At 37.5% G+C, this 52,575-nt stretch carries 50 protein-coding genes and 1 other annotated feature; of the genes, 33 read left to right on the plus strand and 17 right to left on the minus strand.

Annotation, left to right across the window (positions count from 1 at the left end):
- Nucleotides 1–266: 266 nt before the first annotated feature.
- The 7 genes from C406_RS0105365 to C406_RS0105400 all read left to right on the plus strand — a co-directional run bounded on the left by C406_RS0105365 (nucleotide 267) and on the right by C406_RS0105400 (nucleotide 6,042).
- Entirely contained in the window at nucleotides 267–389 is a 123-nt protein-coding gene (locus tag C406_RS0105365; RefSeq protein WP_237740516.1) for a cytochrome C oxidase subunit II, read from the plus strand.
- A 16-nt stretch (nucleotides 390–405) separates the two neighbouring features.
- Nucleotides 406–873 (plus strand): cytochrome c oxidase subunit II, encoded by a 468-nt coding sequence (locus C406_RS0105370; RefSeq protein ID WP_017379570.1) that lies wholly within the window; start codon nucleotides 406–408, stop codon nucleotides 871–873.
- A 2-nt stretch (nucleotides 874–875) separates the two neighbouring features.
- Nucleotides 876–2,522: a b(o/a)3-type cytochrome-c oxidase subunit 1 gene (locus C406_RS0105375; RefSeq protein WP_017379571.1), complete on the plus strand. Its 1,647-nt coding sequence runs from the start codon at nucleotides 876–878 to the stop codon at nucleotides 2,520–2,522.
- A 308-nt stretch (nucleotides 2,523–2,830) separates the two neighbouring features.
- The gene (gene adh, locus C406_RS0105385; RefSeq protein ID WP_017379572.1) at nucleotides 2,831–4,351 is read left to right on the plus strand and encodes an aldehyde dehydrogenase; all 1,521 of its coding nucleotides are present in this window, start codon (nucleotides 2,831–2,833) and stop codon (nucleotides 4,349–4,351) included.
- An 18-nt stretch (nucleotides 4,352–4,369) separates the two neighbouring features.
- Entirely contained in the window at nucleotides 4,370–4,738 is a 369-nt protein-coding gene (locus C406_RS0105390) for a DUF779 domain-containing protein (protein ID WP_017379573.1), read from the plus strand.
- A 282-nt stretch (nucleotides 4,739–5,020) separates the two neighbouring features.
- On the plus strand, nucleotides 5,021–5,227 hold the full coding sequence (locus tag C406_RS0105395; protein ID WP_017379574.1) for a hypothetical protein: 207 nt from the start codon (nucleotides 5,021–5,023) through the stop codon (nucleotides 5,225–5,227).
- A gap of 89 nt (nucleotides 5,228–5,316) precedes the next feature.
- Nucleotides 5,317–6,042, plus strand: a complete 726-nt coding sequence (locus tag C406_RS0105400) for an SDR family NAD(P)-dependent oxidoreductase (protein ID WP_017379575.1) — start codon at nucleotides 5,317–5,319, stop codon at nucleotides 6,040–6,042.
- Nucleotides 6,043–6,343: 301 nt separating this feature from the next.
- Here C406_RS0105400 and C406_RS0105405 read toward each other — a convergent pair whose 3' ends face one another.
- Nucleotides 6,344–7,702 (minus strand): DUF4910 domain-containing protein, encoded by a 1,359-nt coding sequence (locus C406_RS0105405; RefSeq protein WP_017379576.1) that lies wholly within the window; start codon nucleotides 7,700–7,702, stop codon nucleotides 6,344–6,346.
- Nucleotides 7,703–8,503: 801 nt separating this feature from the next.
- On the opposite strand from C406_RS0105405, the gene C406_RS0105410 reads away from it, so the two are divergent.
- From C406_RS0105410 to C406_RS0105425, 4 genes are read left to right on the plus strand one after another with little or no spacing between them, the layout of a single operon-like run.
- Nucleotides 8,504–9,283 carry a hypothetical protein gene (locus C406_RS0105410; protein ID WP_017379577.1) on the plus strand — a complete coding sequence of 260 codons (780 nt, stop codon included), beginning with the start codon at nucleotides 8,504–8,506 and terminating at the stop codon, nucleotides 9,281–9,283.
- Nucleotides 9,280–10,512, plus strand: a complete 1,233-nt coding sequence (locus tag C406_RS0105415; RefSeq protein WP_017379578.1) for a glycosyltransferase family 2 protein — start codon at nucleotides 9,280–9,282, stop codon at nucleotides 10,510–10,512. Before C406_RS0105410 ends, C406_RS0105415 begins: the two co-directional genes overlap by 4 nt.
- The gene (locus C406_RS0105420; protein WP_017379579.1) at nucleotides 10,509–11,468 is read left to right on the plus strand and encodes a hypothetical protein; all 960 of its coding nucleotides are present in this window, start codon (nucleotides 10,509–10,511) and stop codon (nucleotides 11,466–11,468) included. Before C406_RS0105415 ends, C406_RS0105420 begins: the two co-directional genes overlap by 4 nt.
- On the plus strand, nucleotides 11,458–13,122 hold the full coding sequence (locus C406_RS0105425; protein WP_017379580.1) for a DUF2334 domain-containing protein: 1,665 nt from the start codon (nucleotides 11,458–11,460) through the stop codon (nucleotides 13,120–13,122). Before C406_RS0105420 ends, C406_RS0105425 begins: the two co-directional genes overlap by 11 nt.
- Nucleotides 13,123–13,176: 54 nt before the next feature.
- Here the strand turns inward: C406_RS0105425 and C406_RS0105430 are convergent, their stop codons facing one another.
- From C406_RS0105430 to C406_RS0105440, 3 genes are all read right to left on the minus strand, one after another.
- Entirely contained in the window at nucleotides 13,177–14,013 is an 837-nt protein-coding gene (locus C406_RS0105430) for an aminoglycoside N(3)-acetyltransferase (protein WP_017379581.1), read from the minus strand.
- Nucleotides 14,014–14,623: 610 nt separating this feature from the next.
- Nucleotides 14,624–15,640 carry an NADP-dependent oxidoreductase gene (locus C406_RS0105435; protein ID WP_026045616.1) on the minus strand — a complete coding sequence of 339 codons (1,017 nt, stop codon included), beginning with the start codon at nucleotides 15,638–15,640 and terminating at the stop codon, nucleotides 14,624–14,626.
- 100 nt (nucleotides 15,641–15,740) lie between these two features.
- Nucleotides 15,741–16,238: a YusW family protein gene (locus C406_RS0105440; protein ID WP_017379583.1), complete on the minus strand. Its 498-nt coding sequence runs from the start codon at nucleotides 16,236–16,238 to the stop codon at nucleotides 15,741–15,743.
- A 372-nt stretch (nucleotides 16,239–16,610) separates the two neighbouring features.
- Here C406_RS0105440 and C406_RS0105445 point away from each other — a divergent pair, with 372 nt between their 5' ends.
- Nucleotides 16,611–18,419 carry a DNA/RNA non-specific endonuclease gene (locus tag C406_RS0105445; RefSeq protein WP_017379584.1) on the plus strand — a complete coding sequence of 603 codons (1,809 nt, stop codon included), beginning with the start codon at nucleotides 16,611–16,613 and terminating at the stop codon, nucleotides 18,417–18,419.
- A 278-nt stretch (nucleotides 18,420–18,697) separates the two neighbouring features.
- Here C406_RS0105445 and trpA read toward each other — a convergent pair whose 3' ends face one another.
- From trpA to trpE, 7 genes are read right to left on the minus strand one after another with little or no spacing between them, the layout of a single operon-like run.
- Nucleotides 18,698–19,486, minus strand: coding sequence for a tryptophan synthase subunit alpha (gene trpA, locus C406_RS0105450; protein WP_017379585.1), 789 nt, complete (start codon nucleotides 19,484–19,486; stop codon nucleotides 18,698–18,700).
- On the minus strand, nucleotides 19,479–20,687 hold the full coding sequence (gene trpB / locus C406_RS0105455) for a tryptophan synthase subunit beta (RefSeq protein WP_017379586.1): 1,209 nt from the start codon (nucleotides 20,685–20,687) through the stop codon (nucleotides 19,479–19,481). The genes trpA and trpB overlap by 8 nt, the downstream gene beginning before the upstream one ends.
- Before the next feature lie 2 nt (nucleotides 20,688–20,689).
- On the minus strand, nucleotides 20,690–21,304 hold the full coding sequence (locus C406_RS0105460; RefSeq protein ID WP_017379587.1) for a phosphoribosylanthranilate isomerase: 615 nt from the start codon (nucleotides 21,302–21,304) through the stop codon (nucleotides 20,690–20,692).
- Nucleotides 21,304–22,089: an indole-3-glycerol phosphate synthase TrpC gene (trpC, locus tag C406_RS0105465; RefSeq protein WP_017379588.1), complete on the minus strand. Its 786-nt coding sequence runs from the start codon at nucleotides 22,087–22,089 to the stop codon at nucleotides 21,304–21,306. The genes C406_RS0105460 and trpC overlap by 1 nt, the downstream gene beginning before the upstream one ends.
- The gene (gene trpD, locus C406_RS20970; RefSeq protein WP_017379589.1) at nucleotides 22,086–23,117 is read right to left on the minus strand and encodes an anthranilate phosphoribosyltransferase; all 1,032 of its coding nucleotides are present in this window, start codon (nucleotides 23,115–23,117) and stop codon (nucleotides 22,086–22,088) included. Before trpD ends, trpC begins: the two co-directional genes overlap by 4 nt.
- 27 nt (nucleotides 23,118–23,144) lie before the next feature.
- Nucleotides 23,145–23,711, minus strand: coding sequence for an anthranilate synthase component II (locus C406_RS20975; protein WP_017379590.1), 567 nt, complete (start codon nucleotides 23,709–23,711; stop codon nucleotides 23,145–23,147).
- Entirely contained in the window at nucleotides 23,708–25,072 is a 1,365-nt protein-coding gene (gene trpE, locus C406_RS0105480; protein ID WP_017379591.1) for an anthranilate synthase component I, read from the minus strand. Before trpE ends, C406_RS20975 begins: the two co-directional genes overlap by 4 nt.
- A 79-nt stretch (nucleotides 25,073–25,151) precedes the next feature.
- Nucleotides 25,152–25,363: a binding site (T-box leader), on the minus strand.
- Between the two features lie 249 nt (nucleotides 25,364–25,612).
- Between trpE and C406_RS0105485 the strand changes: the two genes are divergently transcribed.
- From C406_RS0105485 to C406_RS0105500, 4 genes are all read left to right on the plus strand, one after another.
- A complete protein-coding gene (locus C406_RS0105485; protein WP_017379592.1) occupies nucleotides 25,613–26,437 on the plus strand; it encodes a M55 family metallopeptidase in 825 nt (274 codons plus the stop codon).
- A gap of 275 nt (nucleotides 26,438–26,712) precedes the next feature.
- Complete coding sequence (locus C406_RS0105490) at nucleotides 26,713–27,636, plus strand: S66 peptidase family protein (RefSeq protein ID WP_017379593.1); 924 nt, start codon at nucleotides 26,713–26,715, stop codon at nucleotides 27,634–27,636.
- 15 nt (nucleotides 27,637–27,651) lie between these two features.
- Nucleotides 27,652–28,755, plus strand: coding sequence for a mandelate racemase/muconate lactonizing enzyme family protein (locus tag C406_RS0105495; protein WP_017379594.1), 1,104 nt, complete (start codon nucleotides 27,652–27,654; stop codon nucleotides 28,753–28,755).
- Nucleotides 28,756–28,771: 16 nt separating this feature from the next.
- Nucleotides 28,772–29,713, plus strand: coding sequence for a C40 family peptidase (locus C406_RS0105500; protein ID WP_017379595.1), 942 nt, complete (start codon nucleotides 28,772–28,774; stop codon nucleotides 29,711–29,713).
- Nucleotides 29,714–29,828: 115 nt separating this feature from the next.
- On the opposite strand, the gene C406_RS0105505 is transcribed toward C406_RS0105500, so the two are convergent.
- Nucleotides 29,829–30,464: a histidine phosphatase family protein gene (locus C406_RS0105505; RefSeq protein ID WP_017379596.1), complete on the minus strand. Its 636-nt coding sequence runs from the start codon at nucleotides 30,462–30,464 to the stop codon at nucleotides 29,829–29,831.
- A 103-nt stretch (nucleotides 30,465–30,567) separates the two neighbouring features.
- On the opposite strand from C406_RS0105505, the gene C406_RS0105510 reads away from it, so the two are divergent.
- Entirely contained in the window at nucleotides 30,568–30,954 is a 387-nt protein-coding gene (locus tag C406_RS0105510; RefSeq protein WP_017379597.1) for a hypothetical protein, read from the plus strand.
- A 330-nt stretch (nucleotides 30,955–31,284) separates the two neighbouring features.
- Here the strand turns inward: C406_RS0105510 and C406_RS0105515 are convergent, their stop codons facing one another.
- Nucleotides 31,285–31,806: a GNAT family N-acetyltransferase gene (locus C406_RS0105515; RefSeq protein WP_017379598.1), complete on the minus strand. Its 522-nt coding sequence runs from the start codon at nucleotides 31,804–31,806 to the stop codon at nucleotides 31,285–31,287.
- A gap of 116 nt (nucleotides 31,807–31,922) precedes the next feature.
- On the opposite strand from C406_RS0105515, the gene C406_RS0105520 reads away from it, so the two are divergent.
- Both C406_RS0105520 and C406_RS0105525 read left to right on the plus strand, forming a co-directional pair.
- Nucleotides 31,923–32,657 (plus strand): sulfite exporter TauE/SafE family protein, encoded by a 735-nt coding sequence (locus tag C406_RS0105520; RefSeq protein ID WP_017379599.1) that lies wholly within the window; start codon nucleotides 31,923–31,925, stop codon nucleotides 32,655–32,657.
- Between the two features lie 56 nt (nucleotides 32,658–32,713).
- Entirely contained in the window at nucleotides 32,714–33,151 is a 438-nt protein-coding gene (locus C406_RS0105525; protein WP_017379600.1) for a YkvA family protein, read from the plus strand.
- 381 nt (nucleotides 33,152–33,532) lie between these two features.
- Here the strand turns inward: C406_RS0105525 and C406_RS0105530 are convergent, their stop codons facing one another.
- Entirely contained in the window at nucleotides 33,533–34,210 is a 678-nt protein-coding gene (locus tag C406_RS0105530; RefSeq protein WP_051005487.1) for a serine hydrolase, read from the minus strand.
- Nucleotides 34,211–34,368: 158 nt separating this feature from the next.
- Here C406_RS0105530 and C406_RS0105535 point away from each other — a divergent pair, with 158 nt between their 5' ends.
- From C406_RS0105535 to C406_RS0105560, 6 genes are all read left to right on the plus strand, one after another.
- A complete protein-coding gene (locus tag C406_RS0105535; protein ID WP_017379602.1) occupies nucleotides 34,369–35,160 on the plus strand; it encodes a hypothetical protein in 792 nt (263 codons plus the stop codon).
- A gap of 3 nt (nucleotides 35,161–35,163) precedes the next feature.
- Nucleotides 35,164–35,529, plus strand: a complete 366-nt coding sequence (locus C406_RS0105540; protein ID WP_017379603.1) for a GntR family transcriptional regulator — start codon at nucleotides 35,164–35,166, stop codon at nucleotides 35,527–35,529.
- A 1-nt stretch (nucleotide 35,530) separates the two neighbouring features.
- The gene (locus tag C406_RS0105545; protein ID WP_017379604.1) at nucleotides 35,531–36,253 is read left to right on the plus strand and encodes an ABC transporter ATP-binding protein; all 723 of its coding nucleotides are present in this window, start codon (nucleotides 35,531–35,533) and stop codon (nucleotides 36,251–36,253) included.
- On the plus strand, nucleotides 36,231–37,154 hold the full coding sequence (locus tag C406_RS0105550) for an ABC transporter ATP-binding protein (protein WP_017379605.1): 924 nt from the start codon (nucleotides 36,231–36,233) through the stop codon (nucleotides 37,152–37,154). The genes C406_RS0105545 and C406_RS0105550 overlap by 23 nt, the downstream gene beginning before the upstream one ends.
- Complete coding sequence (locus tag C406_RS0105555; protein ID WP_237740517.1) at nucleotides 37,123–38,079, plus strand: ABC transporter permease; 957 nt, start codon at nucleotides 37,123–37,125, stop codon at nucleotides 38,077–38,079. The genes C406_RS0105550 and C406_RS0105555 overlap by 32 nt, the downstream gene beginning before the upstream one ends.
- A gap of 335 nt (nucleotides 38,080–38,414) precedes the next feature.
- Nucleotides 38,415–38,975, plus strand: a complete 561-nt coding sequence (locus C406_RS0105560) for a M15 family metallopeptidase (RefSeq protein ID WP_017379607.1) — start codon at nucleotides 38,415–38,417, stop codon at nucleotides 38,973–38,975.
- 153 nt (nucleotides 38,976–39,128) lie between these two features.
- Here C406_RS0105560 and C406_RS0105565 read toward each other — a convergent pair whose 3' ends face one another.
- Nucleotides 39,129–39,431, minus strand: coding sequence for an MGMT family protein (locus tag C406_RS0105565; protein ID WP_017379608.1), 303 nt, complete (start codon nucleotides 39,429–39,431; stop codon nucleotides 39,129–39,131).
- Between the two features lie 109 nt (nucleotides 39,432–39,540).
- Here C406_RS0105565 and C406_RS0105570 point away from each other — a divergent pair, with 109 nt between their 5' ends.
- The 3 genes from C406_RS0105570 (at nucleotide 39,541) to C406_RS0105580 (ending at nucleotide 41,991) form a co-directional block, all read left to right on the plus strand.
- The gene (locus C406_RS0105570) at nucleotides 39,541–41,193 is read left to right on the plus strand and encodes a M20/M25/M40 family metallo-hydrolase (RefSeq protein WP_017379609.1); all 1,653 of its coding nucleotides are present in this window, start codon (nucleotides 39,541–39,543) and stop codon (nucleotides 41,191–41,193) included.
- Between the two features lie 86 nt (nucleotides 41,194–41,279).
- Entirely contained in the window at nucleotides 41,280–41,468 is a 189-nt protein-coding gene (locus tag C406_RS0105575) for a VOC family protein (RefSeq protein ID WP_017379610.1), read from the plus strand.
- A gap of 241 nt (nucleotides 41,469–41,709) precedes the next feature.
- Nucleotides 41,710–41,991 (plus strand): DUF6509 family protein, encoded by a 282-nt coding sequence (locus C406_RS0105580; RefSeq protein WP_017379611.1) that lies wholly within the window; start codon nucleotides 41,710–41,712, stop codon nucleotides 41,989–41,991.
- A gap of 407 nt (nucleotides 41,992–42,398) precedes the next feature.
- Here the strand turns inward: C406_RS0105580 and C406_RS0105590 are convergent, their stop codons facing one another.
- Both C406_RS0105590 and C406_RS0105595 read right to left on the minus strand, forming a co-directional pair.
- Nucleotides 42,399–43,247, minus strand: coding sequence for a thermonuclease family protein (locus C406_RS0105590; protein WP_017379613.1), 849 nt, complete (start codon nucleotides 43,245–43,247; stop codon nucleotides 42,399–42,401).
- A gap of 182 nt (nucleotides 43,248–43,429) precedes the next feature.
- Nucleotides 43,430–43,963: a helix-turn-helix domain-containing protein gene (locus C406_RS0105595; protein ID WP_017379614.1), complete on the minus strand. Its 534-nt coding sequence runs from the start codon at nucleotides 43,961–43,963 to the stop codon at nucleotides 43,430–43,432.
- Nucleotides 43,964–44,121: 158 nt separating this feature from the next.
- On the opposite strand from C406_RS0105595, the gene C406_RS0105600 reads away from it, so the two are divergent.
- The 5 genes from C406_RS0105600 (at nucleotide 44,122) to C406_RS19835 (ending at nucleotide 51,962) form a co-directional block, all read left to right on the plus strand.
- Complete coding sequence (locus C406_RS0105600) at nucleotides 44,122–45,396, plus strand: MFS transporter (protein ID WP_017379615.1); 1,275 nt, start codon at nucleotides 44,122–44,124, stop codon at nucleotides 45,394–45,396.
- A 373-nt stretch (nucleotides 45,397–45,769) separates the two neighbouring features.
- Nucleotides 45,770–46,753 (plus strand): ornithine cyclodeaminase family protein, encoded by a 984-nt coding sequence (locus C406_RS0105605; RefSeq protein WP_017379616.1) that lies wholly within the window; start codon nucleotides 45,770–45,772, stop codon nucleotides 46,751–46,753.
- Between the two features lie 456 nt (nucleotides 46,754–47,209).
- Nucleotides 47,210–47,935, plus strand: coding sequence for a CsxC family protein (locus C406_RS0105615; protein WP_017379618.1), 726 nt, complete (start codon nucleotides 47,210–47,212; stop codon nucleotides 47,933–47,935).
- A gap of 606 nt (nucleotides 47,936–48,541) precedes the next feature.
- Nucleotides 48,542–49,270: a CsxC family protein gene (locus tag C406_RS0105620; RefSeq protein WP_017379619.1), complete on the plus strand. Its 729-nt coding sequence runs from the start codon at nucleotides 48,542–48,544 to the stop codon at nucleotides 49,268–49,270.
- Between the two features lie 289 nt (nucleotides 49,271–49,559).
- Nucleotides 49,560–51,962: a BC_2427 family protein gene (locus C406_RS19835; RefSeq protein ID WP_017379620.1), complete on the plus strand. Its 2,403-nt coding sequence runs from the start codon at nucleotides 49,560–49,562 to the stop codon at nucleotides 51,960–51,962.
- Nucleotides 51,963–52,575: the final 613 nt, after the last annotated feature.

Below are 52,575 nucleotides of genomic sequence, written 5' to 3' on the forward strand. Positions count from 1 at the left end.
CTTTTTATACTAAGCTCAGTGAAGCCGATTAAAACGAGTGTGAAGCCGATAAAAATAACCGCGAAGCCGATTAAACCTCTAGCGAAGCGGAATAAACTTCCTATGAGCCCAGTAAGAAGAAATTTTGCATCACTAGTTTAGAGTAATTCAACTAGAATTCGACAAATTTATGAAAAAGCTCGAAAAGTGTGATAAACATCACACTGCTTGTGCTACTAAAGTATTACCCTTAAACATAGGATGAATGAATGGAAGAGGTGTGTGAAGTGAGTAAAAAAAACCAACCACCAGAAATAAATCTAAAAGGAACATTAGTAAGTGTTTTTGTTGTTGGAATCGTTATTTTAGCCATGTGGATAATCGTTTATTTAATGTATGTAGGACGTTGAAAAGGAGTAGATAAGTATGCATCTTCATAAGTATGAAAAAATTTGGTTAGTATTTGGTATCGTATCACTCATAGTGTTTTTAAGTATTGTAGGGGTTAGTGCATTTGCTCACAACCATACACCATCGGGCGGAGTTGATACAATTGACCCCAAAAAAGTAAATGAAACTGCTCCGTTTGATAATCCAGGAGTTACAAAGCTCGATGAGGATACTTATCAAGTTGCTATTGTGGCATTGGCTTTTGGCTATACTGCCCCAGAACTTAAAGTTCCGGTTGGTAAGGAAATCATTTTTAAAGTAACGAGTACGGATGTTGTTCACAGTTTTACCATCGTTGACACAAAAGTCAATATGATGGTCGTTCCTGGTCATATTACAACAAAATCATACACTTTCGACAAACCCGGAAAGTATTTGATTCTTTGTAATGAATATTGCGGAGCAGGCCACCACATGATGTCTACAGAAATTGAGGTGTATTAGTAATGATTGCTGCACAAGATCGCAAGTTAGCTTTATGGAATATAGCAGTAGCATACATTGCATTTTTAATCGGGACATTAGCAGGTTTGCTTCAAGTTTTCATTAGAAATGACGCTCTCCAATTACCAAGTTGGTTAGATTATTATCAAATTTTAACGGCACACGGTGTGTTGCTTGCACTTATTTTTACAACTTATTTTATTTTTGGTTTCTTTATAACAGGTATGAGTAAAAGTCTTGGAAGTTTCGGTCCCAAAGTTCGTTTAGTCGCCTGGATAGGCTTTGCAGTGACAACGATAGGTACCGTATTAGCCACGATTATGATTGTTTCCGGAAAAGCTTCGGTGTTGTATACGTTCTATGCACCATTGAAGGCAAGTGGATGGTTTTACGTAGGGCTAGCCTTGTTTGTTATTGGAACTTGGATTACTAGTTTTGCATTAGTAGGTCATTATATCGTTTGGCGTAAAGAGCACAAAGGTAAATTAAGTCCACTATTCGCCTTTATGGCAATAACAACAATTGTCATGTGGATTATTTCTTGTTTAGGCGTAGTGGCAACAGTTGTATTTCAATTCATTCCATGGGCGTTTGGTTGGGTAGATACGATAAATGTCGAACTAAGCCGCTCATTATTTTGGTATTTTGGTCATCCTCTAGTATATTTTTGGCTATTACCAGCATATATGGCTTGGTATGTAGTCGTTCCGAAATTACTTGGTACAAAAGTATTCAGTGATTCGTTAGCACGTCTGGCATTTGTATTATTTATTCTCTTTTCAATTCCAGTTGGATTTCACCATCAATTAACAGAACCGGGAATATCTGATTTTTGGAAATTCCTTCAAGTTGTATTAACGTTCATGGTAATCGTGCCATCATTAATAACAGCTTTCTCGATGTTTGCTACTTTTGAAATAGCAGGTCGTCAAAAAGGTGGAAAAGGATTATTTGGTTGGATTAAGAAACTCCCATGGAAAGATGTTCGCTTTACATCAATTTTTGTAGCAATGGCGTTCTTTATTCCTGGTGGAGCTGGCGGGATTATAAACGCGAGTTTCCAATTAAATGAATTAGTACACAATACATTATGGATTGTGGGACATTTCCACATTACTGTCGGAACACCAGTAGCCATGACGTTCATGGGTCTAACATTTTGGTTGATTCCATATTTAACAGGTCGTAAATTTTCAAAATCAATGCAAAAGCTTGGTTTTATTCAAATTATTACATGGACAATAGGGATGTTGTTAATGTCGACATCTCAACATATATTAGGACTTCTTGGTGCGCCAAGACGTACCGCATATTCAGGTTATAATGATCATCCTGCTGCACAGGGCTGGTTTGAAGGTCTTATAACTAATCATGTAACAATGGCAGTTGGAGGAAGTATCTTATTCTTATCAGCGATGATTTTAATTTATATTGTTGTTATGTCAATGTTCCTTTCACCAAAAGCTGTACGTGAAGAAGATTTTGTCGACTTTCCAATGGCGGAAAGCGATACTGAACATACACCGAAATTTCTTGAAAACTGGTGGATCTGGATTGGCATTGCATTCGCTCTTATCATCATTGCCTATGCAATTCCGTTGGGCGCTATGCTTGATTATCCTGGTTCAGAAGGATATAAAACTTGGTAGGAGTTGAGCAAAGTGGTCCTCATGTTGTTAACAGCAATTGTTGTCATTACATTAGTAACTGCGATTATAGTTGAAATCAATACATTAGAAGATTAATATTTTAAAAGGTTTGTAGCGAGAATCATCGCTACAAACCTTTTTTTAATGACATTCACAAACTATTAACATATTTACCAAACAAATATGTTGTAATTTTCAATGAAATCTGACAATATGAAGTGGACGGATTTCCTTAATTTAGTATTCTTTTATTCTTAGAATGAAAGCGCATACATCGGGAATTACGAACGAAATGGAGGAATTTGAGAATGGTATATGCAAATCCAAACACAAAAGGCTCGATTGTAACTTTTAAAGAGAAGTATGATAACTATATTAACGGAAAATGGGCTGCCCCAGTAAAAGGTCAATATTTTGATAATGTGACGCCTATTACGGGTAAAAATTTCACTCAAATCGCTCGTTCAACTTCTGAAGACATTGAGCTAGCACTAGACGCAGCTCATGCAGCAAAAGACGCATGGGGCAAAACATCTGTTGCTGAGCGTGCTAATATATTAAATAAAATTGCTGATCGCATGGAAGAAAATTTAGAAATGTTAGCAGTTGCAGAAACATGGGATAACGGAAAAGCAGTACGTGAAACATTAAATGCTGACTTACCACTTGCCATCGATCACTTCCGCTACTTTGCAGGAGCAATTCGTGCGCAAGAAGGATCTTTAAGTCAAATTGACAACGATACAGTCGCGTATCATTTCCATGAACCAATTGGTGTAGTAGGACAAATCATTCCTTGGAACTTCCCGCTTTTAATGGCAATATGGAAGCTCGCACCAGCACTAGCTGCAGGAAACTGTGTCGTGTTAAAACCTGCTGAGCAAACACCAGCTAGTATTCTAGTATTTGCAGATCTAGTGGGCGATTTATTACCTCCAGGTGTATTGAATGTCGTTAATGGTTTTGGGTTAGAAGCAGGGAAGCCACTAGCATCGAACCCACGTATCGGTAAAATTGCTTTCACTGGTGAAACGACGACAGGTCGTATGATCATGCAGTATGCTTCCCAAAATTTGATTCCAGTTACTTTAGAATTAGGTGGCAAGTCACCAAACATTTTCTTTGAAGATGTGATGGATCATGACGATGCATTCTTAGATAAAGCAGTAGAAGGATTTGTTTTGTTCGCATTAAATCAAGGTGAAGTATGTACTTGTCCTTCTCGAGCGTTAGTTCAAGAATCGATTTACGATAAATTCATGGAGAAAGTATTAGCTCGCGTTGAAGCAATTAAAGTAGGTAATCCTTTAGATCCAAATACAATGATGGGTGCACAAGCTTCAAATGAGCAATTAGAAAAAATCTTGTCATACTTAGATATTGGTAAACAAGAAGGAGCAGAGTGTCTAATTGGTGGAGAACGCAATAATTTAGAAGGCGATTTAGCTGGTGGGTATTATGTAAAACCAACTGTCTTCAAAGGAAATAACAAAATGCGTATTTTCCAAGAAGAAATTTTTGGTCCAGTTGTCTCAGTAACAACGTTCAAAACGCAAGAAGAAGCATTAGAAATTGCCAACGATACGTTATACGGTCTTGGTGCAGGTGTATGGTCTCGTAACATGAACACTGCATACCGTTTCGGACGTGCGATTCAAGCGGGTCGCGTATGGACAAACTGTTACCATGCTTACCCAGCGCATGCTGCGTTCGGTGGATACAAAATGTCAGGTATCGGTCGCGAAAATCACTTAATGATGTTAAATCATTATCAACAAACGAAAAACTTACTAGTTAGCTACAGTGAAGATAAATTAGGATTCTTTTGATCGAAAGGAGAATAACCAATGATTGAACGAGTCATTGCGACGGATGCCACACTTGAACTAATTGAATTGTTGAAAAGTAAGCACGGGCCAGTGATGTTCCACCAATCAGGAGGCTGTTGTGATGGGTCTGCGCCTATGTGTTTCCCAGATGGTGATTTGATAGTTGGCGATCAAGATGTGCTACTCGGTTCAATTGGTGATAGTCCTTTCTATATGCACAAAAGCCAATATGACTATTGGAAACATACGCAATTAATTATCGATGTGATAGACGGTCGAGGCGGCATGTTTTCTTTAGAAGGCGTAGAAGGCAAGCGATTCTTAACCAGATCGCGCGCGTTTACTGAAGATGAGTATCGTGAAATACAAGCAAGCTTAAACGTTTAAGTATAAAGCCGTCATGTTGCAAGTGAAAACTTGTAATATGACGGTTTTTTAAAACGGGATATACTAGAATGAAAAGTATTTAAATATACGTTAAATGACCTATAATAGTATTGAAAAGCATTAAAAATGGTATTAATTTAATTTTATTAATCTGCACAGGAAAATGCCAGGAAGTATGCAAAATGAAGGAATTTTAAAAATTAGTAGACAGATAAATACCATTGAGCGAGTCATCATTCGGATAAGATAAGTTACAATAAAAGAAAAAGGGGTGTGTATCATATGGGTTACATTATTTTAGCAATGTTAATTGGTGTCATCTGTTGGACACTTTGGAGATTATTCAATCATCGTCGATTACCTCTAAACTTTTTCACACCATTTGATGATGCAATGGAAGGTAAGAAAGATGACAGCAAATCTACAGCGCTTCAAGATACGAAACACCAAGTAGAGTATGAAGAAACAACTCCAAAAAAAGACCAGTAATGATTCATTCTTAGGTAGTTTGGGGTTTTAAGGAAGAGATGAATTTTACAATTGAATACTAATGAGTTGGCTTGGAAGGGATGGAATAAATGAAGGTTTATGTTATTACGGGTGCGTCAAAAGGAATTGGCTTTGAACTGGCAAAACAGTTGAGCGGATTGGGACATTTCGTTGTTGGTATTGCTCGAACAGAGAGTAAAATAGATGGGGTTAAATTCATTAAGGCAGACCTTTCTGAAACGGAGAAACTCGAATCTCTTACTAATGAAATAATTGCTGCTGCGCCACAACATGCGGTATCGTTCACGCTTATTAATAATGCTGGAATGGTTAATCCGATAGGCTTAATAGGGTCAGTAAACGCGGAAGAAATGACGAATGCAATTGCAGTTAATTTAACAGCACCCATGATTATTTCGAATGCATTTATTTCTAAATTGAAGGATTCTGAAGTATGTAAACGTATCGTTAATATATCTTCCGGGGCTGGTCGTAATGCGTATGAAGGATGGGGAACATACTGTGCAACAAAAGCGGGCCTTGATCATTTTTCACGAGTAGTCGCAACTGAGCAATCAAATGCACATCATCCAGTAGAAATTGTCTCAATCGCTCCAGGTATCATCGACACCGGAATGCAAGAAATAATAAGATCAAGTAAAGAAGAAACTTTCCCACTACTTGATAAATTCATTGAGTACAAAGAACAAGGATTACTAAGCAGTGCACAACAAACTGCACAAAAACTTATCTCATTCATGGAAAACGAAGACTTTAAAGAAGTCGGTCCAATAGTTGATATTAGAAATTATTAGTTTTATTTATTCGATAATGATAGGGATCCTTTCGAAAAACGAGAATTTTCATAATTAATTGCACCGCATTTGCGGTGTCTTTTTTTACTCAATATTAAGATAGGAATTTTTCCTTCAAAAGTTTTGTTACCTCTTGAATATTTACACGACCTCTTTATTGAAAAATCCACATTTTATTTAATTCTCCTTTAAGAATGTTCGCTAACCAGAAACCAATTCCTGTTTTATTCATCTAATTAAACATAAACCCCACGTATCTTGAGTACACTAACCAAGTTACGTGGGGTTTTACATGTATGAATTATTTTACTTGATGATCAATACGAATTTGATTCCACAATGCAATACTAACAATTTCTGCAACGTCTTGGAGTTTCTCTTTACTAATCTTGTCGATTTTATCTTCCGGCTTGTGGTACCAAGGCTCTGCTGGATTATGAATGAAGAGTGCAGAGGGAATGCCGACATTTGCAAAAGGTACATGATCACTCCTGTCCCCTTGATTTACTGGTGTTGGTTCACCGTTTAACTTTGTGCTAGCTGCTTGAGCTTGTTGTGTGACAAGATTATGCTTGCCGTCAGCTGTTTGTAAGATTAATTCACCAGCATCCTTACTTCCTACCATATCTAGATTGAAATTCGCAGCTATACGGCTGATTTCATCTTCAGTTAAATTTTCGACGTAGTGAGTAGAACCTAGTAATCCAAACTCTTCTGCACCAAACGTGATAAAACGGATTTCTGTCTCGCTAGGAATATTTTTCATTACACGTGATAGTTCAAGTGTCATTGCAGCTCCCGATGCATTATCATTTGCACCCGGCGCACCTGCAACTGAGTCGTGATGTGCGCTAATCACAATAATATCTTTGTCTATCTTACTGGATGTTGTTACTTGTTTTTGGTTACTTGTTGGCATCTTTGTAGCAATGACATTATGTGAAATATTTTTTTGAGATTTTGAACCTTTTATTGTTATTGATGCATGTGTACTTGGATTATTGTTAATATGTTTCACCAACTCGTCACCTTCAGCTTCTGTTAATAACACAGCTGGAACAAATGCCTTATTTACTTCGCCAAGGCTACCCATGACTGTGCCAGGAACATTGTTGTAAAAGATTGCACCTACAGCACCTTTTGCAATAACGTTAGACATTTTATCATTGAAACTAATCTCACCACGTTCCAATAGTGCAATTTTACCGGTTAAATCTAGATATTGTAGCTCTTCAACTTTACCAAGTCCAGCTGTGACAATTTCACCAGATACCTGTCCACTTATCGAATATTCCAAAGCCTGTGGATCTAAACTTTTTGTAAAGCTATCTATAGACAATTTAATGGTGTGAGGTGCGGTGTAATCAGTGAAAGTGAAAGCTTGAACTTCAGTTTTATAACCATATGATTCAAAACTCTTTTTGATATAGGCAACAGCAGCATCTTCTTGCTCTGTACCCGCAACTCGAGGAGACTTGGATAGGAATTTAATATTGTTAAACATCGAGTCGGAGTCAATTGTTTGTAAAATTGCGGCTTCAAGATTAACTGATTTTTCAACTTGTAAAGAGCTGTAATGAGTCGCGAGAGTCGCAATGGGAGCAACCGTGCCAAGTGCTAAAATCGCTACAAATATAACTTTAAATATGGATTTTTTCATTTTAATCCTCCCAAATAGTAATTGTATTAGGATGAACAAAAATGAGATTTTTACTTGTTAAAATTAATTTATATTTTCACTTTAAATAATTGCAAGTCTATTGATTTTTTTCTGTTTGTATTCCTAGGCGGAAATCCTCCAATAGTACTGGATTACTTTGAAACTTTTTCATCCATAAAGACATGAACCCTATTTTAAGAATGACAATTGAATTTTCTCCTATTGTCATTGCTCTTCTAGCAATCCCTCACTCTCTCTAATATATTAAAACCATTTCAAATTAACCCCTCTAAAGTAGAATTGATTCGGTACAAAAGTATACCTTCTCTAGACAAGAGTAGTAGATTAGAGTACCCAAAAGTTGAATGATTCAGTAGACAGATGATTTCAAAAGAGCACACTTCTGAGTGAGGATAACAATAATACATTCTCTTATAATTTAATTAAGCAGTGACAAGCCAAATCCTACTTCTATTTTCCTTATGAAACCCAAAAAGATAGGCATAAAGGTAAATTTCGACAATTTTAGAGTTTATAGTGCATAAATAGAACTATATGAATAACACAGTGCGACAATATTTATGGCGCTATATAGTTATAATGATGTATATAATTGGTATTAATAAGGACTTATTGCTACCTTTGCATCATCTTAATTTTGAATTATCTAGATTATTGTATGGTGTCATAAATAAAATAGATTGGAAATAATTTAGAGAGGAGATATAGAAATAGATTCGATAAGCCTAAAAATTGATAACAATTTATTATAAAAAACATGACTAGAAAGTAGGGAATTAAATGAGGTATCTAAATAACATGTTAATTGCAATACCGTTTATTCTCTTTGTATACGCTCAAGTGTTTGCACTATATTTCTTACCGCAATCCCTTGTGCTGATACATATCGTTGTTTTGGCTAGCATGATTATCATTCTATTCCTCATAAAATGGAATTGGTCATTTATGTTTATTGTTAGTACTACTCTGGTGTACGGATTTACTTTAACGGGTATGGCGTTTACTGGGAATTATCTGCAACAACAGCAGATAGAATTTATATTATTGAATATTGTTTACTTTGTGTCTATTCTTTCTATTTGGTATTCAGCTCATCATCTTCAGAAGTTGAAAATAACATTAGAGTTTGAAAAATTAAAAAATTTCGAATTACAGAAGTTTGTAAGTACCCACTCTCGTTTACTAACGAATAAAGAATTCTCAGAACAAGTGTCAATTAATTTAGTGGGATTAAAGCGAAGAAATGAAATGGGCTATTTAATGCAAATAAGTGTAAAAGTAAACAAGAATAAGGAACAAATATATAAAAAAATACTGGCGGAAGTCATTGAGGATAGCACGAGAGATCAGTTTGACTTTTTTACCTTGACTGACGCTTCAACATTTCTTGTTTTCTTACAAAATACAAGCGAAGACGGATGTCAGATTGTGCAATCTCGAGTAATAGATAAATTAAGGGGAAAAGTGAACATTACTGAACTCCCTGTAAATTTCACTACGAAGCGAGTTGAATACCTACAAGACGCGAAATCACATTTAAAGGTAGGGAGTTTTGCATGAAAATAATTTTACTTAGTGTCATCATATTTTTTGGATTTCTGCTGATATATTATTCAATCTTAACGATAGCAGGAATTTACTTTAGACAAAGAAAGATCATTAGGAAAAAATTAGACTTCTATCCGTCAGTGGCCATACTTATTCCAGCGCATAATGAAGGAATTGTTATTAGTAACACGTTGGAAGCCATGTTAAAACTCACGTATCCTGGAAAAATGGATATTTACTTACTTGATGATCAATCTACCGATGAAACAGCTGAAATTGGTCGAGAATTTTCATCATCCTTTTTAAATTGTCACTATGTTCAAGTACCTGACGGGAATCCAAAAGGGAAATCTCGTGTATTAAATTATGGTCTTTCCATAACCGAATCAGATTACTTCATTATCTATGATGCTGATAATCAACCAAACCATGATGCGTTAAAGCTTCTGGTTGAGGTTGCTGAACAGACTCCCAACGCAGCGGGTGCAATTGGTTATGTTCGGACAATTAATCAAGAAAAAAATTTATTAACACGTATGATTTCAATTGAATTTCAAGTCTTTCAATTACTAATGCAATGCGGCCGTTGGGCTCTTTTTAAAACAGGATCACTTCCAGGGACAAATATGTTATTGAAGAGATCGGTAATTGAAGAGGTAGGTGGATATGATCCATACGCGTTGGCAGAAGATGCTGAACTGACCATTCGTATTACAGCTAAAGATTACCTTTTGCCAATTGTACCTGAAGCGGAAACCTGGGAACAAGAACCCGAAAATCTAAGAGCGTTTATTAAACAACGGACTCGATGGTTAATCGGGAACTTGTATCTACTTGAGAAATTATTTTATGATCCCACATATTGGCGGGGAAAAGTTTTGTATCATACGGGACAACATTTATTAACCTATTTCTTTTTCGTTATTATGTTACTTTTTTCAAACACTTGGTTTGTATTAAGTTTAATTGGCGTGGACTTACCTGTACTGACGCAACCACTAATAATGATTTGGTTTTTAAGTTATTTGGTATTTTCGTTCCAAGTAGTAGGCAGTATGATATTTAATAAAAATACATCAGCTATTAATTTAATAGTAGGCATGATTATGTACTTCACTTATTCACAACTATTTTTGATACTTCTATTTCGTGCTATCTATTCTTATTCAATCAACCGTGTACGCGGTAAAACGATTGCTTGGGATAAAACGAAGCGTTATAAAGAAGAACATGTACAATGATGAAAAAGTTTTCTATTGTAATTATCCTGATTTTCAGTATTGGAGGGGCCATGATCTATCTTAATTTAAACAGTTTAGATGCAATCGAAACTATTGAAATGAAATATGCGACTGATGAAGGTTTAATTAAAAATTACTCTCAAACAGATAAGCCAGAATATCTTCTTGAGAGTACAGGGCTGTATATGGAACTTCTTTTACAACGAAAAGAAAAGGTTCGTTTCAATGATCAAGTAAATGTATTAAAAAAATTTTTTATCGTTAAAGTTGATAACGAACTCTTTATCAAGTGGAAAACTGGTTCAGATATCTCTGTTAATGCATTTATAGATGATATTCGAATTATCCATATTCTAAGGCAAGCTGCGGATATATTTGATCGTCAAGAGTATCGAATATTAGCCGATGAATTAACGCAACCTATTAAGAAATATCAAATTGTTAATAATCAAATTCCTCATTATTACGACTGGAACTCGAAATATCCAGCACCAACAATGGTAAATAGTTATTTACATGATGACTATTTAAAAATTCTTGTACTAGACAGACATCCTTCACCGAATATAGATGGTTTGTTTTTTGCAGAAGAACAAACCATTCAAAATAATAAACCAATTTCATCTGAAGAGGCACATATGGTCGATCAACTACTTATTGCCACATATTGTATAGATAAATCTTGTGAAAATCCTCAATTTCATGGATGGCTAAAAAAACAATGGGACGAAAAAAAATTAATAAATGGTCGCTATAATAAAAAAAATGGTGAGCCGACGGTAAATTATGAATCTCGCGCAGTTTATGCGCTGGCTGTTCTTTATTTCAATAAGACTCAACCATCTATAGCGAAAGAAATCTTAAAAAGAAAGTCATCTTTTTTTAGTAATAGAACCGATTCAAATACACATTTTTTTGATTATGTTCATGGGGTGATTGTAAGCTATGAAGAATAAAATAACTTTGGTGTTAATCGTATTAGTGAGTACCTTATTATTTCCTTTCAGCGCTTTAGCTGCAGAAAAACAAGACCGTGCATTAATAATATCTACTTCAAATGATATAACAGAAGTTCGTATACTAGATACGATTATTAGTAATTTCACAAGTGATATTACAGTTAAATCTGATGAAGAGTCTATTAAATTAGATGAATACACGCACGTATTTTATGTAGGTACTATAAATAAGAAGATTTCCACTGACCTTATTAATCAAATGGAAAACTTTCAAGGGAAAGTTATCTTCTTCGGTAAAAATGTAGAACAATTAAAAAAGCGATTTGCGTTTGTAAAAACTTTTAAGTATGAAACTATCCGTTCCGTTTCAATACCAAAATCAACCATTAGAACGGAGATAGAAGAAACACGCATAATTAAAAAAATAGAAGTAGTAGGAAAAAATCAAGAAATTATAGCTAGTGGGGATGATACGAAACCTTTAATTATTAAAGACAATGATTCATATTATGTTGGTACTACTACCTTTCATAATCCTATAGGTATGGTAATAGGGGAAGCCCTATACGAAGTTTTTGGCAAACAACCGAATAGTGAAAGAGTAAAATATTTACGATTAGAAGATATCCATCCGAAAGTAGACGCAGCAAATCTTAAAGAGGTTGCCAAATACTTGAAGGAGCAGAATATACCTTATTTAGTAACAGTTATCCCTGTTTACACATCACCAAAGACACAAGAAGAAATTAACTTATCTGATGTTCCAGAGTTGGTTAAGGTATTGCAATATATGCAAAAAAATGGTGCGAGCTTTATTTTACACGGATACAAACATCAATATAGAGATACTGAAACAGGTGAAGGATTCGAATTTTGGGACGTTGATAATAATCGACCGGTGTATCAATCAAAAGATGATAAAATAGTTATTCCTACTAATGAAGTTCAACAACAAAAACTTGAAGACTATGAAAAAAAGTATATTGAAGATGCAATTCAAAATGGGGTTGAGGAAATGATTTCACATCGGTTGTATCCACTCGCTTTTGAACCATCGCATTATGCTATGTCACAAGCTGGTTACAAAATAATTGCAGAACATTTTTCAACATACGTAGGGCAGTTGCAAATTACAGATCAATCAAGAAAAAGTACCTATAGCTTGATTACTGACGGAAAACCTAGTTTCTTACATGGCATGAAACTAATTCCTGAAACAATGGGCTACATTGATAAAGACATTAAAAATCCTAATAATCCATATGAATTAAGTCTTAAGAATATGAAGGCTAAAGGTGACGACATCGCTCAATACTCAGATTCTTATTTCGCTGCTTTCTATCATCCTTATCTAGGGTTAGATACTTTAAAAGAAGTATTAAGCATATTAAACTCTTATCCCAACACCACATGGCTTGACCTAAAGCAGTCGACTAATGAAGTAAAAGTTGATGATATCCTTATTCAATCCAATAATGGGGAAATTACAATCGAAAAAGACATATTGTCAAGTGAGTATGAAACAACTATAGTTGTTAATCATAGCTTCAAATATTTCTTAATAGCTGGCGGTTTATTATTTATTATGGTCATCTACCTTATTACATCTCGTTTTAATTTAAATTCAAGTACAGAAATTAGAAATGAATAGACACGATAAAAGTCCGCAGAAACAGCTTTTCATGTTTCTACGGACTTTACTTATTTATTTTAAAGTTTGCATAATATCTTCAGGAGGATTGTTTTTCAACCACTCCTCACCAAAGGTTATTAGAGGCTTTATCTGAACGACGCGGCAGTCAGCTTGACCTAATTTCCCTGCGTAACTTGCAGCAGGATATGCTTTCTCAAATGCTTCACCAAGTTCTGGGAAACGATCAGAATCCCCATCAACAGATTGGTACTCAATCCATTGACGTTCGCCATCGACTAACATAGCCGCTCCTTGATTGGTATACGTTTTATGTTCAAGCAAATATTCAGATAGATGCAAAGCCGTACATGAATCATAACCAACGCCTAGTAAAAGAATTTTGACGTTTTCATTTAAAATTTTCCCTAGGGGAGAACCCAAACCAAATGAATCTTCCAGGGGGTGGTCATTCATCCATTCTTCCGCATGTTTACCCCATGCCATAAAACTATGAACGGGATGATTGCTACGTATGGTTTTCGGGTGGCGATGAAAACATTCCGCAATCTTTCCCATTCCACGTAGAGGCGTTAAATGTGGATCATATGCGGGCGTGTGTTGACGAATTGGATCATGCCACTCTTTCGGAACAGGTGGCAACATCCAATAAGAGGGCTCAGAATTTTCCGCAGATTGTGCTGCCATGATAATGGTGCCTTCCGGAGTAATGGTTTCCATCAATGCATCTATAACGGCTTTTGCTCCGCCAGCAATCCAGCCCATCGATTTAATAGATGAATGGACCATAATGGCGTCTCCTGCCTTTATGTCAAGAGTATGTAATTGTTGTTTTAACGTTTCAACCGATTGAAAAGAGGTTGTTTCTTGTACCCGATCAAATTCACTCATAGTATAGGCCTCCAATCATTGATAGCTTAATTGTATAGGAGAATGAGAAATATTGAAATGTGCTAGTTTACACAAATGGGGCTGTCTAATAAGTCTCTACTACAAAAAAAGTGTAGAAAAATAAGTCTGTTTTCTACAGCTATAATTGAACATTGCAACCAGTTTATAATTGCCTGTTTTGCACATGATGAAATTATGGTTGAATGTAGAGGAAGATTGTAAGAAAACCAGGTGCTCCTGCGGTTACTCGTCGCAAAAAAGATTGCTCCTGGAGTTACTCGTCGCAAAGATATTAGGTGAATGACAGGTCGTCCAATATCATTCCAGAGGGAATAGCATGAGTTGAAGACCCCGCAGGTAAGTAAAGGAACTAAGGCTAAGAACGCCACATCGTGTGGCAATGCCTTTGTGACCAACATCCTGTTGGCCTGAGGAGGCTGAGAGGCCATGCCCGCGGAAAGCGTCCGGCTGTTTCTGTTTCTGCATCGCTGCAACTAGCTTCGAAACATGGAAGTGCGTTGGAACGGAAATAAACTCCTACTAAATATAAAAAGGGTACTGCCCTTAGTCATATGTTATGACTTTTAGGACAGCCCCATTTACAATTCAACTATTTTTCAATTTCAGATACTTTCACAATGGCTTTCCCTAGGTTTTTACCTTTAAAGAGATCCAAGAATGCGTCGATCGTATGGTCAAAGCCTTCTGTAATTGTTTCCTCATACTTCAGTTTTCCTTCTTTTAACCAACCTGCTAACTCACTTACACCTTCGCCAAAACGAGGCGAGTAGTTACCGATAGTAAAGCCTTGCATCAATGAGCTGGTCTTAATTAAATAACCCTGTACACGTGGTCCTAAATCTGGTCTTTCGTTATTGTAGGAAGAAATCGCACCACACACAGGAATTCGCGCAAAATTATTCAACAGTGGGAAGATAGCGTCGGCAATTTCACCGCCTACATTTTCATAATAGACGTCTATGCCATTCGGACATGCTTCACGTAATGCTTCAGCCACATTTTGTGTTTTGTAATTAATTGCTGCATCAAATCCTAATTCATCGATTAAAAACTTCACTTTTTCGTCTGAACCAGCTATGCCGACAACTCGAGCACCTTTAATTTTCGCGATTTGTCCAACGATTGAACCAACAGCTCCTGCTGCTCCTGAAACGACAACCGTTTCACCTTGTTGTGGCTTCCCAATATCCAGTAAACCAAAGTAAGCTGTTAATCCAGTCATACCTAGAACACTTAAATAAGCGGAGGCAGGGGCACGGGTATGATCAATTTTGCGAACCGTATTTTCGTTTGCAATGCTGTATTCTTGCCATGGCAGTGCACCTAGAACGACATCACCTTTTTTAAAAAGCGTCGACTTGGAAAATACTACTTGAGCAATAACACCACTTGAAATCATTTCGTTTAACTCAAACGGAGCAATATAAGATTTCGTATCATTCATGCGTCCACGTAAATAAGGGTCGACTGAAATATAAACAGTTCTTACCAGTACTTCGCCTTCAGACGCTTCACCAATTGGGGCAGTTACCATCTTAAAATCTTCTTTTGTTGGTGTTCCCTTTGGACGATTAATTAATTTAATTTGTTTTTGCATTTTTCTCATCCTTTCACTTACTAAGTAACGTGTATGTAGTAATGTAACTTACTTGGCGATTTTTTTCATGAAAAGAGTCCTCAACCAAAGTTAAGGACTAGATTTTGTGCTATTTTACGTCTTCAATTTTTTTGTCTTCACCATTTTCCCATGTGATATCTATATCTATTTTGGTGTAATTGTCGTTGATATTAAAAACAGTAATAATTCGCTCCATAATTTCTTCATCCGTCATATCTTCATTTAATTGTAGTTCATCCAGAAAGGGTTTCAACTTTGCCATTGCAGCTTGACCTGTGACGTCACTATTATCGTCATCTACATTTTTATATTCGGCATCCGTTGCATCTTTCTCTTCCTCGTAATTAACATCGAGCGCTTCTTCTTGTTCTGGATAATCGACTTCGAGTTCAAACTTTGTAAACCCAAAAGCTTCACCAGTTGCAGCTGGATCTTCACCGGGTGCTGTTTCTTCGATATCATTGCTCGTATCGTTATTGGTAACATCTTTTGTTGCTTCGTCCTTATCCTTCTCTCCACAAGCTCCTAAAATCAAGGCTAAAGATAACAATAAACTTGTGAGTATTGATGTTTTCTTGAGTCTCAAACGAATCATCCTTTCAATATAAATCCTAATAATTGGTATACCCTTAGAACAAAAAAATATTCAGTATTAATAGGGGTAAATGAATACTGGGTTAGTTTTTCGATAATATAGATGTAATGAAATTTAGGGTATTTGTATCCAGTGGACTTGAGTGATCGGCAAACACACAAAAAAGAAACAGTTTCTTTGAAGGGAAAACTATTTGAATTAGAGAAGTAATTATAGAGGTAATAATTACATGTAAGAATAGAGCAATAACGAAAATCAGATGTCGTTGATTTAGATGGCATAAAAAACGAAACAAATACGTTTTCGATTGAATTGAATAAACTCACGTATTACCTCTTACTAAATATTTCAAGGAGGTTAGACATGTACATTAAAAAACTTGACGAATTTCAAAAATTTAATATGAATATTTTAGAGTTGCAACAACAACAACAACAGCAAGCATTAAAGCGTTATATTTTGCGTTCGGATGAACGGGAACGAATGGCTAGTGAACTGAAATCTAAAAATCCTTTGGAAGTAGATACGCCTGAGCGAGTCGCACTTCGTAAATCGATTATTAAACCACATGATGGACTCGCGATAGAGCGTATTATTGGCCGAGAAGATTTATTTCCTATCTCTTATCTTGAAGCGGGTCTAAAAGCTGCCAATTCTGTTTGTAGAATCGAAATCCGTGACCGTATAGGCAGAGTTCTAGGGTACGGTACAGGATTTCTTGTTTCACCGTCTTTATTGCTTACAAATAATCATGTATTGGAGAACTATGATACCGCTCAGTCCAGTGTCGCGCAATTTAACTATGAAGTTGATCTTGATTTAAAGGAACGTCCGATGAAAAGCTTCCGTTTAACACCCGAACGTTTCTTTATTACGGATCAGAAGCTTGATTTCACATTAGTCGCTATAGAGGAAGTGTCTGATGATGGCACAAAATTAAGCAATTTTGGGTTCTTGCCTCTCATCTCGCAAACAGGGAAAGCTTTGGTTGGTGAATATGTATCAATTATTCAACATCCTTCTGGTGCACACAAAGCTGTAGCAATCAGAGAGAATCAAATTTTAGATGTATTTGACAATTATATTCACTACACAACAGACACCATGCCTGGTTCTTCCGGTTCACCTGTATTTAATGACGAATGGATCGTAATCTCCCTCCACCATGCAGGAGTTCCAAATCCAAAGAACCCGGCTGAATTCATAGCCAATGAAGGAATTCGAATCAGTAGTATTCTCCAGTTTGTCACGGAACAATGCTCAAATTTAAATGGTGCTCAAAAATTATTAATTAATTTTATCGAGCAAGGGTGTGAAGTCCCCGAGTATACTAATGAAGAGATGGTAGTTGAGGATTTAAGTGACTCATGGTATGAAGGTTCGACCGGTTATGACGCGAGATTTCTAGGTGACGAACATGAATTGCCACTTCCGACATTCATGTCTGATCTTGAAGATGATATTGCTCAGTTACAAGACGGAAGCAATGTGCTCAATTATACGAACTTTTCAATTGTCATGAGCAAGTCACGCCGTTTAGCATATTATACGGTGGTAAATATTGACGGTAATCAATTGATAGATATTGAACGTAATAATAAATGGTATTTCGATTCTCGCATTAAAATAGAGTACCAAAGCGGTCCTGAAATATATAAAAATAATCCGCTTGATCGGGGACATCTTGTCCGCAGGCGCGATCCTATTTGGGGGGAGTCAGCGGAAAAGGCGAATAAGGATACGTTCCATTTTACAAATTGTGCTCCACAGCACAGTAATCTGAATCAAAAAAGCTGGCTGGATCTGGAGAATTATATTTTACACAATGCTAAAAACTCAAATCTTAAAGTGACAGTGTTTACAGGACCAGTTTTTAAGGTAGATGACATTACTTATAGAGGAATTCAGATACCTGCAGAGTTTTGGAAAATAGCTGTAATTGTTAAGGAAGATGGGAACCTATCTGCAACAGCTTATATGCAGACTCAAAAAAATCTTACTGAGGATTTGGAATTTGCATACGGTGAATATAAAACGTACCAAGTACCAATTTCCAAAATTGAAGCGATGACAGGTCTTGATTTTGGGGGGTTACGTGATCACGACCCAATCAATCAATTAGAATCGTCAATTGGATGTGTCATTAAGAAATCAGGGGATATCAAATTTTAATGAAACCAGATTGAGAAAAAAGTATCGCTTTTAGCGATGCTTTTTTCGTGCAGAATAATTTGCGCGAGACGCAGGAGGTCAAATTAGTTAGGATCAAACGATTTCCATTACTTTCGACAAAGCAAAAACCAGATTCATCCTTAACTAAAGAGCGCAATCACATAGAATTTAGGCAAAACCAGTTTTAATCGGCTACACAAGGGTTTTATTCCGCTACACCCAATTACCTCCTAAAAAAAGACCTCTTGCGCGAGCGCAGGAGGTCTAATTAGTTAGGATCAAATGATTTCCACTGCTTTGGAAGCAGCAATTAAAGCGCGAATACTATCCAAATCACCCGTATGCAAGGCATCAACAATTCGACTGCCTACAATAACACCATCGGCTAGTTTGCCCATTTCTCGAACTTGCTCAGGTGTTGAAATCCCGAATCCAGCCATGACCGGAACGGCACTTACTTCTTTTAACTTCGCTAAATGCTCACCGACGTTCGCTGCAAATTCTGCTCGGGCACCAGTGATACCAGTTACCGTTACGGCGTATAAGAAGCCTTCTGAAGCTTTTGCGATACGTTCGATTCGTTCGGCTGGACTTGTCAAACTCACTAATTGGACAAGTGCTAAATCGTGTTTAATAAATTCATCATGCACCATTGTACTTTCTTCAAGTGGCAAATCTGGAACAATCAATCCACTCACGCCAACTTTTGCACAATCCTTGGCAAACGCCTCGATGCCGTATTGAAACACTGGATTCAAATAGGTCATCAAGACAATTGGAATCGTCACTTCATCAAGTAAACGCCCGATTTCTTCTAATACACCACGCAATGTTGTACCTTCAGCTAGAGCACGTTTACCTGCTTCTTGAATAGTTGGTCCATCTGCCACAGGATCAGAGAAAGGAATACCAAGTTCAACCGCAGTGGCACCAGATTGTTGAAGGAATAGTAATTGCTCACGAAGTTTCGACAATCCACCGTCACCGGCCATAATATACGGAATAAAGGCTCGGCCACCAGTTGCAACTTGTTTTTCAATCGCCGCTTGTAATTTATATTTAGTCATTCAATCCACCTCCAAGGGCGTCACGGACAGTGACAACATCTTTGTCTCCACGTCCTGATAAACAAATCACGACAATTTCATCTGTGCTCATCGAAGCAGCCAATTCACCAGCAAAATGAATCGCATGTGCAGATTCAAGAGCGGGGAGGATACCTTCAGTTTGAGCGAGCATTTTTACAGCCGCTAGAGCTTGTTCATCAGTTACGGCTGTATATTTTACACGGCCGCTTTCATGTAGGTAGCTATGTTCGGGTCCGATACCAGGATAGTCGAGTCCTGCTGAAATGGAATGAGCTTCTTGAATTTGACCTGCATCATCTTGCAGTAGATACATGAGAGCTCCGTGCAACACTCCTACAGAACCTTTTGTTAATGTGGCAGCGTGTTTATCAGTTTCTAATCCTGAACCGGCAGCTTCGACACCAAATAATTTTACATCTTGATCATTAATGAATGGATAAAACATTCCCATAGCGTTACTTCCGCCGCCTATACAAGCAACGATTGCACTGGGTAGACGACCTTCTTTTTCAACAATTTGCTTACGAGTTTCATCGCCAATGACACGCTGGAAATCACGCACAATCTTAGGGAAGGGGTGAGGGCCAAGTACGGATCCCATAATATAGTGAGTATCACCAACATTCGTCACCCAATAACGAAGTGCTTCATTTACCGCATCTTTTAACGTTCTGCTGCCTTGCGTCACGGTAACGACTTTTGCCCCTAATAATTCCATACGGAAAACATTCAATTGCTGACGACGAACGTCTTCTTCGCCCATGAAGACGACACATTCTAAATCAAACAGCGCACAGACTGTTGCTGTTGCCACGCCATGTTGACCCGCGCCAGTTTCAGCGACGATTTTACGTTTACCCATACGAACGGCAAGTAAAGCTTGGCCAATGGTATTGTTAATCTTGTGTGCACCAGTGTGATTGAGATCTTCACGTTTTAAATAAATCTTTGCGCCACCCATTTTTTTCGTTAAGCGCTCTGCAAAGTAAAGAGGATTCTCTCGCCCAACATAATCTTTTAAGTAATAACGGAAATCTTTTAAAAATTGTTCGTCCTTAATCGCTAATTCATAGGCTTCTTCTAATTCAATCACTGCTTGCATCAAGGTTTCAGGTACAAATCGTCCACCGAATCGACCATAATGACCAGTTGCGTTAGGTTGGTTATAAGTTGTTGTCATCCTTATCTCTCCTCATCTTTAACTGTACGTATAAAGGTTCTAATTTTTACGCCGTCTTTTTGTTGCTCTGTCTCGACGCCGCTTGATACATCTACCATAAAGGGTTTTACGATGTGGATTGCCTCGCTTATATTGTTTTCAGTCAGTCCGCCCGCTAAGATAACTTTGTCATTGGAAATATTCGCCTTTGCGAGTAATGTCCAGTCAAATGAATGCCCTGAACCTCCACGAAACTCAACACCTGGTGCATCAAATAAAAAATAATCGACATCAAATTGGGAAGCGCTCTTTACATCTTCTAAAGTCGTTATCGATAGCGCTTTAATAGTGGGTAAGGAAACTCTTCGAACATACTCCTGATTTTCATCACCGTGAAGTTGAATCACATCTAGAGGAACTTCTCTCGCAATGCGTTCCACTTCTTCTAAAGTCTCATTTACGAAAACACCAATTTTTAAAACCCCACTCGGAACTACTGTTGCAAGCAACTTCGCTTGTTCAACTGTTACTTGTCGACGGCTTTTGGCGAATACAAATCCAACCGCATCAGCACCTGATTGTACAGCTACTTTTACGTGTTCAAGTTCCATTAATCCACATATTTTAACCTTCGTCATCAAACCTCACCATGTTTCACGTGAAACGAACGCAATGTTTCACCAATGTTTTTACTACGCATTAATGTTTCACCGACAAGTACTGCACGAGCACCAACTTGTGAAACAGTTACTGCATCAGCAGCGTCTTGAATGCCACTTTCACTAATTAACACACGCTGTTCATGAAAAGGGAAGTGTGCAGCAATTTCTGCTGTTCTAGCCAAATCAACTTCGAACGTTTTTAAATTTCGATTATTAACACCAATAAGTTTGGCCTCTATTGATAATGCTCTTTGTAATTCTTCTAAATCGTGTACTTCTACCAAAACTTCTAAATCTAGAGTTGTAGCATAATCAAACAACTCGTGAAGCTTCTCTTGATCAAGTGCAGCCACTATTAATAGAATAATAGAAGCACCAGCTTGTTTGGCTTGCTCAATTTGCAAGTGGTGGATAATAAAATCTTTGCATAAAACAGGAAGCCCAACAGCTACTGATACAGCTTGTAAATCTGCCATAGTTCCTCTAAAAAATTGTTGGTCTGTTAACACTGAAATCGCTGCAGCTCCGGCTTTTTCATAAGCTAATGCCTGCTGTACAGGGTTTACATTGCCTTCAATTAATCCTTTAGAAGGGGAGGCGCGTTTAATTTCAGAAATCACGTGTAAGTGTTGTGCGTTATATAATGTTTTAAATAAGGAAGGCTTTTCTACAGATGCTTGGGTCAATTTAAATGGTTGTTGTTTCAATAATTCTTCAACTTCTTGTTTTTTCACTTCTAAAATCTTGTCTAAAATAGTCATGCGTTTACCTCCAGGTGACTTCGGTTTTGACTATAAGCAACTACCGATTCCATGACACTAAGCGCCCGACCGGATTGAATACTTTTTCTTGCTTGATGAACGCCGTCTTGAATTGTTGACGAGACACCTGCTGCGAATAAACCAATCCCTGCATTTAACAAGACTGTATCTAGATAAGCTGAGGGTTCTCCACGTAAAACGCTTTTTAATATTTCCGCGTTTTCTTTTGCATCTCCACCGCGAATCGCTTCAAGCGGAGCATTGGATAAGCCTACTTCTTGAGCATTTAGAGTGAATGGAATACATTCACCTTCATCCATAAGAACGAGGTGGTTGTCTCCAGCTAGAGATGCTTCATCCATGCCTCCTGCGCCAGTTAATACGATCGCGCGTTTTCGACCGATACGATGGAGGACAGCGGCTAAATCCATTAGTTTGTCTTGACGATAAACTCCGACCATTTGTGAGGATAAAGAGACGGGATTTGTTAACGGGCCAATAATATTGAAAATGGTCGGTTTACCTAAAGATTTACGGATGATTTGAATTCGTTTCATTTTTGGATGGACATGTGGTGCGAATAAAAAGGCGATATTTGTTTGCTTCAGCAATTCATTCACTTCGCGTGGTTGAAAATTTAAAGCTATGCCAAGTTCTTCTAATACATCAGCGCTCCCAGTTCGGCTAGAAATACTACGATTTCCGTGTTTAGCGACTTTTAAACCGGCTCCTGCTAGTACAAAGGAAGAAGTTGTACTGATATTAAAACTTTGCGAACCATCGCCACCTGTACCGCAATTATCAAACACGGAAGGGGAAGTTACAGGAATTTGGGTAGCGTTGTCTTTTAACACTTCAACTAGTGCCGCAATTTCTTCTGTTGTTTCGCCTTTTATGGATAGCGCGGTTAAGAAATTCGCGATATCATCGGCATTAATATCTTCAGAAAACATGGTGTTCGTTGCTTCTCTCATCTCGTTGTACGTTAGTGAAGTACCTGCACGTACACTGTCTATAAATCTTCTCATCTCAATCTCTCCTCTGCTAAGCTTTGTTTAAGCTATATCTGTTAAAAAGGCTTGAAGGATTTTTTCACCATCTCGAGTCCCTATGGATTCCGGGTGAAATTGTAAACCGTAAAGAGGGTATTCCTCATGTTGAATTGCCATAATGCATTGATCATCCATTGATATGGCGGTAGTTTTAAAGCATCTTGGTAAGTCTTCTAACACGAGTGAATGGTAGCGCATAACAGGTAAAGGCTGTGATAAGTATGCAAACATTCCTGCATGTGAATGACGAACTGATGATATTTTTCCATGCATTACTTGTGTGGCACGTTTTATCTTTCCTCCAAATGCTACGCCGAGCAGTTGATGCCCTAAACAAACGCCAAGCATGGGAACTGTTTTATAAAATTCATTGATTATTGATAGGGAATGTAACTTTTCATTTGGAGATCCAGGGCCAGGTGATAAGACGATAGCTTTAGGGTTCATCTGACGTATTTCTTCTATAGTAATCTCATCATAACGAACAACTTTTACATCTTCACCGAGCATCGATAGGCTTTGATATAAGTTATAAGTAAATGAATCGTAGTGATCCAGTAGTAAAATCATGACAACACCTCAAGTAAGGATTTGGCTTTGTGTAATGTTTCTTCAAATTCCGCTTGTGGATTGGAATCATAAACAATTCCGGCACCAGCTTGGACGTAAGCCGTTTGATTTTTTACCACTAATGTTCGAATAGCTAGCGCAATATCGATATTGCCATTGAACCCGATATAACCAACTGCCCCACCATAAACGCCCCGCTTCACATTTTCCATTTCTTGTATAACTTGCATGGCACGAATTTTAGGTGCCCCTGATACCGTACCCGCTGGTAAACATGAGACGAGTGCATCTAGAGGATGTTGGTCACCACTTAATATACCCGCGACTTCAGAAACGATATGCATGACATGTTGATACTTTTCGATTTCCATGTATTTTGTCAAATGGATGCTGCCCACTTCACTAATTCGCCCCAAATCATTTCTGCCTAAGTCTACTAGCATACGGTGTTCAGCGATTTCTTTTGGGTCGGCGAGAAGTTCTTTTTCAAGTTTTACATCTTCTTCTGGTGTCTGTCCTCGTCGTCTCGTGCCTGCAATTGGATTGGTAGTCACACGTTTTCCTTGAATACTCATCAAGCTTTCAGGAGAAGCACCGAGTACTACATGTTCGTCAAAATCAACATAAAACATATACGGAGAAGGATTTTGTTTTCTTAGTTTTCTATATAAAGCGAATGAATCACCAGTAAAAGGCGCTTGTAAACGTTGAGATAAAACAACTTGAAAAATATCTCCAGCACGGATTAATTCTTTTGCTTGCAAGACGTTATCCATAAAGGCTTCCTTCGTTACATTTGATGTGAAAGAAAGTTTTGCTTGTGTAGTTACTTCTTCAATTTCTTTTACAGCTAGTTGGTGCTCGATTTCTTCGATTTCACTTGGAGTGGATCCTGTGTGTAAAATGGTGACATCTTGTTTAAGATGATCGTAAACAATGACAGTTTCGTAAACCAGTAAGTGAATATCAGGCATTTCTTTATCATCGGGTAATGCGGGACCGATGTCTTCATATTGGGCGATCGTATCATAACCAATATAGCCAACCGCACCTCCGCTAAATGGAAACTCATTCTTTTCCTCTACAACGGGTAGTAAGGTTTTTAATAATTCTATTGGTTTACCACTATGTGTAGTCACTTCGCCAGTTAATAGGGAAGTCTCCACTAACTCACGAGCTGCCCCTCGAAATTCTTTCACGGGATTTGCTCCAATAAAGGAATAGCGACCAGATGCTTCATATTTTAACGAGCTTTCAAGTAAAAATTTTCGTGTCCCTTGTAATCTTTTGAATATAGCGATGGGAGATAAAGTATCCCCATTTATCGTCACACGTGCAGTTTTTAGTAAGTTTGTTTGCATACATTTCTCTCCTCTACTCAGCTCATTTACACTCCGAAAAACAAAAAAGCCCCCTGTACATGAACAGAAAAATTCATGTACAGAGGACGGAATACCGCGGTGCCACCTCAAATTAAAAACCAATGTTTGGCTTTCACTTTAGGACCTGTAACGTAGATCACACGTTTTCCCATACTTACATTCTGGGAAACTCTCCAAAGACCATTCACAACAAGTTGCCTATCAGCTTCCACCAGCCGCTGACTCTCTACAAGACTCACTTGTGCTACTATTCTTTGTCATCGATTTTTCTCTGCTAAACTCAGCTCTTATTCTTAATGGCGATGCCGCTTCCGACACCTTCTGCCTATATCCCGAATAAAAAAGTTGTTCTTATCGTAGTATGTTTAGACTAATCTGTCAACTGATACTATGTATAAAAATAGAAAAATGTTAATTGTATTGAAATATTCAGATAGTTTCATTACTCTTAATATAATTAGTGATTTTTATTTTGAGAAATAAAATTCTGTATCATTGTATGAAAGGGGCAAGAAGAATATGAAGTTTTTCATCTCAGTCGATATGGAAGGGATTACAGGTTTACCTGATCACACTTTCGTAGATTCGAAGAAACACAACTATGAACACGCCCGTCGTATCATGACAAATGAAGCAAATGCTATTATTGAAGGTTTACTGAAAAAAGGCTCCACCGAGATAGTGGTGAACGATAGTCATTCGCAAATGAATAACTTACTTGTAGAGGAATTACATCCAGAAGCAATGCTTATAACGGGTGGAGTTAAGCCTTACTCGATGGTACAAGCACTGGATGAAACTTATGATGGGGTTATTTTTGCTGGGTATCATGCACGAGCGGGTCAACCTGGAGTCATGAGTCACTCTATGACTTTTGGCGTCCGCAACATCTACATAAATGACGTGGAAATTGGAGAACTTGGGTTCAATGCATATTTGGCAGGCCATTTTGGGGTGCCAGTCATATTGGTAGCAGGTGACGATGGGGCATGCCGTGAAGCGGAAGCACTCATTCCAAATGTCACGACAGTAGCAGTGAAAGAATCGATTACACGCCAAGCAGTAAAAACGATGCATCCCAAAAAGTCACAGGCATTATTAACGGAAGAAATTCAAAAAGCGGTAGACAATCGACATTTGGTAAAACCACTAGTACCACCAAAAAACCCAATACTACGAATTGAATTTACGAACTATGGCCAAGCCGAGTGGGCAGCGCTTATGCCGGGGTGTGAAATAGAACCTGGGACGACAATTGTGAAATTTGAAGCAAAAGATATTTTGGAAGCGTACCGTGCCATGTTAGTAGAAGTTGAACTAGCTATGCAAACGACGTTTTGTTAGGGGGGACTCATTAATTGCAAAAGCAACAAATACTGCAGCTCGTTATCAGGTACTAAGGAATTAAAACGCTTCACATTGTGACTATGAGCACAAAAACAATGTGTTTTAGGCATACTTCGTCACTCTGGTTTCTAGTACGCAAGGTGGCGGATAAAACAGTAGAAATGAATAAACAGCTTCAACGTTTCAATTCAGCGCCTTACACTTATGGTATCAAAAGAAGTTATACTTAGAGATATGAATTGTTTTCATAACATAAGAGAGGGGTAACATACATGCGTACTAGACCATCACGATTACAAAAAGGGGACACAATTGGGATTATCGCGCCATCAAGTCCACCTAACTTAGAAAATTTGAAGCGCTCGCTCGCATTTTTAGAACAATTAGGATTGAACATTAAAATGGGTAAACATGTAGAAAAAGTTCACGGCTACTTAGCAGGTACGGATGACGAACGCTTAGAAGATTTACACGATATGCTGTCAGATCCAAACGTCAAAGGGATTATTTGCGCAGGAGGAGGTTTCGGAGCAGCTCGCTATGCGGACCGCATTGACTTTCAATTAATGACTGAGCAGCCTAAGATTTTATGGGGCTATAGTGATATTACATATTTACACACAACGATTGGGCAATTCGCCAATGTTGTCACATTCCACGGACCTATGCTCGCATCGGATGTAGGAAAAGATACGTTCCATGAATTATCTGCTCGCATGTTTGGACAATTATTCGAACCAATCGAACTGCATTATACACAAGACATTTCACCATTAACGACCATAAGTGGCGGAGTTGCACAAGGGGAGTTAGTTGGAGGGAATTTATCGTTACTTGTTAGTGCGCTTGGCTCTAAATATGAAATTGATACACGAGGGCAGTTACTGTTTATTGAAGACGTGAATGAAGAACCATATAGAGTGGATAGCATGTTAAATCAATTGCGTTTAGCAGGAAAGCTACATGACGCAGTGGGATTCGTTGTTGGAGATTTTGCAAAGGCAGAACCCAAAAACGAAAAACCAACATTAACACTTACTGAAGTGTTAAAACACTACCTAGGGGACTTAGGAAAGCCAGTTGTTTCAGGGTTTAAAATGGGTCACTGTGAACCACATTTTGCAGTACCACTTGGAGTGGAAGCGCGTTTAGATGGCGATAGCAAAACATTGACGATTTTGCCAGGCGTCAAATAAACTGGGGGAAAAAACATGATCATACATTCGATAGAAACTTTTTCCATTGCGGTACCACTCACAAAACCATTTAAAACAGCGCTACGTACTGTTATAATAGCTGAGTCTATTTTTGTGAAAATATCGACTGAAGATGGCTTTGTCGGATGGGGTGAAGCACCACCAACTCATGTTATTACAGGTGATTCACTAGGGAGTATTCAATTTGCGATTAATCATGTGATGGGTCCTCAACTTCTTGGACTGGATTTACATCATTCAGAGCGTGTATTCCAAAAATTGCATCGTTCAATGGTTGGTAATTCAAGTGCAAAAGCAGCAATTGATATGGCCATTCATGATTTGCTGGGTCAACTTGCAAGGCTTCCTTTAGTCACGTTGCTTGGGGGGTATCGCGATACGCTTGAGACCGATTTCACCGTCAGTGTTAATGATGAAGAAGAAATGGCTGAGGATGCAGCAAGTTATGTAGCAAAAGGTTTTAATATGTTGAAAATAAAAGTAGGCATCGATGATATCGCAAAAGACGTAGAGCGTATTCGGGCGATTCGCCAAAAAATTGGCTATGATACTAAACTTCGACTTGATGCGAACCAAGGTTGGGAAGTCAAAGAAGCAGTTCGAGCAATTGGCCAAATGGAAGATGCAGGTCTTGACATTGAACTGATCGAACAGCCTGTAAAAGCATATGATATTGAAGGCTTACAATATGTAACACAACATACACATACGCCAATCATGGCAGATGAAAGTGTTTTTACTCCGAGAGATGCCCTGCGTGTTTTACAGATGCGAGCAGCCGATTTAATCAATATTAAACTAATGAAAGCTGGAGGCATTTATCAAGCGTTGAAAATAAATGCGTTAGCAGAAAGCTATGGAGTAGAATGCATGACAGGGAGTATGGTAGAAACAAAACTTGGTATTTCGGCAGCCGCACATTTTGCTGCAAGTCAACCAAATGTGACCCGCTTTGATTTTGATGCGCCGCTAATGCTTGCTGAAGATGTAGTAGATGGTGGTATCATCTATGATGGCAGAAATATTAAGTTCTCTAAAGAGCCTGGAATGGGATTAAATAAAGAATTAATGAATAAACGATTACAGCACAAAAGATAGATAAGGAGATTTTCATATGATATATCATTCATCGACAACATGGGTGTGTTCAGTTGCAGTTGCAACGGTTTGGACATCACCTGAATCAGTACGTCAAAAAGATGCACCAGGTTTTGAGAATCCAGTTAGTTTGACGAAATGGCTAGAAGCGTTAAATTATGAGGACTTGCTTGATTTATGCGAGGGTAACCGCGTCCAAACTCAAGTGCTATACGGTGAACCAGTGTTAATTGACGAAATCGTCGGGGATTGGGCGAAAGTGAATTGTATATGGCAGTTTTCTAAAAAAGACGAACGGGGCTATCCTGGATGGATTCCTCTTGCTCAGCTTAAAGAAATGGAACGTATTTCTGACTTCGGTTATGCAAAGGTACGTCTCCCGAAAGTCCAACTTTTTTCGAAGCATAGAGAACCTTTACTAGTTGTTCCTTTTAACACCATTCTTCCAGTTATCGATGATCTAGATGATCATACAATAGTCCATACCCCACACGGAAATGCACTAATTTTAAGTGAAGATATTGAACGAGCACCAGGTATTGAATCCTTCATTGAACGCGTGGGTGTGGAAGTAGTGTCATGTGCTTCTAAATTTGTAGATATTCCTTATTTCTGGGGTGGTATGTCTTCATACGGCTATGATTGTTCTGGGTTTAGTTACAATATGTTTAAAGGACATGGTTATTTCATTCCACGAGATGCTGATGATCAAGCGAAGCATGGTGAAGAAATTGATTTGAATGACACTAGTAAGTGGGAAGTTGGAGATTTATTATTCTTTGCTAATGAAGGGTCAAACAAAGTTCGGCACGTTGGGATATATTATGGTAATGGCCAAATGATTCATTCTCCATCAACTGGTCAATCTACTGAAATTATTATATTAGCTGGAACCAAGTATGCGAAAGAGTTGTGCGCGGTAAGTCGCTACGCAAGAACCGAGGAGGGACCGTTATGACCTCTAAAGTGAATGGCATAGCTCAAACTCATCTACATCCAAGTGAACTATTGTTATAAGACATCATTAATAGGAAACAAGCCAGTCGAAATTGATAAAACTGGCTTGTTTGTTATTAATGCGCTTTGGTAGGTTTCTTGGCTTCTTCAGCATGTGACATATCGCCTATCATAGTGAGTTTCTGGCTTTCATTATCGATTTCCATCATTGTAAGGCTTGTTCCGTGAATGAATGGTGGTTCCCAAAGTGAATCTAACTGTTCACCACTAAAATGATTAATTAAACATTTTTTTACAACACCATGAGTCACAATCAACACATGTCCATCTGGATGTGCAGTCGAAATTTCTTCAACTGTACGCAACACACGTTCTTTTAAGATGTGGAAGTTCTCACCAGAAGTCGATTCAAATTGGCTTGGTAATTCATAATATGTTTTTACTTGATCCGCGAAATCGAGTTCGATTTCACTAGAAAGCATTCCTTGCCACTCACCAACATTAATTTCGCGTAGATCTTCTTTTTGAATGAGAGGAATATGACGTTCCCCTATAATAAGTTGAGCAGTATCAATTGCACGGCCACTTGTGCTACTATATACGGCGTGGAGCGGGACATCCTGGAGACGCTTGCCTAATTGTATTGCTGCTGAAACTCCAGTTGCAGTCAATGGGGAGTCTGCCCATCCTTGCATCCGTGATTGGACGTTCCATTCGGTTTGTCCGTGTCGTGTAATATATAATGTTAGCATGTCAATCCTCATTTCAATTAAGTGAAATTTGTACAAATTAGTTTCCAAAAACGAAACTATTTAAAAACTTTAGGCGTAATACATAAAAAGGAGCGAAATGATTATGTTAACATTTTTCGATAAATACCAAAGTTTAATACTTAGTATTATTTTAGCTTTCTATATTTTGAATTCCATTTATATTGGATCTTCGTACGTATCCTTCATCTTGTTCTTTTTCGTTATCTTGATGCAGTTAATCCGCATGCGAAAACAAATTAAACAATTATCATTCCTGCAATTAGTAGCTATTTTTGGTATATTAATAGCTTCATTAGTCGGCCTCGTTTTAATTTTTATGGGCTTTAATCACTTGCTAACGACAGGTGTCCTTTACTTCCCAGACTGGTTGATTGTTATCATTCAAATCGTATTAATCCTTGTATTTTTATTGAGCGTTACGTCCGCTATTCGAAATTTATATGAACGTTTTACACGTTCAAAAGAATAACAAAAGGATGCCTTCGTAAAGAAGATAAAGAATCTAATCACCCTATTTTTATTAGGTGGTTAGATTCTTTTATTGTGTAAGGATCTCCATAACGAATATTTCACGTCACAAACAGCAGCGCAGCGAAAATTAAACCAATTAGCCCCTTACACTCAGTGTTTTTTGGGGGTATTAATATGGGGTAAATTAGGCGAACGGGAATAACCACAAGTTGAACGGGAATAAAGCGATTGCGAACTGGAATAAACCAAAATTAACGGGATTAAAATTAGCTGATTATCAAAAAACCTTCTTACCTCAACCTATTTGGAAGGAAGGCGATCTATTGGTTTATTTATTATATTCTGAAGCAAGCAATCCGTACAAATGCATGTCATAGCGTTTGCCGTCACGTTGTATAAACTCCCGATAAGTACCTTCATGTTTAAATCCAAGGGACTCATATAGACTAATAGCTGCTTGATTATAGCTAAAAACAGTTAGAGACAAGCGATGTAAATTGAGTTCATTGAACCCATATCTCACTAGCAATTTCATGGCATCCTTGCCAAACCCTTTGCCATGAAAATCAGGACCCAAAGCAATTGAAATCCATGCAGCACGATGAGGCCAAACAATTTCTTCGATCGCACACACGCCTAAAAAATCTTCAGACTCAAGCGGGCGAATAGCAAAACGATAGCTGCGATCTGAATGATCATCAATTAATTGGTTGGCATTCTTTTCGGATTCTTCGCGAATTGGAGAAGAATTATAAAAACGCCCAAAGGATTCCACACTATTCCACTGACGAAATTTAGGTAGGTCTTCTTTTCTGATCGCTGTTAAACGAATTTTTGAACCTGCAAACATAATTATCCATTCCCCTTGTCATAAGTTTTTCTTATCGTATCTCATTATATCACCGTCATGTTCTCGGTAGGAGACTCTGAGTATAATGGAAATAACAAGAAAGCCAGGTGACGACTATGGATTATCTTTTACTGTATTTTATTGGAGTCACTGCGACGACAATTGGGACGCTGGCAGGTGGTGGAGGTTTAATTAGTTTGCCGACAATGCTGCTTCTAGGTTTGCCAATTCATTCAGCCATCGGAGCAAATAAAGTATCTAACACAGTAAGTTCTTTCTTCAGTTTCTTCACGTTGTATAAACGAAAACAAATATCCTTGAAGGATTCTCTTTGGATAATCCCAATTAGTTTAGGTGGAGGTCTCACGGGAGGATTTATCTCTTCTACGTTATCCGCAAGTAATCTTTATTTACTGGCTATATGTCTTCTAGCGTTTGCTTTTGTAACGTCTTTTATTGGAAAAGGCAGTTTCACAGGTGTAGAACCATTAAAACTGACACGCTTAAGTGGACCAGGACTTTTTGGGATTGGTATTTATGATGGTCTATTTGGACCTGGTCAAGGCACATTAATGCTATATTTGTTTAGTTACTTGAACATTGCGTATGTAAAATCAGTCGGGTTAGTGAGACTTGCCACTTTTTCAAGTTGCTTCGGAGCAGCGATTAGTTATATTTCATCTGGCGCCATTATCTGGCCTTTGACTCTTGCTTTAATGGCAGGATCAATAACTGGGGCTCAACTAGGTGTGAGAATTGCTGAGAAAATAAACCCGAAGTATGTGAAACCGATATTACGAATAGTAACGGCTCTACTTATCTTACAACTAGTTATTAATAACTTCCTCTAGGTAGACATTGAAAACTACCGCACAAACCGACATACTAATAAAAAGGGGGCTATGAAATGAACAAGCATGAAGACAATAAAGATGAATGGCTACAAAAATTGGACCCGCAAGCACAAATAGAAAGTTCCCGCATTCACTATTTTGACGATAAGTTTTGGAGTAAACTGTTGAAATATAGCAAAAAAGCTGGGGAGAAAACGGTTTATACGAGTTTGCTGTTATATTTCACCGCTCAAAATCCAGCAGTTCCAAAATCCGCTAAGCTCACCATTTTAGGGGCACTTGGATATTTGATTTTACCAATTGACGTAATTCCAGATTTTATTCCAGTCATCGGCTTGGCGGATGATGCCAGTATTATTGCATATGCACTATATCAAGTAATCTCGCATATCGATGAACCAACTAAACAGCGCGCTCATAACAAAATGAATTCATGGTTTGGTCAACCTGATGAGAACAGTGAAATAAACGATCAACTTTTACCTAAATGATAAGAAAGAGCGGACCTCTAACGGTTCGCTCTTTTAAAAGATAAGAAAGTATATAATTTTAGTTCCATAAATCCAGTGTTTCAGGTGTTTTGGACAAAAAATTGATTCATTAATATTGTTGATTTCCGTTTCAACGCCCTTTCATGTTTCGAAGCTAGTAGCGATGCAGAAACAGGCGGACGCTTTGCGACGAGTAACCGCAGGAGCACATGGAACGAAGACTAAGAACGCCACGTCGTGTGGCAACGACTTCGTGACCAACATCCTGTTGGCCCGAGGAGACTGAAGCCAAGCCCGCGAAAAGCGTCCACCGTAGCGGGAATAAACGGGTTTATATGGTTACCTTTCTTAAAGGACCGGGCGCACTTTGCCCGGTTTTTCTTATAATTCATCAAATTTATGTCCGAATTCTTGTAATAACGCCTTCCCTAAATAATTACTTCCTTCAGTTAACCCGCAATATAATCCAATTTGGCCTTTATAAACAAAGAATCCTACATCGTGTTCAATACCTTTTAACTCCCCAGATTTATTAAAGAAAACAATTTCTTCATTTTTAGCACCAGCTGGAACTTTGTCCTTAAATTGCTGTTTTTCAAGGATGTGTAACATGTCATTAAAAGCGGCGGAACTCGCTATTTTTCGTAAGCAGGCCACCATGTCGCGGCCGCACACAAAATTATCTCGACCTTCTGAAATCGCAATTTGATCTCTCATTTCCCGCCCCAAGATCGATTTTGTCATACCAACATGCTGGAAATAACGGTTTAAACGTTTAATTCCATAGCGTTTTATCAGTAAATTAGTCGCTGTATTATCAGATACAACCACCATTAATGCATGCAAATCACGAACTGACAACCATCTTGATTGTGTGACAAGTGTTTGCAAAACCCCTGACCCATCGACAATGTCTTCAGGTAAAACCTCCACGAGTTCATCTAAATCTTTTGCATGATGGAAGCCATACAGAAAGATGGGGAGTTTTATTACACTTGCCGATTTGAATACTTCATCAATGTCATTAGAATAGCGAACAGCTCCTATTGGATACTCCATGTGTAAACTATATTTCCCGGGAAATTTCGACAAAATAATATATTCACCAACCTTTTAATTTAGTTTAATCTAAAATCTTTTCCATTCAAATCCCCTTTACATAAAATAATTCATGGTGTACCATCTAGATAGAACACTAATACAGAGGAGGGGAATGCTTGAAACAATGGAGTGGTTTATTGATGAAAGAATGGATCAATATGAAGAACTTGCTCTATTCACTTCTTGTGTTGGATGCATTAATTTTATTTATTGTTCCTTCAGGGTTTAAACGATTATTTGGAATAGAAGAAGATTTAGGAACCATTCGCTTCATGGTTGGAGGAATATTACTATTTTTTCACAGTCTAGTTGCACTTATTTTGTTAATAATTTCTTTAGAAAAAGACATGATAAGACAAGATATTTGGATTCACACATCGGCAACCATGCAGAAATTAGTGGGTACAAAAATTATTTTTACTGTTTTCGTTACATCAGTTTCGCTATTATTTATTAGTGTCGTTACATTTGGACAGTTTTTCATATCCATATCAAATCAATCTTCAGAACTTATAGACATGGGGAAATTCTTGTTTTTGGTTATTAGTATAACTTTTATCACGTCCATTTACTTATGTGTTGTTGGGTTTTTCTTTTGGGTAATTTATCAAACTTTACGAATGAGGATACAGTATTATGCGATACCGGTTACACTCGTTTTGTTTGTTTTAATAAATTACTGGTGGAACAAAATACTCTCTAGTGCCTTTTTCACAAAAACTTTTGCAATTGGAACTTTACCAGTAAATGATTTTATTCCACAATCGTTATTGCACGAAACTCTTAATGTGAATCTTGATTTTTCTACAGAGCCGTTTTTAATTGGTATACTCCTTTTTATTACATGTATCACAGTCCTTTTATTTGTTAGCGCCACTACTTGGCTCGACAAGAAAGTGAGAGTGTGATGTATGAGCATTGACTTTCTCCCAGACAAACCAATTTATCAGCAGTTAATGGAGCGTATTTCTGGTGACATCATTAAAGGAGTCGTCAAACCTGGAGATAAACTACCTTCTGTCCGTGAATATGCAGTTGAAGCTGGTGTCAATGCCAATACAATGCAACGGGTTTACAGAGAGTTGGAGCAGGTTGGCATTACCGAGACGAAGCGCGGGCAGGGGACGTTTGTCACTAAAGATGAAATTAGGTTGAAAGAATTACGTAAACACATGAAAGAGACTATGATTGCTTCATTTATTCATAATGCGGAAGGTCTTGGGTTCACAAAACAAGAAATGATTGAATCGTTGCAAATTCGCAAAGGAGGTGAGTAGCATGATTGAACTGCAAAATGTGTCAAGAAAATTTGGGAATAAAAAAGCGCTGGCTGATATAAACTTATTGATAAAAAAAGGAAAGATAATTGGTCTTGCAGGTGAAAATGGTGGTGGAAAATCAACATTATTAAAACTAATGGCAGGTTTACTTAAACCGACAAACGGCTCGATTACACTTGATGGTTTACCTATTTCAAGAAGGTCTGCTACTCAAATTTCATATTTGCCGGATGCAGATACGTTCTACCCAAACTTTACAGTTGCCCAATTATTTCGTTTTTACGAATCACAGTTTGATGATTTTAGTCTTGACAAAGCTAGTCATATTGCAAGTTTTCTAAATATTTCCTTGGATGACAAGTTAAAAAATCTATCAAAAGGTAGTCGTGGACGAGCGAAAGTGGCAATTACACTTGGTAGAAACACACCTTACTATTTATTGGATGAGCCGTTTTCTGGATTCGATCCGATGGTTCGCCAAGATATTATGAAAGGTTTGATTAAATTTACAGACACAGAGACCCAGACAATTGTCCTATCCACACATGAGATACGGGAAGTTGAACCTTTGCTTGACGAAATCGTCATACTAAAAGGTGGGCAAGTGATTGCTTATGAAGAAACGGAAAACATCCGTGATCTATATGGTAAAGATACAATATCATGGATGATGTCGCTATTTAAGGAAGGTGAAGAATATGGAACAACAACCAATCGTTGAGTTAAAACAATTATCAAAAACAATCGGAAAAAAGAAGATTATCGATAACTTGAACATTAAATTATATCCTGGTCAAATCACCGGATTCTTAGGACCCAATGGATCAGGTAAAACCACAACGATTCGAATGATGGTGGGACTAATGGAACCTTCAAACGGAGAAGTGATAGTAGAAGGTCAAGTACTACATGATAATTTTGAAGAAGCAATGAGCAAAGTCGGTGTAATTGTAGAAAACCCTGAAATGTACAAATATATGTCGGGATGGAAAAACTTACTGCACTTTGCCCGAATGGACAAATCGATTTCAAAACAACGTATCACCGAAGTAGTTGAACAAGTGGGCATGCAAAATCGTATTCATGAAAAAGTGTCTTCTTATTCATTAGGCATGCGCCAGCGTCTTGGCTTAGCACAAGCACTACTACACCGTCCGAAGTTCTTAATATTAGATGAACCTACAAATGGCTTGGACCCTGCAGGAATTCGTGAGTTCCGTACATATTTGCGAAAAATCGCAGTAGAGGATGGAGTATCGGTATTTGTATCAAGTCATATGCTCTCTGAAATTGAACTTATGTGTGATCGAATTGCCGTGATTCAAAACGGTCAACTCATCGACATTCGAGAAATGAACCAAAAAGAACAAGCTCATTATTATATTGAAGCTCATCCAGTTGAACAAACACAGGAGCTGTTAATAGCTCACGGTTTAGAACTTGAAGTTAGCGGAACAGGTTTTATTGCCAAAGTAGAACAAGAACAAATTCCATCTATCGTTAAAGCATTGATAGATGCAAATCTTCAAGTATTCGCAGTGCAACCATTCCGTAAAACACTTGAAGACCAATTCTTAGAAATGACCGGAGGTGGCCAAATTGCTGAATCTCATAAGAAATGAATGGATGAAATTATGGCAAAAGAAAGCCACTTGGGTAATTGTGGTAATGCTAGTAGCTATCTTAATCGGGGTTGGGGGAATTATGAAGTGGGTTCAATCCACTAACGAACAACCTCAAAATCAGCCTTCATGGGAAGAAAATCAAGCTGAAAATCAAGCGTTTTTAACAGCCCAACTTGCCGATCCAAACATAGATGATGCGTATAAAAAACAATTAGAAAAAGACCTAGCTATTTCTGAATATCGTTTAGATAAAAACGTGGAACCTATGGATCCTAATGGTCGAGAGCAATCTGTGCTCGATTCACATGTCATGTTGTCATTAGTAATCTTGTTTTCTGTAATTGTAGCTGCAAGTATTGTTGCGTCTGAGTTTTCGCAAGGTACCATCAAAATGTTATTAAGTCGACCGGTGAAAAGGTGGAAAATCTTAACCTCTAAATACTTAACAACTTTGATATTTGCGTTTGTGTTAACGATTATTGCATTCGTCTCAACTATGATTGCGAGTTACTTGTTCTATGATTCAGGTGGTGGTGCAATTTTAGAGTATCGTAACGGATCAGTTGAAGAAGTGTCTTATTGGGGACGTGTATTCGTGTTGTATGTCTTACAATTCGTAGGTGTGATTGTGTATACAACATTTGCATTCATGATTGGGAGCGTCTTCCGTTCAAGTTCTCTAGCAATTGGATTATCGATATTCCTATTATTTGCAGGACCAAATATCGTGTTAATCTTAAGTAAGTATGAAATTGCGAAATACATCTTATTTACACATACTGACTTAACAGGTTATATTAATGGTCAAATGTTTGTTCCGGGGATGACTTGGCCTTTATCCCTTATGGTATTGACCGTTTATATGGTGATATTTATAGGTGTTAGTTTCTGGTCATTTACAAAACGAGATGTCACAGCTTAATTTTGGTGAGTCGTTCCTCTTCTGAGGAGCGGCTTTTTTAAAGTGTACGACTAGGGGTTCCAGGGAGGTAATTCTCCAAAAATGCGAAGAAGGTTTTTGCCACACTGTTACGTGTATCCTATCTAGATGGTTTGGCACTCTTTTCACTAGCTCGGTCTAGCAATTTATTAGTCGGGTTTGGTGTTTTCTTTAACGAGCCTGATAGAGTTTCAGCCCAAATGATAGCCACAATTTGAGGGGGAATTGTGGCTATGCAGTTTTACTAGTATAAACCATTGAAAGTAGGTATTAAATTTCGTAAGATGGAGAGTAGTGTGTAGAAAGGAGGAGTTCGCTTGAAACGATTTTGGATTGGATTAAATATTGCATTTTGGCTCGTTATTGGCGGACTCATCTTTGTTTGGGTGCACAATGAGCTAGAATCTAAAGAAGAACGACAGGAACGACCTTTACCAGAAGGATTACATCCAATTGTTGGAGAAAAGAGCAATCAATTACTGGAGAGAGCAGAACAAATCGGCATTCCTATTATAATTAGTGATAGTTTTCGATCTATAGAATCCCAAGATGTATTGTACGACAAAGGACGCTCAATTGAAGGTAGTATTGTGACCTATGCACGCGGTGGACAGAGCTATCATAATTATGGTCTAGCTATCGATTTCGTTTTACTAAATAGTGATGGTACCATCAGTTATGATATACAACGAGATCTCAATGGTAACGGCGAAGCCGATTGGTTCGAAGTCGTGCGTATTGCAAAGGATCTTGGATTCTTATCTGGAGCAGAGTGGCCTGGCTTCAAAGACTACCCACATCTAGAATATACATTTGGACTATCGATAAGGGACTTGCAAAATGGATGGCGACCTGAAGATAAAATGGATGAAAAATAGTGAATTAAGCAAGCTTCAAAAACTGTTTCAATGCGATATCGATATCCGTTTAACTGAGATGCATATAGACTAATTTGACCTCCTCAAAAAGAACTTGAGGAGGCTATTTGTAAGAAAAATTTTAAACTTGTAGCAGCAAACAACCAAAGCTATTTACTCCTTGTGAAAAACACTCAAATCAACCCGTCCATCACTTAAAAAGGCAACACCTTCACCTAGAAGCAACATACGTTGCAGGTCCTTCGATTCTTCATTGGGTACGGCAATTTCCCCACGGACGTTTACTACTCGATGCCAAGGTAAGTCGTATTTTTCGCTCATTGTATGTAAAATACGCACAACTTGTCTTGCTGCACGTGGACTACCCGCCATGCGAGCGACTTGTCCATAAGAGACGACGTATCCTTCAGGTATTTCTTTTAAAACGCGTACAACTTCTGCTGTAAATGGTTGCATAGTCGTTCACTTCCTAACTCTCTATATTGTAATCAAACCGTGCTCAACATGTCGACCATGTATGATATATTACGAGTATCTAAATATTCACATAAAGGAGTGTCGAGCGATGTTTGATTGCAAGGATGAAGTATGGGCGCTGACGAAGCAGTTGGTGAGAATAGAAAGTATTGTCAATGAGGGCGGGGAGAAGGTGCTGTCACAGTCGCTTTTCACGTTAATCTCATCCTATCCGTATTTTCAGCAACAACTCGATCACGTGATTTATCAGCAAACTGAAAACGATGAACAAGAACGATACAATGTGATTGCATTTGTAAAAGGTACTAAAAATCCTTCGAATAAAACTGTACTATTAATCGGACATATTGATACAGTAGGCATCGACGATTTTACTTTAAAAGAACTCGCACTGGATCCCGATGCTCTAGCACTAGCTCTACGCCAAGAGGACTTGCCTGAAGCGGTAAAGGTTCATCTTGAATCAGGAGAGTTTGAGTTTGGACGAGGTGTGCTTGATATGAAGTCAGGTGTTGCGAGTCATCTTTATTTGTTGAAGTATTATTCGGAACATCCAGATGAGTTAGAAGGTAATTTGATGGTGGTATTTGAGTGCGATGAAGAAGTTGGTTCGCACGGAATGATTTCTGCATTGACTGAATTAAAGCGACTTAGAGAAATGCATGGATTTAACTATGTAGCAGCGATTAACGCGGATTTTGTGTCACCTCGTTATATAGGTGATCCAAAGCGCTATATTTATACAGGAACGGTTGGAAAGTTATTGCCTTCTTTCTTCATAACGGGTTCCGAAACGCATGTAGGCTCTTGTTTTGAAGGAATTGATCCCAATTTTATTGCCGCGCATTTAACACGACAAATCAGTTATAATCCAGCGCTTTGTAATGAAGCTTTTGGGGAAACGACAGTACCGCCGGTTTCATTAAGACAAATGGACTTGAAGCCAGCCTACACGGTACAAACGGCACTCTCTGCCTATGTATATTTTAATTTCTTTATTCATTCGTGGTCACCTAAAGAGGTGCAAGACCGTTTGATAGTCGAAGCTGAGACAGCATTTACCACTGCATTAACGGAGTTTAAGCATAATTATGCAGAGTATACTAAAGCTAGTGGGGAACCAATGAATGTCATAACATGGCAACCACGTGTGATGACATATGAGGAAATGCATGTATCCTTACAAAGTGAGCATGGGGAAGACTACATCATTCACATGGATGCTTTCAAAGAACAATTACTGCTGCAAACAGACGTAGATACGCGTATGTTCTCGGCTCGTGTTGTTGAAGAAGCTTGGAAATGGATGCCTGATAAAAATCCAGCTATTATCATGTTCTATCCATCACTCTATTCACCACGAACTGAAGTGACAGGTAAAAATTATAATGAAAAAAACTTGCTCGATGCAATAAAAGTAGCAGTGGATACCGTTCAACCGAACTACCCACATCCAATCGTTACCAAAAACTTTTTCCCATATATATCAGACATGAGTTTTATTTCATTAAGTGATGACGTTGCAGGAATATCAGTCGTTGCAACGAATAATCCGGGTTGGAAAACTAAAATCTATGTTGACTATGAAGCTATTCGCGACATTAATGTTCCAGTTATCAATATTGGGCCTTACGGATACGACGCTCACAAGCAATACGAACGGATGGAACGCAGCTTCTCACTCAATATTGTTCCTAACCTAACAAATCAAGTGATTCAACAACTCATCGGATGCAAATAATAAGGAAATCTCCAGACACTTTTCTGAAAGTAAAAATGCACTGCTAATCCATTGGTGAGTGGCATCTAATAGGTGGAGATGATAAGATGAAATACAGAATGTCCAAGAATATTGGATTTCAAGTAAAAGATGTAGAAAAGGCCAAACACTTTTACGAAAGTATTTTAGGTTTGAAAGAACCTGCTCAAAGCGACGCGGATGAAGTGGAGTTTCGAACGCATAGTAATTCTATTTTTAAAATTCCAGGTAATGAAAACCTAGGTCCAGTCATGTAAGTAGTCGTAAATAATTTGGATATAGCAAAGAAACACTTAGTTGAAAATGGTTGTGAAATTGTTCGCTGGGAAGGTAAAGGAAGGGATTGTTATGTACGAGATCCGTTCGGCATGGTCTTCAATGTGTGGGAAGATAAATAAATTTTACAGTTTAGTTGTCTTTATGCCCTCTCTACCGATACAATTGTAAAATAGGAAGTCAACATCATGGCTGTTAATAAGACTTAAAGGAGAATTACTTATGAAAATTACAAGTCACTTGGTTCGCAAAATGAACGATCCAACAGGAATTATTATTGGAGAACGTTATGAATTTTTACTAGATGTCGAGGTTGAAGAAGACGACGAACTATTCACAGAAGGTGGATTAGAGCTTCGTGTTATTTTTGCTTCCGATGAAAATAGTGAGCGCGTTGTGCAATACCATTTCACAGACAAAGTAGCAAAAGATGTTCTTGATTTTGCTCTTGAAGATGACGAAGAGGCAGAAATTCTCGAATACTGCAAAAATAATTTAGTATAAATCGACCCTTTTTTCAAAACTAACTTCCTTGTCTAAAAAGGGGATTTAGTTATGAAAAAATGGGTTTTTTATATTGTCAATTTAAACAAAAACCGACAAAATTTCCTCGCGAATATGAGGGGGGTTAGTCGGTTTTTTGATGAGTTTCTATTGAATGTTCACTTTCCCGGTTTAGTGTAAATATATTAAACATAAATGCCCTCCTCGAATTCTTTTCGAGGAGGGCATTTGTCTAGATAAGAAAGTATAAGATTTTTCGAGCAATACCTTCGTACGTGGAGTTGTTATGTCTAGCTCCAAGCGCCAGCTCACACCTAAGCTTCAGACCCTCATGCGGAAACAAGTTTCCGAATCGGTTCTTCCAGCGCCGGTGATGAGCTAGAAGGCGCTTTCTGCTTTTCTTACTTCTAACGTTCACAAGCAAAGTTGTCTTTATCGCGATCCATTTTGGCCTGGTAGGCAGGATGGTCACTCGCTACGCCATTTGGATACTTAGTGCGCAGATGGGTACAGTTATCAAACCATTCCGTCGTTTTTGTCGTGGCAGCTGGAACACTAGGGTTAGATGAACCACCCGAACCAGTGTCAGTATTTGTTGAACTTCCACTATTAAATCCAGAATCTGTAGCATAATCTTCAACTGCCCATATACCTAATTTCTTTGACTTAGCGACTTGCTGTGTTTCTTCGTAAGGTGTTAAATGACGTGTGTTAGGTGGATATATATAGGCTACTCTCGCCAATCCGTTACTTATTAAAGTTTCTTGAACACTTTTACCATCAACATAGACGTAAGCTAATAGCCTTCCGTATTTATCGCGTTTTTCACCAACGTCAAATTCAAGAGTTAAGTCTCCACTCGTGACAAGTTGTCGATTAAGTTCTTTTGCTTCCTCACCGAAAGGCTGTTTCCCAAGACGAGGATGATTCGTTTCGGGTGTATCAATTAATAAATAGCGAACTGGTTCATTTTCACCTTTATACATCACGCGAATCGTATCGCCATCAGTGGTTGAAACAAGAGTCACTGGGATTTGATCCGTCGTGCCTGCTTTTGGAGCAGTAGTAGATGATGTGGATTTTCCCGATAAAGATTTGTCATCTTTCGTCGATTCTTCATTTTGTAACGTCGATTCTTTATCAACTGGAGCGTACTTTTCATCGTCCTCAGTTGTGAGTGTTGTGCCACACCCTGAAAAGATAAGGACACTTCCAATAAGTAATAATGCTAACTTTTTACGAAAACTAAAACTCACTTGCAAATCCTCCTTGATTATTCCTTTTTAAGTATACCAACCAATAAGGCCAAATTTTAAATTTTGAGGACAAAAACTATTTAATGTTAAACTTTCATTTACTTTACCCTCTTTTTCCAAATACTCTCTAAACTAAAAAACCACCTCTAATTCTTCTCGAGGAGGTTTAGTCATATGCGTATCTAGTTATTAGAGGAAACCACTAAAAATTGAACAATATGTTCGGTATGGTTGAACCAATAATGTGTTTTACGTGCATTGAATAAAATGGATTCCTGCTCAAGAAGTTGCAACTGCTCGCCGTCAATTTCAACTGTTAATAAGCCTTTAACTACAAATAAAAACTCGTGTCCACTATGAGAGAACGCATTTCCTTCATTCTCACCTGGTTGAAGCGTCACCAAAATTGGTGAAAAGCTGGCATCTTTAACACCATTGGATAAATCTTTGAAATAAAAAGGTTCTCGGCGAATCGTCAAAGCATCTTGTATACCATCTGCAGCAAAAAAAACACTCGGATTCACGCTTAGTGCATCTGCTATTTTTTTTAACGATTCCAAAGTTACGCTCGATTTTCCACGCTCAACCTGTGATAAAAAACTGATAGACACGCCAGTTTGCTGTGCCAAAGCTTTTAATGTTAAATTCCGCTCTTTACGAAGATTTTTTAATGTAACACCCATTAACACTTGCGACATGTGAATTCCTCGCTTCATTGTGACATCTTCCTTTATTATACAACATTCAAAATACGGACATCAAACGTTTAAATTTTAGATAAAGTGTTGACAGAATATTTGTAACTGTCTAAAATGAACTCAAACAGAATTAAAGTGACACTTCAATTATTGATTTTACATAAGGGGGATTTATAATGAATAAAAAACAAACACGTCGTGTCTTAATTGCGAGTTTAGTAGGGAGCTCAATTGAGTGGTTTGATTACTTCTTATATGGAACAGTTGCTGCATTAGTTTTCAACCAAATATTTTTCGTCACAGAGGACCCGAATGTCGGACTTTTATTAGCATATGCATCATTCGCTTTAGCTTTTTTCATCCGACCATTTGGAGGAGTAATATTTAGTCACATAGGTGACCGTATTGGACGAAAGAAAACTCTCGTTATCACGTTAAGCATAATGGGGATTGCCACTTTTGGGATGGGCTTATTGCCTACCTACCAAGCGATTGGGATATGGGCACCAATTTTGCTCATCACTCTTCGCTTAGTTCAAGGATTAGGGATTGGCGGCGAGTGGGGAGGAGCACTTCTTCTAGCTGTCGAATATGCACCACCTGAAAAACGTGGATTGTATGGCAGTATTCCACAAATGGGTATAACCATCGGAATGTTAATGGGTACAATTGCATTATGGATAATGACAATGCTTCCTGAAGAGTCATTCATGACATGGGGCTGGCGCGTGCCATTTATTTTAAGTGCTTTATTAGTGATCTTTGGATTGTGGATTCGTCACGGGATTGACGAAACACCTGAATTTAAAAAAGTGCAAGCATCTGGTGAAATTCCAAAGCTACCAATTGCGGAGACACTTAAATACCATTGGCGTGAAGTGTTAATTGCTATTGGAGCAAAAGTTGTCGAAACAGCACCATTCTATATTTTCAGTACATTTGTCGTGTCATACGCAACAACGAATTTAGGATTCACACGATCGTCTACTTTAGCAGCAGTAATGATTGCAACAGTAGTAACAACAATCTTAATTCCTATCATGGGGAACTTATCAGATAAAGTAGGACGTAAAAAGATATATGTTGCAGGCACAGTGGGTATGGCACTTTTTGCATTCCCATACTTCTGGATGATACATCAAGGTTCAGTAGCCTTGCTAATCATAGCTACTGTCATTGCATTAGGCGTCATCTGGGCACCAATCACTGCAGTTCTTGGAACCATGTTCTCTGAGATATTTGATGCAAGAATACGCTATACAGGTATTTCATTGGGATATCAAATCGGTGCAGCATTAGCGGGTGGGACAGCTCCACTTGTGGCAACAGCATTACTTGTAACTTTTGATAATTCATATATACCAGTAGCGATATACATCATCTTTACGGCAGTCATTTCACTTGTAGCAGTTTGGGCAATGAAAGACCGCATCGCAGTGGTCAACAAGTAAAATAAGGTCTTCAAAAGAGAGTTTACCTGTAAGCAGTCGTTGACGTCTAAAATACATATCGATTTTAAGTGATTTTTACGGTTTTCCGCTGGAGATATGGAGAAAAAGTTGCTTTTTGATCTGTTTTATCAATACTAGGTAAGATTTTCAAGTGATTTTCGGGTGAGCGGTTGCTCAGTTGGAAAAATTGAAGTCTAAGTTGGAATTTTGAGACGCCAAGTTGGAAAAATCACGCTCCAAGTTGGAATATATAAATTATGGAAATTCTACTCCTGATAAAACTACTTGGTCGAAACGGGTTTTGCATGCAGTGGTACAATGTCGGAGAATGTCTAACATGGCTCTTTAACGGATATCAATAAGGAGGAATAACATGCTCGTTGTAAACGAAAAGCAAATTAAACTACTATATAAAATGACTGATGCTATTGCAGACATCACAGGGATATTAGAGGCAAAAGAAGCTGGAAAAATTGATAATCCACAGCGTACCGTTCTTGATTTCCCACAACACAGTGCTTCAGCCCTATACATGCCGAGCGCCGATTTAGTTAGCGAAGTATCTGCGGTAAAAGTCGTGACGATTTTTCCTGGTAACCCAGCCCAAGGAAAACCGACAACGCAAGGAGTACTGTTACTATCTGATGCTACAAATGGAGAACATGTAGCGATGATGAACGCATCATATTTAACACGATTGCGTACGGGAGCCCTAAGCGGTGTTGCGACTGATTTATTAGCGAAGAAAGACAGTCGTGTATTGACGGTAATTGGCACAGGGGCCATGGCCTTTGAACAAGTACTCGGCGTGTTAGCGGTTCGTACCATAGAGAAAATCATTCTCGTGAATCGAACACCACAAAAAGCAAAAGAATTCGGAGATAAATTACATGCCTTTGGTGTGGACTTGCCGTTTCAAGTAGAAATAGATGTAGCAAAAGCGGTCAACCAAGCGGATATTATTTGTTGTGCTACACGTTCAAATGATCCAGTATTCAATGGTAATGACGTGAAACCAGGCACCCATATTAATGGTGTAGGATCTTATTTGCCACATATGCGAGAAGTAGACGAAACGACTGTTTTAAGTGCCGATAAAATTGTTGTAGATGACTTAGCTGGTGTCAAACATGAAGCGGGTGAGTTAATGCATGTTGCAGAAAGTGGCAAGTGGTCGTTTAATGATGTGCACGCACAACTCGGAGAGCTCGTTGTCGGAAAGAAAGAAGGACGACAAGCACCAGAAGAAATCACTTTCTTCAAATGCGTTGGCGCTGCTTATTTTGATCTCGCTGTAGCAAAAGGAGTTTATGTGAAAGCGAAAGAAGCGGGTGTGGGGATCGAAATGGAAGTTTAATTTTGGACTAATGTTAAGACAAATTAATTTATATATATTTACTATCACGAAGCCGCATTTTCATTTATGAAAATGCGGCTTTTTTAGATTTACTTCAAAAAAATGATAATTAAACAGGAATTCTCATTTTAAATTTTTAAAAAATAGCATAAGTAGCCCCCATGTGAATTGATTCGTGGAATAAATTGAAAAAATAGAAATACTTCACGTTTCGTTTTGGTAACACAATCTTCATTTTCATGCAAAGACAATTGGAGCTTAGTGATTGGATCCTTTTATTTCTCTTATTCACCTGAAGGACGAGAGAACTTATGAAGTTTACAGGGGTTACAATGCTAGATAATTTTCTATCCGCTCAAAAAAAAGATATACCTATTATATATGCTCATACACTAACTGCTTTTCCAACATACATTAATAGAGTATTCAAATAAACTTGAAAGGAGGTGATTTTTAATGAGTCAACAACATAATGATGACTGTCCAATTGAAATTCCATGTCAGGTAGAGGGTACGACACTAACACCCTTTGCAGATGAGCCAGCAGAGCCTTGTTTAGTACAAAATAATCCGATTATTAAAGTGCCAGCTGTATTAGCAGAGACCGTAATTCAAGTCGTTGTAGAAACAAATATTGTGCTTGAGCCAGCAGCAAGTGAGATTAAAAGAGTGCATAAAGATATCTATTTAACGCAATGTAAGCTTGTACCTGTAGAATTTGGTGATGAAGTATGCCCAGGCGTATTTGAAGTAACAAGAGCCAAATTATTTGTAGCAGGATTTATTCGTAAAAATATAGAATATGCTACAGGATTGTGTAATGGAGAAATTCGTGATCGCATTATTAATACAGAGTTTTCTGGTTATGCGGATCTAAGAGATAATGATTTTGACACTTTCCCTGTATTAGGTAGATCTTCAGATAGCAGATCTCGCTTTATTAATCCGAAAAACAGTGAAATTCCACGTCTAGATAAATACTTCTTTGAAAATAATGTTTACTATAATGAGCAACCATATTGTGAGTTAGTCAATGCAAATTTCTTTGAACTTGATTTTTCTCCATGTCCTGTAGGAACGGATGAAACGTTTACAACGCTACGCGAAAAAATTGTATGTGACCTTACTGTGAAAGTATTACAATTACGACAAGTACGAGTTGCTTCAATAGGACCTTCCTAAGGAGTACCGTCACAAATCGAAAAAATGTGTTTAAGAAATTTTCAAAAAGATGAGCTGGGTTTCAACTCGTCATGAGAAACTAAAATTCCTTAACTGCAAATTTACGAGCTGTAAATCCGATAATTGTTTCTTTACAAAACTCTCTATCCATTTTGATGGATAGAGAGTTTTCTTTTTAAATAGGTTAATTTTGGACATTTTGTACTTAAAGTAATTTCAATCAAATTGTTCAGTGATTTTTCTTGCGATTAGTCAAGCTATTTCATTTTTAATTGTCTGTATACCTAAGTTCGCCAGTGTTTCTGTCTCTTTTGCACCTGGTAGTTCTGATTGAGTTGAAAAATAATTCGATAAGTAAGAAAAAAGGAAACAGGTAAAAAAAGTCTCTGCATCATTTGGCGAAAATCTATTCTCTTAAAATATCTGAAGATTAAGAAAAAATGTGTGATTTCCTAAATTTGTATAGTTTACGAGGGCAGCATGCTAGATAATTTTTAGTATCAAAAATAAAAATGATATATCTATTATATTTGCTCATACACTCACTACTTTTCAAACATATGTTAATAGAGTAATGAAATAAACTTTGAAAGGAGGTGATTTTAAATGAGTCAACAACATAATGATGATTGTCCAATTGTTATTCCATGTCAGGTAGAGGGTACAACACTAACACCCTTTGCTGATGAACCAGCAGAGCCTTGTTTAGTACAAAATAATCCGATTATTAAAGTGCCAGCTGTATTAGCAGAGACCGTAATTCAAGTCGTTGTAGAAACGAATATTGTGCTTGAGCCAGCAGCAAGTGAGATTAAAAGAGTGCATAAAGATGTATATCTAACTCAATGTAAGCTAGTACCTGTAGAATTTGGTGATGAAGTATGCCCTGGCGTATTTGAAGTAACAAGAGCCAAATTATTTGTAGCAGGATTTATTCGTAAAAATATCGAATATGCTACAGGAATGTGTAATGGACTAATTCGTGATCGAATTATTAATACTGAATTTTCTGGTTATGCAGACCTCAGAAATGGTGATTTTGACACTTTACCTGTAATAGGTAGATCTTCAGATAGCAGATCTCGCTTTATTAATCCGAAAAACAGTGAAATTCCGCGCCTAGATAAATATTTCTTTGAAAATAGTGTTTACTATAATGAGCAACCATATTGTGAGTTAGTTAATGCAAATTTCTTTGAACTTGATTTTTCTCCATGTCCTGTAGGGACGGATGAAACGTTTACAACGCTACGCGAAAAAATTGTATGTGATCTTACTGTGAAAGTATTACAATTACGACAAGTACGAGTTGCTTCAATTGGAAATGGCGGATGATTTAATCGTCAATAAATTGGGATAGAACGTTAAGCAATTTTCAATAAGAAGTGCTATGAATTTCAAATCGTCAAGAGAAATTTAATACAACAAATTGAAAATGAGCTAACGTAAATTTCCAAACAGTAAATATAATTATTGTTCTTTACAACCCCCTATCTACTAAATGGATAGGGGTTTCTTTAATTAGTCATTGCTTATTTTCATTTAGTTTACATACATGAGTAACAAAAGCTGAGAAAAACCATTAATTAATAAAGGAACAACTTTTGTCGTTAAGGAGGATGCAATGAAATTTCCATGGGACAACAAGAGAAATATGCAGAAATCCCATTTTAATCAAAAAAAATACGGAGACAATACAATGTCATACCCTTGGATTAACTATGAAGAAATGGCGATAATTATTAATAAACAAAAGGCCCTATTTACGTTAAATGCTACTCCCGATTTTCAACATATAAATGAAACTAATACAGAAGATAGTGACGGTATTTGCGAATCAGATACTAAGCAAGGCTCTGTGGAAACAGAAAAAATGGGTGGTTTAGTTGAAACTTATAGAAGAAAGAAAAGGTCGAAATTAAATGAAAAACGTACTTGTTACAGAAAGATAAAAAACAGTAGTGATATTCGCAAATCAAATACTGAAATAAAATATATCGATACAGTAGAAGTAAGTGATGATTTAGTTGAAATTAACAAAAGGAAGAAAAGATTAAAATTACGCAAAAAGTGCAATCGACGTAGAAAGAAGTTATTACAAGAACCTTACAGAGCTTACGAAGCCCCTACACCAGATGATGTCTGTAAAATTGACTCTCCTATTGAGCTTAAACATGCAGGAATACATTCAACGACAATAAAGATTCCATATTCCACTTTTTCAAAGATTCATAGTTATCTTCATCCGTGTATCATAGACAATACGATTTCTGTTACTGAGCCTAAGCATTACCCTGAAATGAAAGATGATAATTTAGTTAATAAATATCATCATCATGAATGCGATGATGACTTTGACACTAATCACACTAATGAGATTCATCAACATTTAGGAGTAAGATCAGCAACAATAAAAATTCCATTTTATGCTTTTGCCAAGATTTATAATCTTCTTCATCCACCTAGCTGTGCGATTTTTGCTAGGAACGCTCCAAAAGATAATTTAGTTGATCGTATCAAAGTAAATCTTGGCACGAGTCAAGCTAATGAGTTTTGTAAACATGCAGGAGTGCACTCAAAAACAATAAAGATTCCATATTCCACTTTTTCAAAGATTCATAGTTATCTTCATCCGTGTATCATAGACGATACGATTTCTGCTGCTGATTCCAAGCATTATCCTGAAAAAAAAGATGATAATTTAGTTTATAAATATCATCATCATCATGGCGATGATGACTGTGATACCAAACTCACTAATAAAATTCATAAACATTTAGGAGTCAGGTCAGCAACAATAAAAATTCCGTTTTATGCTTTTGCCAAGATTTATAATCTTCTTCATCCAACTAGCTGTGCGATTTTTGCTAGGAACGCTCCAAAAGATAATTTAGTTGATTGTATCAAAGTAAATCTTGGCACGAGTCAAGCTAATGAGTTTTGTAAACATGCAGGAGTCCACTCAAAAACAATAAAGATTCCATACGCCACTTTTGCAAAGATTCATAATTATCTTCATCCATGTATCATAGACAATACGATTTCTGCTGCTGATTCTAAGCATTATCCTGTAATAAAAGAAGACAAATTAGTTAATAAATATGATGACACCAAACACACTAATGAGCCGTGTAAACATGAAAGAGTACACATAACGACAATAAAAATCCCATTTTACGCTTTCGCTAAAATTTACAATCTCCTTCATCCTCCTAACTGTGCAATTCTTTCGCATAAGCATTCTCTCAAAATAGAACATGTTTCGAAAAGGGATAAATATGATGATGCCTGTGAAAGCAGTAATGGTCATCAGTTTCATAAATCATCAGGAGTACGCTCAAGGGCTATTAAAATTCCAATATCCACTTTTGTAGATATTGATAATTTCCTTCATCCAGCAATCTTTGGTAGTACGACTCAAAATACATTTAAATTTATTGACCATTCAAAAATGTTGGATACGATTACGTATTATCATGAACAGCCATATTGTCATTTGGTTGGTTTTAAATCGCATGAAATCATCTTATTAACTGATCCTGTTTATCAAGCGAAAGAGAAAGATAATAATAAATCTGTTGTGGTCCCGCTACATGATCCACATTCTGTGAAAAAAAGAGAGTCACATAATCATATATGTCCTTATCACGAGTCATTAAATATAAGAGTTCCAGTTGTAGTAGGAGAATATAGCATTGAAATCTGTTTAGAGAAAGATGTACGATTCGAAGAAAAAATTAATATGGTAAAAGAGATTACTAAAGAAGTGATATTGACCAATTGTAAGTTTGTACCTGCTGGTTTTTCTAATGCGACAGCTGATGGGTCACGTGAAGCATTAAGTGGAAAGCTATTTATAGAAGGTTATATCAATCAACATATTGAATATAACGCCGTTCATCATGGAAATGAGAATTTCATACCAAAGGTACCTTCTTTTCATTCACTCCATCAAAAAATTGTAGTAGATTTACTGATTGATTTACTACAAGTTCAAAAAATTACATTTGGGCAAAAAGAGACATAAAGATATGGCAGGGGATAGAATTTTAATAAAAAGGTATATATCAAAGGCGTTCATTTTCTCTATGAAGGAGAAGTGAACGCCTTTTTGTGACAATCTCTCAGATGTGATTAAAGTGAAGGGTTTAAGCCCGTTGGTGATCTTGCACAATTCATTCGTTCTTCTTTTTAAAACATAATAAAGTATGTGCCAAGAGCCCAATATTCATGGTGTTTTTTTAATATATGGAGACTAACATGCTAAAACGGAATTTCTTTGATGTAACTCTCTTTAATACGATTCATGTGAAGTCGTGATATCTTTTTTTAAAAAATACAAGTTTTCTCTCAGTGAAAGTGTGAATTTGAACCAAAATAAGAAAGTATATAAATTTAGTGAGCCATGAATACAGTATTCCGGGTATTTTAAGGAGTGGGTTCTAGTATGATACCGCTGATTTGCGCTCCACTGCGGGGTCTCACCTGTCCCGCTAATCCCGTAGGAAAGATATTGGACGAACTGTCATTCGTCCAATATCTTTGCGACGAGTAACCGCAGGAGCACATGCTTTTTTCGCCGCCTTCCGCTTCAATCAAGTAAATGTTTTCGAATTGATCATAAAAGAAAATACAACTTA

Source organism: Paenisporosarcina sp. TG-14 (assembly GCF_000297555.1).
Taxonomy (GTDB): domain Bacteria; phylum Bacillota; class Bacilli; order Bacillales_A; family Planococcaceae; genus Paenisporosarcina; species Paenisporosarcina antarctica.

Coding starts and splice junctions, on each gene's coding strand:
- C406_RS0105620 (WP_017379619.1), top strand. CDS start 48,542: ATGAGTCAACAACATAATGATGATTGTCCAATTGTTATTCCATGTCAG.
- C406_RS0105540 (WP_017379603.1), top strand. CDS start 35,164: ATGAGCATTGACTTTCTCCCAGACAAACCAATTTATCAGCAGTTAATG.
- C406_RS0105400 (WP_017379575.1), top strand. CDS start 5,317: ATGAAGGTTTATGTTATTACGGGTGCGTCAAAAGGAATTGGCTTTGAA.
- C406_RS20975 (WP_017379590.1), bottom strand. CDS start 23,711: ATGATTTTACTACTGGATCACTACGATTCATTTACTTATAACTTATAT.
- C406_RS0105410 (WP_017379577.1), top strand. CDS start 8,504: ATGAGGTATCTAAATAACATGTTAATTGCAATACCGTTTATTCTCTTT.
- C406_RS0105405 (WP_017379576.1), bottom strand. CDS start 7,702: ATGAAAAAATCCATATTTAAAGTTATATTTGTAGCGATTTTAGCACTT.
- C406_RS0105430 (WP_017379581.1), bottom strand. CDS start 14,013: ATGAGTGAATTTGATCGGGTACAAGAAACAACCTCTTTTCAATCGGTT.
- C406_RS0105415 (WP_017379578.1), top strand. CDS start 9,280: ATGAAAATAATTTTACTTAGTGTCATCATATTTTTTGGATTTCTGCTG.
- trpA (WP_017379585.1), bottom strand. CDS start 19,486: ATGACTAAATATAAATTACAAGCGGCGATTGAAAAACAAGTTGCAACT.
- C406_RS0105615 (WP_017379618.1), top strand. CDS start 47,210: ATGAGTCAACAACATAATGATGACTGTCCAATTGAAATTCCATGTCAG.
- C406_RS0105495 (WP_017379594.1), top strand. CDS start 27,652: ATGATCATACATTCGATAGAAACTTTTTCCATTGCGGTACCACTCACA.
- C406_RS0105525 (WP_017379600.1), top strand. CDS start 32,714: ATGAACAAGCATGAAGACAATAAAGATGAATGGCTACAAAAATTGGAC.
- C406_RS0105520 (WP_017379599.1), top strand. CDS start 31,923: ATGGATTATCTTTTACTGTATTTTATTGGAGTCACTGCGACGACAATT.
- C406_RS0105445 (WP_017379584.1), top strand. CDS start 16,611: ATGTACATTAAAAAACTTGACGAATTTCAAAAATTTAATATGAATATT.
- C406_RS0105390 (WP_017379573.1), top strand. CDS start 4,370: ATGATTGAACGAGTCATTGCGACGGATGCCACACTTGAACTAATTGAA.
- C406_RS19835 (WP_017379620.1), top strand. CDS start 49,560: ATGAAATTTCCATGGGACAACAAGAGAAATATGCAGAAATCCCATTTT.
- C406_RS0105565 (WP_017379608.1), bottom strand. CDS start 39,431: ATGCAACCATTTACAGCAGAAGTTGTACGCGTTTTAAAAGAAATACCT.
- C406_RS0105510 (WP_017379597.1), top strand. CDS start 30,568: ATGTTAACATTTTTCGATAAATACCAAAGTTTAATACTTAGTATTATT.
- C406_RS0105485 (WP_017379592.1), top strand. CDS start 25,613: ATGAAGTTTTTCATCTCAGTCGATATGGAAGGGATTACAGGTTTACCT.
- C406_RS0105605 (WP_017379616.1), top strand. CDS start 45,770: ATGCTCGTTGTAAACGAAAAGCAAATTAAACTACTATATAAAATGACT.
- C406_RS0105600 (WP_017379615.1), top strand. CDS start 44,122: ATGAATAAAAAACAAACACGTCGTGTCTTAATTGCGAGTTTAGTAGGG.
- C406_RS0105570 (WP_017379609.1), top strand. CDS start 39,541: ATGTTTGATTGCAAGGATGAAGTATGGGCGCTGACGAAGCAGTTGGTG.
- C406_RS0105595 (WP_017379614.1), bottom strand. CDS start 43,963: ATGAAGCGAGGAATTCACATGTCGCAAGTGTTAATGGGTGTTACATTA.
- trpE (WP_017379591.1), bottom strand. CDS start 25,072: ATGCAAACAAACTTACTAAAAACTGCACGTGTGACGATAAATGGGGAT.
- C406_RS0105505 (WP_017379596.1), bottom strand. CDS start 30,464: ATGCTAACATTATATATTACACGACACGGACAAACCGAATGGAACGTC.
- C406_RS0105575 (WP_017379610.1), top strand. CDS start 41,280: ATGAAATACAGAATGTCCAAGAATATTGGATTTCAAGTAAAAGATGTA.
- C406_RS0105515 (WP_017379598.1), bottom strand. CDS start 31,806: ATGTTTGCAGGTTCAAAAATTCGTTTAACAGCGATCAGAAAAGAAGAC.
- C406_RS0105395 (WP_017379574.1), top strand. CDS start 5,021: ATGGGTTACATTATTTTAGCAATGTTAATTGGTGTCATCTGTTGGACA.
- trpD (WP_017379589.1), bottom strand. CDS start 23,117: ATGAGAAGATTTATAGACAGTGTACGTGCAGGTACTTCACTAACGTAC.
- C406_RS0105545 (WP_017379604.1), top strand. CDS start 35,531: ATGATTGAACTGCAAAATGTGTCAAGAAAATTTGGGAATAAAAAAGCG.
- C406_RS0105580 (WP_017379611.1), top strand. CDS start 41,710: ATGAAAATTACAAGTCACTTGGTTCGCAAAATGAACGATCCAACAGGA.
- C406_RS0105550 (WP_017379605.1), top strand. CDS start 36,231: ATGGAACAACAACCAATCGTTGAGTTAAAACAATTATCAAAAACAATC.
- trpC (WP_017379588.1), bottom strand. CDS start 22,089: ATGACTATTTTAGACAAGATTTTAGAAGTGAAAAAACAAGAAGTTGAA.
- C406_RS0105420 (WP_017379579.1), top strand. CDS start 10,509: ATGATGAAAAAGTTTTCTATTGTAATTATCCTGATTTTCAGTATTGGA.
- C406_RS0105370 (WP_017379570.1), top strand. CDS start 406: ATGCATCTTCATAAGTATGAAAAAATTTGGTTAGTATTTGGTATCGTA.
- C406_RS0105500 (WP_017379595.1), top strand. CDS start 28,772: ATGATATATCATTCATCGACAACATGGGTGTGTTCAGTTGCAGTTGCA.
- trpB (WP_017379586.1), bottom strand. CDS start 20,687: ATGACAACAACTTATAACCAACCTAACGCAACTGGTCATTATGGTCGA.
- adh (WP_017379572.1), top strand. CDS start 2,831: ATGGTATATGCAAATCCAAACACAAAAGGCTCGATTGTAACTTTTAAA.
- C406_RS0105490 (WP_017379593.1), top strand. CDS start 26,713: ATGCGTACTAGACCATCACGATTACAAAAAGGGGACACAATTGGGATT.
- C406_RS0105460 (WP_017379587.1), bottom strand. CDS start 21,304: ATGACGAAGGTTAAAATATGTGGATTAATGGAACTTGAACACGTAAAA.
- C406_RS0105425 (WP_017379580.1), top strand. CDS start 11,458: ATGAAGAATAAAATAACTTTGGTGTTAATCGTATTAGTGAGTACCTTA.
- C406_RS0105435 (WP_026045616.1), bottom strand. CDS start 15,640: ATGAGAAAAATGCAAAAACAAATTAAATTAATTAATCGTCCAAAGGGA.
- C406_RS0105375 (WP_017379571.1), top strand. CDS start 876: ATGATTGCTGCACAAGATCGCAAGTTAGCTTTATGGAATATAGCAGTA.
- C406_RS0105530 (WP_051005487.1), bottom strand. CDS start 34,210: ATGGAGTATCCAATAGGAGCTGTTCGCTATTCTAATGACATTGATGAA.